Annotated in this window: 52 protein-coding genes, 1 tRNA gene and 1 pseudogene (1 of these 54 running past the window's edge); 1 reads left to right on the top strand and 53 read right to left on the bottom strand. The window is 47.0% G+C overall.

The features are described 5' to 3' along the window. Window positions 1-136: 136 nt before the first annotated feature. The 28 genes and pseudogenes from BLA28_RS28410 to BLA28_RS28560 all read right to left on the bottom strand — a co-directional run bounded on the left by BLA28_RS28410 (window position 137) and on the right by BLA28_RS28560 (window position 28,596). On the bottom strand, window positions 137-355 hold the full coding sequence (locus BLA28_RS28410) for a hypothetical protein (RefSeq protein WP_009252252.1): 219 nt from the start codon (window positions 353-355) through the stop codon (window positions 137-139). A gap of 160 nt (window positions 356-515) precedes the next feature. After that, on the bottom strand, window positions 516-1,712 hold the full coding sequence (locus BLA28_RS28415) for an IS256 family transposase (protein ID WP_009256604.1): 1,197 nt from the start codon (window positions 1,710-1,712) through the stop codon (window positions 516-518). Between the two features lie 745 nt (window positions 1,713-2,457). After that, entirely contained in the window at window positions 2,458-2,712 is a 255-nt protein-coding gene (locus BLA28_RS28430; RefSeq protein ID WP_133304932.1) for a hypothetical protein, read from the bottom strand. A gap of 256 nt (window positions 2,713-2,968) precedes the next feature. Continuing rightward, window positions 2,969-3,499, bottom strand: coding sequence for a histidine phosphatase family protein (locus tag BLA28_RS28435; RefSeq protein WP_069157332.1), 531 nt, complete (start codon window positions 3,497-3,499; stop codon window positions 2,969-2,971). A gap of 256 nt (window positions 3,500-3,755) precedes the next feature. After that, window positions 3,756-4,206: pseudogene (gene tnpA / locus BLA28_RS28440) on the bottom strand (IS200/IS605 family transposase). Between the two features lie 455 nt (window positions 4,207-4,661). Then, window positions 4,662-5,255: a hypothetical protein gene (locus BLA28_RS28445; protein WP_069157331.1), complete on the bottom strand. Its 594-nt coding sequence runs from the start codon at window positions 5,253-5,255 to the stop codon at window positions 4,662-4,664. Further along, entirely contained in the window at window positions 5,248-5,829 is a 582-nt protein-coding gene (locus BLA28_RS28450; RefSeq protein ID WP_069157330.1) for a stage III sporulation protein AF, read from the bottom strand. Before BLA28_RS28450 ends, BLA28_RS28445 begins: the two co-directional genes overlap by 8 nt. Before the next feature lie 60 nt (window positions 5,830-5,889). Continuing rightward, window positions 5,890-6,948 (bottom strand): stage III sporulation protein AE, encoded by a 1,059-nt coding sequence (locus BLA28_RS28455; RefSeq protein WP_069157329.1) that lies wholly within the window; start codon window positions 6,946-6,948, stop codon window positions 5,890-5,892. Between the two features lie 11 nt (window positions 6,949-6,959). Continuing rightward, window positions 6,960-7,346, bottom strand: a complete 387-nt coding sequence (locus BLA28_RS28460; RefSeq protein WP_009253027.1) for a SpoIIIAC/SpoIIIAD family protein — start codon at window positions 7,344-7,346, stop codon at window positions 6,960-6,962. A gap of 20 nt (window positions 7,347-7,366) precedes the next feature. Beyond that, on the bottom strand, window positions 7,367-7,561 hold the full coding sequence (gene spoIIIAC / locus BLA28_RS28465) for a stage III sporulation protein AC (RefSeq protein WP_025483821.1): 195 nt from the start codon (window positions 7,559-7,561) through the stop codon (window positions 7,367-7,369). A gap of 17 nt (window positions 7,562-7,578) precedes the next feature. Continuing rightward, window positions 7,579-8,097, bottom strand: a complete 519-nt coding sequence (locus BLA28_RS28470) for a stage III sporulation protein AB (protein WP_016360260.1) — start codon at window positions 8,095-8,097, stop codon at window positions 7,579-7,581. Continuing rightward, window positions 8,094-9,053, bottom strand: a complete 960-nt coding sequence (gene spoIIIAA, locus BLA28_RS28475) for a stage III sporulation protein AA (protein ID WP_069157415.1) — start codon at window positions 9,051-9,053, stop codon at window positions 8,094-8,096. The genes BLA28_RS28470 and spoIIIAA overlap by 4 nt, the downstream gene beginning before the upstream one ends. A gap of 180 nt (window positions 9,054-9,233) precedes the next feature. Continuing rightward, on the bottom strand, window positions 9,234-11,324 hold the full coding sequence (locus tag BLA28_RS28480) for a polyribonucleotide nucleotidyltransferase (protein WP_069157328.1): 2,091 nt from the start codon (window positions 11,322-11,324) through the stop codon (window positions 9,234-9,236). A 346-nt stretch (window positions 11,325-11,670) separates the two neighbouring features. Next, window positions 11,671-11,937, bottom strand: a complete 267-nt coding sequence (gene rpsO / locus BLA28_RS28490; RefSeq protein ID WP_009253031.1) for a 30S ribosomal protein S15 — start codon at window positions 11,935-11,937, stop codon at window positions 11,671-11,673. 166 nt (window positions 11,938-12,103) lie between these two features. Continuing rightward, window positions 12,104-13,135, bottom strand: a complete 1,032-nt coding sequence (locus tag BLA28_RS28495) for a C40 family peptidase (protein ID WP_009253032.1) — start codon at window positions 13,133-13,135, stop codon at window positions 12,104-12,106. A gap of 279 nt (window positions 13,136-13,414) precedes the next feature. Then, the gene (locus BLA28_RS28500; RefSeq protein WP_069157326.1) at window positions 13,415-15,067 is read right to left on the bottom strand and encodes a Na/Pi cotransporter family protein; all 1,653 of its coding nucleotides are present in this window, start codon (window positions 15,065-15,067) and stop codon (window positions 13,415-13,417) included. 480 nt (window positions 15,068-15,547) lie between these two features. Then, window positions 15,548-16,507: a bifunctional riboflavin kinase/FAD synthetase gene (locus BLA28_RS28505; protein ID WP_069157325.1), complete on the bottom strand. Its 960-nt coding sequence runs from the start codon at window positions 16,505-16,507 to the stop codon at window positions 15,548-15,550. Window positions 16,508-16,541: 34 nt separating this feature from the next. Further along, complete coding sequence (gene truB, locus BLA28_RS28510) at window positions 16,542-17,438, bottom strand: tRNA pseudouridine(55) synthase TruB (protein WP_069157324.1); 897 nt, start codon at window positions 17,436-17,438, stop codon at window positions 16,542-16,544. After that, a complete protein-coding gene (locus BLA28_RS28515) occupies window positions 17,435-18,394 on the bottom strand; it encodes a DHH family phosphoesterase (RefSeq protein WP_044968345.1) in 960 nt (319 codons plus the stop codon). The genes truB and BLA28_RS28515 overlap by 4 nt, the downstream gene beginning before the upstream one ends. Before the next feature lie 29 nt (window positions 18,395-18,423). Further along, on the bottom strand, window positions 18,424-18,813 hold the full coding sequence (rbfA, locus tag BLA28_RS28520) for a 30S ribosome-binding factor RbfA (RefSeq protein ID WP_069157323.1): 390 nt from the start codon (window positions 18,811-18,813) through the stop codon (window positions 18,424-18,426). A gap of 44 nt (window positions 18,814-18,857) precedes the next feature. Continuing rightward, complete coding sequence (gene infB / locus BLA28_RS28525) at window positions 18,858-22,019, bottom strand: translation initiation factor IF-2 (RefSeq protein WP_071699672.1); 3,162 nt, start codon at window positions 22,017-22,019, stop codon at window positions 18,858-18,860. A gap of 14 nt (window positions 22,020-22,033) precedes the next feature. Continuing rightward, window positions 22,034-22,345 carry a L7Ae/L30e/S12e/Gadd45 family ribosomal protein gene (locus tag BLA28_RS28530; RefSeq protein ID WP_009253040.1) on the bottom strand — a complete coding sequence of 104 codons (312 nt, stop codon included), beginning with the start codon at window positions 22,343-22,345 and terminating at the stop codon, window positions 22,034-22,036. After that, entirely contained in the window at window positions 22,332-22,604 is a 273-nt protein-coding gene (gene rnpM / locus BLA28_RS28535; protein WP_016360258.1) for an RNase P modulator RnpM, read from the bottom strand. The genes BLA28_RS28530 and rnpM overlap by 14 nt, the downstream gene beginning before the upstream one ends. Continuing rightward, window positions 22,597-23,859: a transcription termination factor NusA gene (gene nusA, locus BLA28_RS28540; RefSeq protein ID WP_009253042.1), complete on the bottom strand. Its 1,263-nt coding sequence runs from the start codon at window positions 23,857-23,859 to the stop codon at window positions 22,597-22,599. The genes rnpM and nusA overlap by 8 nt, the downstream gene beginning before the upstream one ends. A gap of 21 nt (window positions 23,860-23,880) precedes the next feature. After that, the gene (locus BLA28_RS28545; protein WP_069157322.1) at window positions 23,881-24,342 is read right to left on the bottom strand and encodes a ribosome maturation factor RimP; all 462 of its coding nucleotides are present in this window, start codon (window positions 24,340-24,342) and stop codon (window positions 23,881-23,883) included. Between the two features lie 136 nt (window positions 24,343-24,478). Then, on the bottom strand, window positions 24,479-24,967 hold the full coding sequence (locus BLA28_RS28550) for a MarR family winged helix-turn-helix transcriptional regulator (RefSeq protein WP_081329995.1): 489 nt from the start codon (window positions 24,965-24,967) through the stop codon (window positions 24,479-24,481). Between the two features lie 48 nt (window positions 24,968-25,015). Then, a complete protein-coding gene (locus tag BLA28_RS28555; protein ID WP_069157321.1) occupies window positions 25,016-26,872 on the bottom strand; it encodes an ABC transporter ATP-binding protein in 1,857 nt (618 codons plus the stop codon). After that, complete coding sequence (locus BLA28_RS28560) at window positions 26,872-28,596, bottom strand: ABC transporter ATP-binding protein (RefSeq protein ID WP_069157320.1); 1,725 nt, start codon at window positions 28,594-28,596, stop codon at window positions 26,872-26,874. The genes BLA28_RS28555 and BLA28_RS28560 overlap by 1 nt, the downstream gene beginning before the upstream one ends. A 241-nt stretch (window positions 28,597-28,837) precedes the next feature. On the opposite strand from BLA28_RS28560, the gene BLA28_RS28565 reads away from it, so the two are divergent. Beyond that, window positions 28,838-29,098, top strand: coding sequence for a hypothetical protein (locus BLA28_RS28565; RefSeq protein WP_009253047.1), 261 nt, complete (start codon window positions 28,838-28,840; stop codon window positions 29,096-29,098). A gap of 104 nt (window positions 29,099-29,202) precedes the next feature. Here the strand turns inward: BLA28_RS28565 and BLA28_RS28570 are convergent, their stop codons facing one another. The 25 genes from BLA28_RS28570 to trkA form a co-directional block, all read right to left on the bottom strand. Continuing rightward, on the bottom strand, window positions 29,203-29,664 hold the full coding sequence (locus tag BLA28_RS28570) for a DUF3788 family protein (RefSeq protein WP_009253048.1): 462 nt from the start codon (window positions 29,662-29,664) through the stop codon (window positions 29,203-29,205). A gap of 343 nt (window positions 29,665-30,007) precedes the next feature. Then, window positions 30,008-30,595 carry a hypothetical protein gene (locus tag BLA28_RS28575; RefSeq protein WP_069157319.1) on the bottom strand — a complete coding sequence of 196 codons (588 nt, stop codon included), beginning with the start codon at window positions 30,593-30,595 and terminating at the stop codon, window positions 30,008-30,010. Window positions 30,596-30,670: 75 nt separating this feature from the next. Continuing rightward, window positions 30,671-31,174, bottom strand: coding sequence for a hypothetical protein (locus tag BLA28_RS28580; protein WP_069157318.1), 504 nt, complete (start codon window positions 31,172-31,174; stop codon window positions 30,671-30,673). A 308-nt stretch (window positions 31,175-31,482) separates the two neighbouring features. Then, a tRNA-Glu gene (locus tag BLA28_RS28585) sits at window positions 31,483-31,554 on the bottom strand. A 230-nt stretch (window positions 31,555-31,784) separates the two neighbouring features. Next, the gene (locus BLA28_RS28590; protein ID WP_069157317.1) at window positions 31,785-33,119 is read right to left on the bottom strand and encodes a glycoside hydrolase family 5 protein; all 1,335 of its coding nucleotides are present in this window, start codon (window positions 33,117-33,119) and stop codon (window positions 31,785-31,787) included. Window positions 33,120-33,134: 15 nt separating this feature from the next. Further along, the gene (locus tag BLA28_RS28595) at window positions 33,135-35,138 is read right to left on the bottom strand and encodes a glycoside hydrolase family 31 protein (RefSeq protein ID WP_069157316.1); all 2,004 of its coding nucleotides are present in this window, start codon (window positions 35,136-35,138) and stop codon (window positions 33,135-33,137) included. 146 nt (window positions 35,139-35,284) lie between these two features. After that, window positions 35,285-36,802, bottom strand: coding sequence for an aminoglycoside phosphotransferase family protein (locus BLA28_RS33265; RefSeq protein WP_081329983.1), 1,518 nt, complete (start codon window positions 36,800-36,802; stop codon window positions 35,285-35,287). An 81-nt stretch (window positions 36,803-36,883) separates the two neighbouring features. Next, window positions 36,884-41,584, bottom strand: a complete 4,701-nt coding sequence (locus BLA28_RS28610) for a PolC-type DNA polymerase III (RefSeq protein ID WP_069157315.1) — start codon at window positions 41,582-41,584, stop codon at window positions 36,884-36,886. After that, a complete protein-coding gene (gene ispG, locus BLA28_RS28615; protein ID WP_044968320.1) occupies window positions 41,585-42,643 on the bottom strand; it encodes a flavodoxin-dependent (E)-4-hydroxy-3-methylbut-2-enyl-diphosphate synthase in 1,059 nt (352 codons plus the stop codon). A gap of 13 nt (window positions 42,644-42,656) precedes the next feature. Continuing rightward, a complete protein-coding gene (locus tag BLA28_RS28620) occupies window positions 42,657-43,547 on the bottom strand; it encodes a glycine betaine ABC transporter substrate-binding protein (protein WP_069157314.1) in 891 nt (296 codons plus the stop codon). Between the two features lie 50 nt (window positions 43,548-43,597). Next, entirely contained in the window at window positions 43,598-44,323 is a 726-nt protein-coding gene (locus BLA28_RS28625; RefSeq protein ID WP_069157313.1) for an ATP-binding cassette domain-containing protein, read from the bottom strand. Then, complete coding sequence (locus tag BLA28_RS28630; protein WP_009253064.1) at window positions 44,320-44,982, bottom strand: ABC transporter permease; 663 nt, start codon at window positions 44,980-44,982, stop codon at window positions 44,320-44,322. Before BLA28_RS28630 ends, BLA28_RS28625 begins: the two co-directional genes overlap by 4 nt. A gap of 113 nt (window positions 44,983-45,095) precedes the next feature. Beyond that, window positions 45,096-47,285 (bottom strand): alpha-galactosidase, encoded by a 2,190-nt coding sequence (locus BLA28_RS28635; RefSeq protein WP_069157312.1) that lies wholly within the window; start codon window positions 47,283-47,285, stop codon window positions 45,096-45,098. Between the two features lie 61 nt (window positions 47,286-47,346). Continuing rightward, complete coding sequence (locus tag BLA28_RS28640) at window positions 47,347-47,688, bottom strand: hypothetical protein (protein WP_025483795.1); 342 nt, start codon at window positions 47,686-47,688, stop codon at window positions 47,347-47,349. 270 nt (window positions 47,689-47,958) lie between these two features. After that, the gene (locus BLA28_RS28645) at window positions 47,959-49,056 is read right to left on the bottom strand and encodes a DUF3048 domain-containing protein (protein ID WP_009253067.1); all 1,098 of its coding nucleotides are present in this window, start codon (window positions 49,054-49,056) and stop codon (window positions 47,959-47,961) included. A 251-nt stretch (window positions 49,057-49,307) separates the two neighbouring features. Next, window positions 49,308-50,357 carry an RIP metalloprotease RseP gene (gene rseP / locus BLA28_RS28650; protein WP_069157311.1) on the bottom strand — a complete coding sequence of 350 codons (1,050 nt, stop codon included), beginning with the start codon at window positions 50,355-50,357 and terminating at the stop codon, window positions 49,308-49,310. Continuing rightward, window positions 50,354-51,511 carry a 1-deoxy-D-xylulose-5-phosphate reductoisomerase gene (gene dxr / locus BLA28_RS28655; protein WP_069157310.1) on the bottom strand — a complete coding sequence of 386 codons (1,158 nt, stop codon included), beginning with the start codon at window positions 51,509-51,511 and terminating at the stop codon, window positions 50,354-50,356. Before dxr ends, rseP begins: the two co-directional genes overlap by 4 nt. Before the next feature lie 13 nt (window positions 51,512-51,524). Beyond that, window positions 51,525-52,352, bottom strand: coding sequence for a phosphatidate cytidylyltransferase (locus BLA28_RS28660; protein WP_069157309.1), 828 nt, complete (start codon window positions 52,350-52,352; stop codon window positions 51,525-51,527). 40 nt (window positions 52,353-52,392) lie between these two features. Beyond that, the gene (locus tag BLA28_RS28665; RefSeq protein ID WP_069157308.1) at window positions 52,393-53,100 is read right to left on the bottom strand and encodes an isoprenyl transferase; all 708 of its coding nucleotides are present in this window, start codon (window positions 53,098-53,100) and stop codon (window positions 52,393-52,395) included. Between the two features lie 175 nt (window positions 53,101-53,275). Further along, entirely contained in the window at window positions 53,276-53,827 is a 552-nt protein-coding gene (gene frr / locus BLA28_RS28670) for a ribosome recycling factor (protein WP_009253072.1), read from the bottom strand. Window positions 53,828-53,851: 24 nt separating this feature from the next. Further along, window positions 53,852-54,547 (bottom strand): UMP kinase, encoded by a 696-nt coding sequence (gene pyrH, locus BLA28_RS28675; RefSeq protein WP_069157411.1) that lies wholly within the window; start codon window positions 54,545-54,547, stop codon window positions 53,852-53,854. A gap of 26 nt (window positions 54,548-54,573) precedes the next feature. After that, the gene (locus BLA28_RS28680) at window positions 54,574-55,641 is read right to left on the bottom strand and encodes an HD-GYP domain-containing protein (protein ID WP_009253074.1); all 1,068 of its coding nucleotides are present in this window, start codon (window positions 55,639-55,641) and stop codon (window positions 54,574-54,576) included. Window positions 55,642-55,675: 34 nt separating this feature from the next. After that, window positions 55,676-56,029 (bottom strand): Hpt domain-containing protein, encoded by a 354-nt coding sequence (locus BLA28_RS28685; protein WP_044967672.1) that lies wholly within the window; start codon window positions 56,027-56,029, stop codon window positions 55,676-55,678. A 91-nt stretch (window positions 56,030-56,120) separates the two neighbouring features. Further along, window positions 56,121-57,557 (bottom strand): TrkH family potassium uptake protein, encoded by a 1,437-nt coding sequence (locus tag BLA28_RS28690; RefSeq protein ID WP_069153217.1) that lies wholly within the window; start codon window positions 57,555-57,557, stop codon window positions 56,121-56,123. Between the two features lie 16 nt (window positions 57,558-57,573). Beyond that, a protein-coding gene (gene trkA, locus BLA28_RS28695) for a Trk system potassium transporter TrkA (protein ID WP_009253077.1) crosses the window boundary here: on the bottom strand, window positions 57,574-57,671 show its 3' portion. It continues 1,264 nt past the right edge of the window; 98 of the gene's 1,362 nt are visible here — the last part of the coding sequence; the start codon falls outside the window, past its right edge; its stop codon occupies window positions 57,574-57,576.

A 57,671-nucleotide genomic window follows, 5' to 3' on the forward strand; every position in this document is an offset into this window, starting at 1 on the left:
GTATTGTCGTAAATTGGTATGTACCCGGTTCCCTTTTTCGGCACTCCGCGATTTGGTTTTACCTATGTTTGCATGACGGTTTTTTCCAAAATACGACGTTTGTTTATATGAATAGTATTGCCGCCTTCCGGCAATACTATTCTATTTTTCCCTTTATTTTTTCTTCATTTATGATGGCATCATTGGAACCAAATACGATATTTTGCTGATAGATCTTTTCGATCTCCCTTTCATTGTAAAATCCAAATAACATTTCCAGGACCACCTCAAACTGTTCCTCCGTCAACGGCTCTCTATCATACTCCATAACTCGATATGCTACACATGCGTATGCTGTTGCTGCATCATGTGTCATAATCCCACTCTCCTTCCACACAATTCTCTTATTGATAGTTATTACCGTAGCTGCAGGCTTTATTCAATAACAATCCGGAACAAAGCCTGCATCTGCGGTATTTTGCGTTAACAAGAGGATAGGCCCCCGCACGATCCGCTCAGGAGGAGTGATCGTTCTCTCAGGCGATGGATGCCCTGTCGCCGAATTCGATGATGAACTGTCCATAAGTCTCTCCCCAATCCCGATAGGGCATGGACCACTTTTCTGTTATATCCCGCGTTGTCAGATACAACGTTTTCCTTAGTGCTTCGTCATTAGGAAAAACGGCTTTATTTTTTGTCACTTTCCGCAGCTGCCGGTTAAATCCCTCCAGGGTATTCGTTGTATAGATGAGGCGGCGGATCTGTGCCCCATAGCTGAAATAGGTGGAGAGGTTTTCCCATTTCATCTGCCAGTTCTCAACCACCGCACGATACTTCTTCCAGCTGTCCTTCATCGCCTCCAGGTTCCTGAATGCGATCTCCTCACTTTCGGCCCCGTATACCCGCTTCAGATCCTTCATAAATGCCTTGGAATCCTTATAGGCTATATATTTCATGGTGTTCCGTATTTGATGGATAATGCATAGCTGGATCCTTGTTTCAGGAAATACGGTTTTGATCGCATCCGGAAATCCCTGCAGGCCATCGATACAGGCAATTAGGATATCTTTTACTCCGCGGTTTTTCAGTTCATTACATACCTTCAACCAGAATTTGGCACCTTCATTTTCACCAATCCAGATCCCCAGGATGTCTTTTCGGCCTTCCGCGTTGATCCCCAGAGCGACATAGGATGCCTTCGTGACGATCCGCCCTTCTTCACGGACTTTATAGTGCACAGCATCCAAAAATACGACCGGATAAAAACCATCCAGGGTCCGGCTGTACCACTCCCTTGCTTCCTCCATGATCTTATCCGTTATATTAGACACGGAGGCCGGAGATAATTCAATCCCGTAAAGTGCCTGGACATGGGATACGATATCACGAACAGTCATCCCCTTCGCATACATAGAGATAATCTGTGCTTCCAGTCCCTCTTCGATGACAGCCCTCTTTTTAATAACTTCCGGTTCGAATTCCCCTTCCCTGACTCTTGGGACATCAATGTCAATGCTGCCGTAAGAAGTCTTTACTTTTTTAGGGGATGTTCCATTGCGCTGCGGGGTATTCCCCTTACTTTTTTCATCTGTGATATAATCTGTGATCTCGCTTTGAAGGATCTGTTCGATCGCATCCTTTACCATCCGCTGGACAAGTCCGTTTGGCCCTGTGATATCCTCCATGGTACTGCACTTGGAAAGTTCCTCCTGATAATGAAATCCTGATGTCATATCCCTTAACCTCACTAAATTTATTTACCAATTTATTCCACTTACATGCAGTATTGTCAGTAATGCTGATACCTATTCAAAAAAGAGGTGTGTCGAATAATCTGCAAGTGATACACAGTTTATTTGACACACCCCTTTATACGATGTACACTATACTCTGATAAGCTGTCCTGTCCTGAGTAAATTAAGCAGATGTATATTCTGCTCTGCCGTACCAGTATATCCTGTTATGCCATACGCTGCTGCAATCTGCTGTCGGTTCTTGTAGGATCCGTCCTCTCCGATGCTTTCCAACGCCTTACTTATGAACGTGCCATGCCAGATATCTTGGAGATAGTATTCTGGGGTCTGCGCCGTCCAAAACAGGATATAGCAGACATTAAGGTCTGCCACGGTGCCGATACCATCCACTCGCACTTTACTGGTGTACTACCAGCCAAACAGAGACTGTAACGGGGCAGGTTTGTACTTGTCCGCGGGCGGATTATCGGCCACGTTAAAATATCCTTCCAGCGGGTATCCGGCAATCCAAAACGGACAATCAAAAGCAGAAGTGCCGAAATCCCCCCTCCACGTAAAAAGACTTGCCGGTGTAAATGCCAAACAGATACCCGGCGCCGATGATTGTATCCGCCGCATACTATATTATACCTGTCAGTACTCCCCGGCTCAAAGTACGCAAAGAAGGGGCCTCTACATCTTACCATACACGGCCTGCTGTAGCGCATTCATTTCCTGGACTTCTTCACCTCAGTTCTTCCGGCGTTGGCTCCGGCGCAGATTCCGGTTCAATCGCGGGTTCCGGAGGCGTCCGCACGCTGCCGCCATTGGATAACTGGTACTCGTTATACGCTGCTGTCACCTCGTCGTTGCGGAATATGGTTGTGAATCCAACATAATCCTCCCCGCCGATATCATGTTCCCCTTTCGTATCCAGATACAGGTGAACCCCCTTAGTACTTATAACTGATTTTGTGCCTCCCGGAAATTTAATAGTCACAATGTTTCCGAAAAGAATCACGTAACACTTTATATAATCTGTGGTTTACAAAAAATTAAGGTACGCCAGAAATACATACCTCCTTATTATTTACGTTATTTTGTTAATTGTTATTCTGATTTACTGCTGTTAAATAGCGATTTAGCTGGGTATAAATTTAGTAAAGCAACGGACAGGCAGCCCGGATATATTGCTCCAGGAGGTACCGATATAGTAATCCTTTATAGCCGAGTAGAGCCGTTAACCATAAGTTACTTTATAACTCATATTTCTCTAACCTGCCATTTTCCAATGTGTAATTGAAAAATTCATCATTTGTCATATCCTTAAAATATGTTCTAATAATGCGGCATACTCCACCATGAGTAATTAGAAGAATGTCTTTTTTCTGATGTTCTTGCCTGATTTTATCAATTCCACCATATACTCTATATGCCACTTGCATCATAGACTCACCATTGGGGTACTTGTATGCGAAATTTCTTTTATTGTTCAAAAACTGAGGGTTTCTTCTATCCACGCCCTCATATATTCCATAGTTTTGTTCAATGAGAAATCTCTCTATATAAAAAGAAATATTATTATGCTTTGCCACAATCTTGCTTGTTTCCACAGCTCTTTTTAATGGAGATGATACAATAATATCAATTTTATAATTGTTCACTATTCCAGCTAATTCTTCTGCTTGTTCTATTCCCGATTCATTTAATCCTATATCAGTAACCCCACATACTTTATTTTGTGCATTCCATAGAGTTTGACCGTGACGGGCAACATATAACACCATGAACACCTCCTACTAAAAATCGTTATTGTAAATTATTTACTGGCAGATATCATATCATGTTACACATTATATGTCTATCTCTATCCTTTTTTTAGTTTATTTTACAGTTATTAGTATTAACTACTCTAAAGAAAACCAATTATAATTAATGAGTCTATAAAAGCTGGTGAAATATTAAATATTCCATGCTTTTTTCGGAGCAACAAACGAATATCATAATAACTTATTACTGTCAATGTTGCAGCCACAACATCATTTACTTGCCAAGCCCTACAGGGCTTCTTTTATTTGCTTGGTTTACCGGATCACCCGTAAACGGGTCTATATACTCTTTGAGTATTATCTGATCATATTCTATATCTTCCTTTAACTGATTCTGAATATACTCTTGTATCTTCTTTGCATTTCTTCCTACCGTATCTACATAATATCCCCGACACCCAAAATACCTGTTCCCATATTTATATTTTAAATTCACATGTCTCTCGAATATCATTAACGTACTTTTCCCTTTTAGATACCCTACGAAACTTGATACACTTATATTGGGCGGCAATTCCGCCAGCATATGCACATGATCCGGACAGTTCTCCGCCTCTATTATTTTTACTCCTTTTCATTTACATAGCGTACTTAATATTCGCTATATCCTTTTTTCCATATGCTATCTTCCTTCGATATTTCGGCGCAAATTCGATATGATACATTGGAGGTTTTTATTTGTAAGCTTAAACAACTGTGGAGTCACCTGCATAGCAGATGGTTTATTAAAAGATGCTTTCACAAATAAACCGCTCTAGTGCTACCAACACCAGAACGGCAAATTGAATACTGTACAAACCGAAGGCCGGTGAGCATTCCCACCAAGATTATTTTTATACCCTAAAAGGAGGTTATGCTTATGAAGTTACCGATGGATAAGGCGGCATTGTAAAGCTGTCTGGAAAGAGGCGCCGGCCTTATGCTGCCCGGAAAATTGCCGGCCACAAAAAGAATGGAACCTCTCAGTATAAATATCTAGGATATTTTGAGAATCCCAAGGATGCTAACATTTTACCCCTGCGCATACTCCTGGAAATATATTTTAGCTCAAAAAACGGATATTCTCGCGAATGTATGTTCGAGCTAAAATGCCCATTTCAAGCCATTTCTTCACTTTTTTTCACTTCATCTTAACCACTTTAATTTTATGCGCCTCTACTCCAAACAATGCCTGAATCACGTCCGTAATATTTTTCTGTACAACAGCATTTCCGCCTCCCTGGGCGACCACCGTAACTCCTTCTATGGCAGGCTCCAGGGTTTTACTGATATAGGGCGTTTTGTTGCCGGCCTGGTCGGTCACATACACGGTGGTTTCCTCCTGTTTGGAATTGACCACATCCCGGCTGCCGCCGGCACTGTCCGTTTCCTTGGTAGTATCCATGCTGTAGGGGACGTCTTTTTCCACTACCTGTTCCACAGAAGAGGACAGAGTTACCATGACCTTTACCTCTCCCACGCCATCCATGCTGGACAGCAGCGCCTCCAGACGGTTTTCCACCTCCTGTGTATAGCTTCCGTCTCCATCATCTTTTTCCGTTTCCGAGGTTTTCATCGTATCGCTTCCCGTGTCCGATAATCCGGTCTCGTCCCCTGCATTTTCCGTTTTCTTTACAGGCAGGGCAATCACCATTAACAGGATTCCTAAAAGCGCCAGGATTGCCATATTTTCTTTAGTCAGCTTTTTCTTCCATGATGCCAGGCGGTCACCCATTCCATATCACCTCCAGATTTCCACTATCTATGCCAAGCGCCTCTGCAAAAGCTGCCTTCATCTGCAGCCGCTCTTCCGCTGTCCTTCCATTTTCCGAATCCTCCGCATCTGTCCCTTCTCCCGACGGGTTAATTGTTATATTTTCTATAGTTACCAGTCTGCCCCCGGCGGCGCCTCCTTCCGCAATATCCACCCGGAGCTTTCCTTCCTCCGGAGCGGATACGGCATTCAAGGATACACCATATTGCTCCATTAAAGGCTCTAATTTCTGCCGGACCGTCATAGAAAGGGCTTCTTCCTGGTAATCTCGGCCCTCGAAGTCGTTCTCCTCCACTTGCATGCCGATTTTTTCTATTTCCTGCTCATACTTATCCATTGCACTGTCATATACGCCCGCCGCATCAAACTTCCCTAAAGAAAGGATGGGAAGGACGATCTGGGATAAGACCATAATGCTGATCATCATCTTCACGTATTTTTCATATCCCCCGGCAGGCAGAAAATGCACGATAAGCTGTCCTGCAAGCATAAAAACTGTCACTTTCTTTAATAATTCAAGAAATTGAGCACCCATTTTTCATATCTCCTTCCTGCCATCCTTTCCGTTTGTTATCGTCCCGGCCTTTCCAAGCAGTCAGCCCATTCTGCCTGCCAGGCATGTGATAATGGCAAACATAATCAGGAAGCAGGCACAGGCTGTGAAGGATATCCGCAAAAGAAGAAGAAGGCCGTCACCGGCTTTATTCACACAGCCTGTTATTCTTTTGTCCGCCGTCATGCCCAGGAGTGCCGCACAAAGCTTCAGAATGCCTGCATATAAAAGTAGTTTGGCAAAAGGGACAATGCATAAAGCCAGCAAAAGAAGAAAAGCCGCCACTCCCAGCCCGTTTTTTACCAGAACCGCCGAACCGATCAGCAGCTGTGCCGTTCCCTCCGCCAGGCCGCCGAGGCCAGGAATCGCCGACAGGGCTTTACCCGCCACATTCAGCTTCAGCTGTTCGAGTACCGGCGTTACCATGGACTGGAGAAGGCCGATGCCTGTAATACAGGTAAGCATGAATTTCAGGAAGCCGCCGATTCCTTTTTGCAGAAGATCCACAAGCATGCCCAGCTTTTCCTCTTCCCAGACTCCGTTCATCACCACCAGCATCATATAAATATTCACCGCAGGAAGACCGATACTCACAAGAAGCTGTTCCACGCCATAGATTAAAAGCAGTATCAGCTGATAATAACCGGCGGCCGTAGCCGCACCGGAGGACAGCCCTAACGCCAGCATAAAGGTGGGAACAAACAATCGGACGAACAGTAATATCCTCTCCAGCAGAACCCCTGCAATATCCGCAGCCTGGGTAAACGTCCTCAGAACCACAAACAGCATGAGCAGATAGGAAATGAAGTGGGCGATATCCGCTATCTGGTGGTTATCAAAGCTTTGCATCACCACCGTAAACAGGGCGGACAGGACTCCGATAATCAGCAGCGTGAGCATGAGATTTTTCATTCCGCCTATCTCCGCCAGTATTCCGTTTCTTATGGAAGAGCTCAGCCCCCGGAAGGCCTCCCCCATGTTTCCGGCAAGTACCTGTCCGAAAAAGGAGGTAAAATCAATACTGAAATCAGGAAAAAGCTGCTCTATTTGATGGGAAAGGTCATCCAGATTCAATTCTCCGGCCAGCGTCGTCAGTTCCATCCTTTTTCCCTCTATTTCATAAATCCCGTTATCGTATCCATCAGAGACAAAAGCACGGGCATGCCCGCCAGCAGGATCGTCACCTTCCCGAACAGCTCCACCTGGGCCGCGATGGCCTGGTATCCCGCATCTCTGCAGAGTCCTGCACAAAACTGGCAGAGATAAGTAATCCCGGTGACTTTAAACAAAATACTGAAATACGCTCCGCTTCCTTCCAGAAAACCTCCCAGTGCCAGCACGGAATCCTTAACCTGTGTGAGATACTGACATACATAATAAAAAATGATCAATGCAACGGCGATACCAATATAAGCGCTGTATTCCTGCTTTCCGGATTTAAACTGCAGGCCTATCAGAACGCCGATGATACCAAGCAATGCAATTTTTGCCATATCCATTCCCTGTCCCTTCCTTTCTGTCAGAGCTGAAACAGGTTCTGTATCGTAGTGAACAAATCATATATGTAGGGAATGACCCAGGTGAGCACCAGTATCAGCCCCGCCAGGGAAAGAAGGAATGCATGTTCCTCCCTGCCGCTGTGTTTTAATATCTGGCTGAGGATGGTGACCAGGATTCCTACCGCCGCTATTTTAAAAATAAGACTTACTCCCATTCCATTCTCCTTCAAAGTCATATCAGCAGTATGGCAATCAACAGCCCGCCAGCCATACTTACGGAAAGAACCGCCTTTTTGCGGCTTTCTGTTTCTTTCCTCGCTTTTTCTTCCGCACGCCTTATTTCTTTTCCGAACTGCTCCAGAGATATCAGCTGCATCTGCCCATCCACAAAGCCGGTGAATCCGGGAAAAGAAAGCAGCAGCTCCTCTTCCTTTTTATCCAGGCAGGTTTCCTTCAGAAATCCCGCAACCTCTTCATCCCAGGCTGCTGCGAATGTGATTCCTTCCGGTCCCTGTGCTTTTTTCCCTACATTTATAAAGCATTCGCCCAGCCGTCCTCCCAGGCGGTTTCCCACACGAATGAGCCCCTCCGGCAGGGTAGCCCTGCTGTAACCCACTTCACTCTCCAGCATAGAAAAAGCTCTGGAAAGGAGATGAAGCTGGCCTATATGTCTTTCCATATCCCTGCATGTACACCATCCAAATCCGGCGCAGCCCAGCACCAGCAGCAGCGCGCCGGAAAGCTTCATCATAATGGTCCTCCGGACAGTATCCTCTGTTCTTTGTCCAGGACAGCCTCCACTTCACACTTTCCCAGCCTCCTGGTCAGGACGATATACCGTTCAAAGACCTTTTCACCCGCCAGCTTTCTCATAAATAATCTTTCCGCAGCCTCCGCGGCAGAACCGGCATGGATGGTAGCCAGGATGGCGCATCCGCAGGAAAGTACTTTTTTCATGGCGTCTATATCTTCTTCACTTCCCAGTTCATCCACTCCGATCACTTTCGGAGCCATGGAACGGATTAACAGCATCATTCCTTCCGCTTTGGGACAGCTGTCCAGGATATCCGTACGCAGCCCCACATCATTCTGCGCGCGTCCCTGAAAAGAACCTGCAATTTCTGAACGCTCGTCCACAATTCCTACCGTAACGCCTTCCCCATAAGGGTTTCCGTCAGAAACCTGTCTTATGATATCCCTCAAAAGCGTGGTCTTTCCGCAGCCGGGAGGGGAAATAATAAGGGTATTCAGGAATCTTCCCTCCCGATAAAGGAAAGGCAGCACAGTATCGGCCGCCCCTTTGATTTCATGGGAAATCCGGATATTTATACAGGAAATATGTTTTATGTTCCGTATTTTATCTTGCTCTGAGAGAACTACTTCTCCCGCCAGCCCCATACGGTGGCCTCCCGGAAGTGACAGATATCCCCGGCTTATTTCTTCTTCAAAAGCATACATGGAATAACTGCAGGTATAGGAAATAAGCCGTTCCAGCTCTTCCCGTTCCATAATTTCCGCCTGTTCTGTACGGCTTACTATTTCCCCTCTTTTATCCTTGAAAAATTCTTTTCCGTCTATACAAAGCAGCACAGGCTTATCCGCCCGCAGCCTGATTTCCTGCAGCCGTTCGGCATAGCCTGCCGCTTTACGCCATTTCCCCCGCATTTCTTCCGGGAATATCCGTAAAACATCTTCTTCGCTCGTCATGGGCACACTTCCTTTCCCGTTCATCCGCATCCATGGCAGTCTGTCCAACATTCCATGAAACACTCTGCTTCCATTTTCAGTATATGTGTGACATGCCAGGTTATGACTCCTGAGGAACACAAAAAAAGCCGGAGGAATGCTTTTACCGCATTCCTCCGGCCGTAATTCGAAATTATTTTTTTATACCTGAGCAACATCCTTCATGGAGAAGCTGATTCTTCCCATCTTGTCTTTGCCAAGGCATACTACAGTAACCACATCACCGAGGGTGAGTACATCCTCTACATGGTTGATTCTTTCTTTGGCAATCTTGGAAATGTGAACCATACCTTCTTTGCCGGGAGCGAATTCAATGAAAGCACCGAATTCCTTAATACTTACTACCACACCCTTGAAGATCTGGCCTTCCTGGAAATCTGTGGTAATAATCTTAACCATCTCCACAGCCTTATCCATCATTTCCTTGTCCGTTCCGCATACGGAAACCTTTCCGTCATCAGTAATATCTATCTTCACGCCGGTACGGGCAATGATTTCATTGATTGTCTTTCCACGCTGTCCGACAACATCACCGATTTTTTCAGGATCAATCTGTACGGAAATGATCTTGGGAGCATAGGTTCCCACTTCGGCTCTGGGAGCGGCAATACAGGGAGTCATGACTTCATTCATGATGTATTCCCTTGCTTCTTTTGTCTTGGCAATCGCTTCTTCCACAATGGGTCTTGTCAAACCGTGGATCTTAATATCCATCTGAATGGCTGTGATACCGTCATGGGTTCCGGCCACCTTGAAGTCCATATCACCAAAGAAGTCTTCCAGTCCCTGGATATCTGTGAGTACAATATAATCATCATCTGTATCTCCGGTAACCAGACCGCAGGAAATACCTGCTACCTGCTTTTTAATCGGAACACCTGCCGCCATCAGGGACAGGGTGGATGCACAGATGGATGCCTGAGAGGTGGATCCGTTGGATTCGAAGGTTTCGGATACGGTACGGATTGCATAAGGGAATTCATCCTCTGTAGGCAGTACCGGAATCAAGGCCTTTTCCGCCAATGCTCCATGGCCGATTTCACGGCGTCCCGGTCCTCTGGAGGGCTTTGTTTCACCTACGGAATAGGACGGGAAATTATAGTGATGCATATATCTCTTATTTACTTCATTTTCATCCAGGCCGTCAATTCTCTGCATTTCAGAAAGCGGAGCCAGGGTTGTTATAGTACAGATCTGCGTCTGCCCACGGGTGAACATTCCTGAGCCATGAACTCTGGGGATGATATCTATCTCCGCTGCCAAAGGACGGATCTGTGTGATAGCACGGCCGTCGGGACGTTTGTGATCCTTCAGGATCATCTTGCGGACTGTTTTCTTCTGATACTGGTAAATAGCCTCTCCCAGTACAGGAAGCCATTCTTCCTTATCAGCGAAGGCCTCTTCCAGACGGGCTGTGATATTTCTGATATTTTCTTCTCTTACCTGCTTAACATCGGTAAATACGGCCTCTTCCATTTCTGCAGGAGGTACGATTTCCTTAATGGCTGCAAACAGTTCTTCCGGAACGGCACAGCTGGTATACTCGTGCTTGGGCTTTCCTAATTCTGCAACTATTTTATTGATAAAAGCAATGATAGTCTGGTTTACTTCATGAGCCATATAGATGGCTTCAATCATCTTCTTTTCCGGTACTTCGTTAGCGCCGGCTTCAATCATGATAACCTTTTCGCCGGTGGATGCCACGGTAAGGGTTAAATCGCCGTTCTTCCACTGCTCCTGAGAGGGGTTAAGGACAAATTCACCATCAACAAGACCTACCTGGGTCATAGCGCAGGGGCCGTCGAAGGGAATATCAGAAATACTTGTTGCAATCGCAGCGCCCAGCATGGCCACCAGCTCTGGACGGCAGGCAGGATCTACGGAAAGCACCAGGTTATTCAGGGTCACATCATTTCTGTAATCCTTAGGGAATAAAGGGCGCATAGGCCGGTCGATAACACGGCTTGTCAGCACAGAGTTTTCACTCGCTTTTCCCTCTCTCTTATTAAAGCCTCCGGGAATCTTTCCTACGGAGTAAAGCTTCTCTTCATACTCCACGCTCAGGGGGAAGAAATCGATTCCTTCTCTGGGCTTTTCGCTCGCTGTGGCGGTGGATAAAACAGTGGTATCCCCATAATGCATAAATGCAGCCCCGTTTGCCTGTGCTGCCACTCTGCCGATGTCCACACTCAGGGTGCGTCCGGCAAGTTCCATGGAAAATGTCTTGTACATTTCGTCTCTCCTTTTCTGAACCTTAAATATTTTGCTGTCATGCCGCCATATGCAGCCAGACAATCAATGGGAAGAGCGGACAAACCACTCTTCGTAAGCGGACTTCTCCGCATTGGTGCTGTCCAGGCAGAAGATGCCGAAACTACTGACAAAACCGCTTACCCGGCCCCAAGCCGCGGCAAATGCCCTTGTCAGTGGTCTCGGAAGCACTCTTCCGACCTGAAGAAGCAGAAGACGTCACCCAAAACAGATGCGCCTTTTATACGGTATGGAGTTTTCCTTTACCGTACAATAAGGCGGAAAGCTCCGAAAATATCCGGAGCTAAATCCGCCTTGTTTTGCAGCATTATTTTCTGATTCCCAGTCTTTCAATAAGAGTACGATATCTCTCGATATCTTTTCCCTTCAGATAGTCCAGAAGACCTCTTCTCTGTCCAACCATCTTAAGCAGACCTCTTCTGGAATGATGATCCTTGGGGTTGCTCTTCAGATGCTCGGTGAGCTCTTTGATTCTTTCTGTCAGGACTGCGATCTGCACTTCCGGTGAACCGGTATCGCCTTCGCCTCTAGCATACTCTGCAATGATTGCTGTTTTCTTTTCTTTGGAAATCATGTGTGTTCCTCCTTGATTTTTAATCGCCTGATACCAGGATAAGGTCGGAGTGTCCTGTATCTGGGTACCGGCTGAATTTCATACCAGGAAAGTATAACACATTCATCCCATTCTTGTAAACTATTTTCTTGTCACATCAGAAATATTAAACATCATTTACACCGGTTTACTGGCTGAGCACACGCTTCACCGCATAAGGTGTACGATAACTTACATTGGAAATCTTGATACCGGATCTGGGGTTGCTGGCATGGATAACCTGCCCGTTTCCGATATAAATTGCCACATGGTTTACCCTTCCGTTCTGTGCATAGAACACGAGGTCGCCAGGCTTCGCCTCAGCAAGGCTCACCTTTGTCCCCATAGTGCTCTGAGATGCGGAGGAATGAGGAAGGGAAACGCCATAATTTTTAAACACACTCATAGTAAAACCGGAACAGTCTGCGCCGTTAGTCAGGCTCACACCTCCCCATACATAGGGACGTCCCAGAAACTGCTTCGCAAAGTTAACCAAATCAACACGGACATCGGAAACACCTTTTCCGTATTTCAGTTCCGTCTGTGTTACCGCTCTGTCAAGCTTCTTGGCGATTGTCACATAATCAGCGGATACAAAAGCTTCCTCATCATCGAGCATGATTTTCACCCATCCGTCCAGCTGCTCCACAACCTCCAGCTCTTCGCCCTCGGCAACCAGCGTAATGACAGGGCTTTCCGTACTGGCCTCCTGTCTTACACGCAGGCCTCCTGAATTGCATACCGCCATATCCGCAGCCACTTTATCCGCTCTGTCTCTGGCTTCCTGCCCGGTCAGCAGGAATTCCGCCTTCACATAGCCGGTAACCTTGCCGGATTTGATACGTGCCCATCCGTCTTTTATTTCCAGGACCTCACAGCCGCTGTTCTTACTCATTTTACCAACCAGCTTGCCGTCCTCACCGGGTTCTTCCCTGACATTCAAATAATCGTTAACATTAGCAATCCCCAGGTTGCTGAAGCCATAAACCGCTTTTCTTTCCACCTTGGCTTCTTCCGCAGCCGCCAGATAATCCTCTTCCTGCAGCTTCGCTTCCAGAATCTCGCCCACACCTGCCGAAGGCACCGGCGCGTTCCCTGTTCCTGTCGCCGAAACAGTCATGCCCGTATACAATACAATCCCTGCCGCCAACATACCGATTGCTTTTGTTCCTTTTAACATATAACTCCTTCTCCTATTTCTTAATCTGAATATGTACTCTTCTGCTCCATCTTCCTTACCGCCGGAATATTTTACAGATTCCTTTCAAATTGTTACAATATTATTACAACAGTATTATATTAAAAACCCTCTCTCCTGTCAATTCCTAATTCCTTAATTTTACAGGAAATACCTGGAACTTCGATTAAAAAAGACTTTCAGGAGAAAAAAGCCCTCCGGCCGCCACAGTATCCTATCTGCAGCAGCCGGAGGGGGATTTTTCCCGAAAGGCCATACTCTTTATGTTACGTTACTCACTTCATATTCTGTATTATCCATCGCAAAAGCGATGTTCGTTGCATGATCCGCCACTCTTTCCAGGCCGCTGACAATATCGGAAAAAATCATACTGGCTTCCGGAGTACAGAGGTTCTTTGTCATCCGCTGGATGTGTGACTTCTGAATTTCCCGTTCCTTTTCATCAATCGCATCCTCCAGCTGCCGCACATCCTCTGCCAGTTCGTCTGTGCCTGTGGAAAACATTTCTACAGAAAAACGGATTATCGTATTTACCATATCCAGCATTTCTCCCAGCTCATGCTGTGCCTCCTTGCTGAAGCTCACGCCTGTTTCCTTCCTTCTTTTCGCCGCATCCGCCACATTTTCCGCATGATCGCCGATTCTTTCTATATCGTTTACTATATGGAAAAGGGCGCCGATACTCTTCTGATCCTCAATAGGAAGGGTTGTCTGGTTAATTTTTACCAGATAATTGGTGATGGAATGGTTCAGGAAATTAATATTTTTTTCCACCGTATATACGGTATCAATATCCTCTTCATCCAAAGTGATCAATGCATTCATGGCACGGTTCAGGTTATCGGAAGCGAGAGTCGCCATACGTTTCAGCTCTTTATCCACTTCCACCACTGCCGTTGCAGGGTTGAACACTGTCTTGTCTCCGATATACTTCAGAGTAAAATTATCCCTGTCGTCCATTTTGACGTCATCACCCGGCACAAAGACATAGGTGAGCTTCACGATCAGCCCGGCAAAAGGGAAAAGGGCTATAACCTGGAATATTTTGAATATGGTGTGGGCATTCGCCACAAAACGGCCCGAATTGGTACCCGATACCATGTGCAGCATATCCATGACAGGATTCATAGCCAGCTTCAGGATCAGATACATGAGAACGGTACCGATTACGTTGAACAGGAAATGAATCATCGCCGCACGCTTGGCATCTTTTTTACCATTCAGGGAGGCGAGAAGCGCCGATGTACAGGCGCCTATATTACAGCCCAGAACAATAAAAAGACAAATAGGAAGCTCCAGAAGGCCCTGGTTTGCCATGAGCAGCACAATGCTGACGGTTACCGAAGAGCTCTGGATCACTGCCGTCAGTATCGTTCCCACCAGTATGGCGAGCATGGGGCTTGTAAGGGAGGACAGGATATGGACAATTTCAGGCATATCCCTCATTCCCGACATGGCGCTTGACATTCCGGACAGACCCATGAACAAAACACCGAACCCAAGGACAATGTGGCATATTTTTACGATACTCTGACGTTTGCAGAACATAACGCCCAGAATCCCCGCAAGCAGGAAAACAGGGGCAATTTCAGAAAGGTTAAAAGATACAAGCTGGGAGGTTACCGTGGTACCGATATTCGCACCGAAAATAACGCCTGCCGCCTGATACAGATTCATCAGCCCTGAATTGACAAAGCTGACTACCATGACCGTACATGCTGAGGAAGACTGGATCACCGCCGTAAAAATAATACCCACAAGCATACCTAAAAAACGGTTTGTGGTAAACATCTCCAGGATACCCCTCAGCTTGGCTCCTGCCGCCTTCTCAATACTCTCGCTCATCAGCCGCATACCAAACAGAAATAAACCAAGTCCTCCGGCCATTGACAACAGCATCGCACCTATACTCATCTTTCGTCTGATTCCTTCCCACCCCGCGAAAAAGGCCTTTCGGCCTTCTTTCCAGAGTTTACAATATACGCATTCTTTACTTTTTATTTACACACACTTTACATACATTTTAAGGGATTCTTAAGAAAGATACAAGTAAAATAAAGAATTTTGTCTAAATTTGAAAATAGGAAGTTACAATTCACGTCCCCGGTGCCGCTGGTCTTATGTTTCTGCCAGCCCGGCATTCCCTGCCCTGTATGTGGAGTGTGACTCTGCAAGGATTCCTGTATGGGCCGTATAAATACGCCGGTCCTTAGGTTGCGTACTTTGCAACCTTAGTACCGCTGCGTATTTATCCGAGCGAAAGTGTGCCCTGACAGGAACCTTGCAGAGTCACGCCCCACATACAGGGCAGGGAATGCCGGGCTGGCAGAAACATAAGACCGGCGGCACCGGGGACGTGAATTGTAACAGCACGAACCGCCGGACAGTTCTCCCCTAAACGGGGATTCTCTGTCCGACGGTCTTTTCTGCTCTGCGGCTTTCCCAGTATTCTCTGCCTGCTTCAATATCCCGGGCCATATTTTCTTTTAATTCATCAACACTTGAAAATTTCATTTCAGGACGGCAGTAAGTAAGAAGAGAAACCTCCACATATTCCCCGTAGATCTCTTTATTAAAGTTATAAAGATAGGTTTCCACACTCATCTGGCCGCTGTTGCTCACCGTAGGCCTGCAGCCGATGTTGGTAATTCCTTCATGCCAGCTTCCTCCGGCAAACATACGGGAAAGGTAGACTCCCTTAGGCGGAAGAAGCTTGTCCCTGGGAGGCAGAAGATTAACCGTTGGCATGCCCAGCGTCCTTCCCAGGCGTTTGCCGTGCTTTACGGTTCCCGATACTGTGAACGGGGCACCCAGAAGCTTTTCAGCCAGTTCCATATTTCCCTTAAGAATCTCTTCCCTGACAAAGGTGGAACTGATTTCCCGTCCGCCGTACATGATTTTGTCGATTACCTGCACCTGATAACCCATTTTTTCCGCCATGGCTTTCAGCAAATGCCAGTCTCCCTTTCCTCTGTCTCCGAAGGAAAGGTCCGTACCGGCCGCAATATACCTTGCCTTAAGCTGCTCATGAAGGACCCTGCTCACAAAGGTTTCCGGAGGCATCGCGGCTGTCCGGGCATTCATGGGAAATTCAATCAAAAGGTCGATTCCCATTTTATCAAAAATACGCCTTTTTTCTTCCTTTGTCGTGAGTTCTGCCTGAGGCTTTCCAGAGAAGAAAACCGACGGCGGCGGGTCAAAGGTGAATATCGTTGCCGCAAGTCCGTCTTCCTTTGCCCTGATAATCCGATCCAGAAGCCTTCTGTGCCCCTGATGGATCCCGTCAAATTTTCCTATTGCCACAGCTGTATGCTGTTCCCAATTAATTTCCGTAGTTCCTGAAATAATCTGCATTAAAACACTCCAGTAGGCATAAATGCCCTTTATTTTACAGAAACATCTTTACCGGCTGATAACGCCCTTTTTCATCCGAAAAGGCATATATTCCGTAAAAGCGTCCCTCCGTATCATACACTTTCACCCGGATGCCGTCAACCGCTTCCAGCTCTTCCCTAACCTGATTGGAATAGAAAGAATTCCCATTCTCCAGAAGACGGCGGAAGGAATCCCTGATTGTAAGACACGGCAGCTCCGGGAACATGGCATCTGCCGGAATCACATATTCCTCCAGCCTGCCTTCCGCAGCCAGTTTTTCCAGTTCTCCCAACGGCAGGGCATCATCTATGGCAAACGTTCCGACCCTGGTTCTTTTCAGGCTCTTCATGGTTCCGCCGCAGCCCAGTTTTCTTCCGATATCGTGGCAGAGCGTACGGATATAGGTCCCTTTGGAGCAGGCTACCCGGAAGGTTATTTCAGGCAGAGCGACGGAAAGGATATCAATCTGGTGGATTTCCACCGGCCGTCCCGCCCGCTCTACCTCTTTTCCGGCACGCGCCAGCTCATAAAGCTTTTTGCCGTTTACTTTCAATGCCGAATACATGGGAGGAATCTGCTCATAGCTTCCCAAAAAAGAAAGAACGGCTTCCACAGCCTGTTCCTCCTCCATAAGTACCGGATGCTCCTCCAGTACCTTCCCTGAAATATCCTGGGTGTCTGTTACCTTTCCCAGAAGAAGCACCGCTTCATATTCCTTGCTTTTATCCGTAAGCATATCGCAGAGCCTGGTGGCATTTCCCAGACAAACAGGAAGTACCCCGACCGCATCCGGATCCAGGGTACCTGTATGGCCGATTTTCTTCTGCCTGCATATGCCGCGCAGCTTTGCCACCACATCATGGGATGTATAGCCCGCTTCTTTATAGACATTCAGAATGCCGTTTATCATGTGTCCTGCTCCTCAATGAATTGTTTCTCAATATGTAATGAGAGGTTATTGATCACATCGTGACTGGTGCCGTTCATTGTACAGCCTGCCGCCCTTACATGGCCGCCGCCGCCGAAATAGGAAGCTATCTTTGAAACATTGATCCGCCCGCCGGAACGCAGGCTTACCTTATATTCCAGAACTCCCGTTTCATACATGAAAATGGCACATTCCACGCCTTTAATGCTGCGCAGCTGGCTGACAATTCCTTCCAGGTCCTGGGAGGTGGCTTCATAAAAATCCATAGTCTTTTTATCCAGAACGCTCACCACGCATTTTCCATCCATAAACCGTATGCTTTCCAGAAGGGCGCGCCCCAGTATCTGCGTCTGCAGATATGTCTTTTCATAAAAGGTTTCTTCAATCAGCCGGCTGAAGTCAAATCCGAAGGAAATCAGATGTGCCGCGGCACGCAGGGTTTCCGGTGCGGTATTGGAATACTGGAACACCCCGGTATCATGGATAATGCCGATATAAAGGGCTTTGGCAATCTCCTCATCCAGCTGTTCCCCATCAATCAGATTGTATATCAGTTCACTTGTGGAGCTGGCTTCCGGTATCACATAATTCACATCACCGCAGCCGCTGTTGCTCACATGGTGATCAATGTTGATTTTTTTATCTGCCGTGCAGAAATACTCTTCCGCCTGGCCCAGACGGTCAGAGGCGGTATCCAGACAGAAGAACACATCGAATTTCTCCTGTTTTCCGTAATCGCTGTCGATTTCCTCCACACCGCGGATACAGGAAAAAATATCCGCCGGTTTTTCCAGGAAAATATGAATATCCGCATCAGGCCTTACCTTCTTTAAATAAAGATATAGGCCCATACAGGAACCAATGCAGTCTCCATCCGGACGGATATGTCCGCTGATACCGATCCTTTTCGCCTGTTTACATTCTTCCAAAAGCTTCATAAATCCTCCCTGCTGGAGGCAGGGAACGCTTATTCCTCATCGACCTCCGCGTCCCGTGCCATATCCTGGCTTCCCATTACTTCATCGATCTTATGGGACATATTTACACCATAGGCAATGGACTGATCCATAATAAACTGAACTTCCGGTGTAATGCGCAGGTTAATTTCTTTTGCCAGCCTGCTTTTTATAAAACCGGAGGCGCTTCTTAAGCCTGCCATCGTTTCCTTCTGGGCAGCTTCATCTCCCAGAACGCTGATCCATGCCTTACATGTCTTCAAATCCGGGGATACCTCCACCGCCACCACTGAGGTGAGGGGGGCAATCCTGGGATCCTTTATTTCTCCCCGGATCGTTTCGGCAAGCACCTTCTGCACTTCCGAATTAATCCGGGTATTTTTTACGCTGTTTTTTCTCATTGCAACTCCTACCTGTCAGGAATCCATCCGTTAACAGACCGGCTTTACCTGGGAACCTCTACCATAATGTAGGCTTCCACAATATCGCCTTCCTGAATCTGGTCGAAACCATCGAATACAAAACCGCATTCGAATCCGGAACGGACTTCCTTAACATCATCTTTAAAACGCTTAAGGCTTGCCAGAGAACCTTCATATATCTGATCGCCGTCTCTGGTAATTCTCACCTTACAATCTCTCTTGAACTCACCGTCAAGCACATAGGCGCCTGCAATATTTCCCACTGCGGATGCCTTGAATATCTGACGTACCTCCGCGTGTCCGATAACCTTCTCCTCAAATACGGGATCCAGCATACCTTTCATTGCCGCTTCAATATCCTCGATAGCCTGATAGATAACCTTATAGAGACGGATATCCACGCCTTCTCTTTCGGCAGTGGCCTTTGCCGTAGCATCCGGGCGCACATTAAAGCCGATAATAATAGCATTGGAGGTTGCCGCCAGGGTAACGTCGGACTCGTTGATGGCACCGACGCCTCCGTGGATGCATTTTACCACCACTTCTTCATTGGTCAGCTTCAGAAGGCTCTGTTTTACCGCTTCCACGCTGCCCTGTACATCGGCCTTGATGATCAGGTCAAGTTCCTTCAGGTTGCCTTCCTGAATCTGGCTGAACAGATCATCCAGGGACATCTTGGCTTTCGTTTCTTCCAGCTTCTTTTCTTTATTCTGTGTGATAAAGGTTTCTGCATAGGTGCGGGCTTCTTTATCATTTTCATGAGCCAGGAATACTTCGCCTGCATTAGGCACATCGGAAAGTCCAAGAATTTCCACGGGTGTGGAAGGTCCTGCTTCTTTCGCTCTTCTTCCCTTATCATCAATCATGGCCCTTACCTTACCATGGCAGGCTCCTGCGGAAATAAAATCGCCCACATGGAGAGTACCCTTCTGTACGAGTACGGTCGCTACCGGTCCGCGGCCCTTATCCAGCTCCGCTTCGATAACAAGACCTCTTGCCTGTCTGTTGGGATTAGCCTTCAGTTCCATGATTTCTGCTGTCAGCAGTATCATTTCCAGAAGCTGGTTGATCCCTTCGCCCGTCTTGGCAGATACCTGGGCAAATACAGTGCTTCCTCCCCATTCTTCAGGAATCAGTTCATATTCAGCAAGTTCCTGCTTCACTCTGTCAATATTGGCATTGGGTTTATCCATTTTATTTACGGCAACAATGATTTCAATTCCTGCTGCCTTCGCATGGTTGATAGCCTCAACGGTCTGGGGCATTACGCCGTCATCCGCCGCAACTACCAGCACTGCGATATCCGTTGAATTGGCGCCGCGCATACGCATTGCGGTAAACGCCTCATGCCCGGGTGTATCCAGGAAGGTGATCTTCTGTCCGTTTATCTGTACGGTATAAGCACCGATATGCTGGGTGATGCCGCCGGCTTCCCTGTCTGTTACATTGGTTTTCCGGATAGCATCGAGAAGGGAAGTTTTACCGTGGTCAACATGGCCCATAACGCAGATAACCGGCGGTCTGGAAACCATATCCTCTTCGTTTTCCTCATCCTCTTTCAGCAGTTCTTCAATGACATCCACCTTTATTTCTCTTTCACAGATGATGTCATAATCAATCGCTATATTCTCCGCATCCTCATAGGAAATTTCCTGGTTGGGGGTTACGATCTTGCCTTCCAGGAACAGCTTCTTGATGATTGCCGCAGGCTGCAGCTTCATCTTATCGGCCAGTTCTTTGATGGTTATCGTTTCCGGCACGGTGATTACTTTAATCTGCTCTTCCTTCACCTCTTCTTTAACGGGTTCAGGCTTAATAAATCTGCCGGGCTTATTTTTCAGTTTGTTCTTTGCTTCGCCGTCCTCTTCATAGATGAGGTCTTTCTTGCTGCGCTTATCTCTTTCCTGAGCGCTGCGGCGTTTTTCTTCGTCTCTGTGCTTCTCCCCTTCTTTAATGGGGCTTTCGGCAACAAAACCCTTGCCCGGTGCGGGCTTCCTGAATTTATTGTCCATGGAACGCTTAGCGTCCGGCCTTCCGCCCGTACCCTGTGTACGTTCTCCCTGAGGACGGTCGCTATTTCCGCCAGGGCGGCCATTGTTTCCGCCAGGACGGCCGCTGTTTGCATTACGGTTAAAGCCCTGACCAGGCCTCTGACCGCCGTTATAGCCGGGACGGCTCTGTCCTTCCCCGGGTCTTCCCTGGGGTCTGTCGTTTCTGGGGCCTCTTGCATCCGGCCTGCTGCCCTGCGCGCCCTGGGGTCTGTCTGTCCTCGGCCCTCTCTGCTGCTGCCGATCCGCATAGCTGCCCGTTCTGCCTTCATTTCCCGGACGGTTTCCCTGGGGCCTTTCCGGCCTGCTGTCCGGCTGTCTTTCCGGTCTTGCATCACTTCTGTTTTCATTCCGTTCAGCCCTTGCCGCTCTCTCTGCGTTCGCTTTTTCTTCTCTTGCTTTCTGCTCTCTGGCCGCTCTTTCCGCCGCCTCCGCACGTCTGCGCTGTTCCTCCAGCCTTTCATCCGGCATCTGAGGCTGGGAAGGCTTGGTCAGGGGCTTAATCAGCTTGGGCTGTTCAAAACCGATTCTTCCTGAAGAACGGTTCTGATTGCCGTTCTGACGGTTTCCTGCCGTTCTTCCGGCTCCGCCCGCATTATTATTTCCGCGGCCCCCATTGGAAGCGCCGCCTGCGTTTCCTCTGTTTGCGTTATTGGAAGGATGGTTCCCATTGCCCCTTCTGTCTCCATTATTACCAGCTGCTCCGCCTTTATTCCCGCCGGAATTCTGTCTTTGGCCGCCGGTCTGCATTTTGCTGTTATGGGGATTGCTCACAAAAATAATATTTTTCTTTTTCTTTACCGGTGCCTCTCCTGCTTTTTCTTTCCCGTCGGCACCGCCGTCATGAGCCTGAGGCGCAGCAGGCGCCTGCTCCTGTGCCTTTTCATGACTGCCGTTCTGCTCTTTTTCTGTCTTCGTTTCCGGCGTAACGCCTGTCGTCTTCATGGATGCATCTTCCACTATGCGTTTTTCTCCTTCGCTTTTACCAAAATGTTTCTTTACCATCATTGCCGCATCATCTTCCACCGAACTCTGGGCCGCTTTTGCTTCCACCCCTTGGTTCTGGAGAAAGGTAAGAATATCTTTGCTGTGTATATCCAACTCTTTTGCAAGTTCAAATATCTTCGTTTTTGCCATGCTGTTACCTCCGTCTACTTGGCTTCTTCCAAATGTCCGATTAGGCTTTTGGCAAACCCGTCATCTGTTATCGCCAGGGATGCCCTCATTTCCTTTCCCATCGCGTGGCCCAGCCCCTCCTTGGTATCGTAGAGGTAGAACGGCACATGATAGTACTCGCACATATTCCGGAAATTCTTCTTTGTGTTGTCGGAGGCATCGTTTCCCACTATCACCAGGCGGGCGGCGCCGGATTTGACACTTTTTTCCGTCATAAACTCACCGCTGACCACCGCTGAAGCACGGGTTGCGAGACCGAGCATGGATAAAATCTTATTCTGCTTCAAACTCCTCAAACTCCCTTTCCAGACTGTCATAAACTTCATTTGGAATATTCATTTTAAAAGAACGCTCCAATCCCTTGCTCTTCCTTGCCTTTTTCAGGCATTCCATGGATTTGCACAGATAGGCGCCTCTCCCATTTTTTTTACCTGTCACATCGAGGACAATGTCTCCCTCTGCGGTCCTTAAGACCCGCATCATTTCTTTTTTACCTTTCATCTCCCCGCAGCCTACACATTGCCTCATGGGAACCTTCTTATTCATAGTTCTCTCCGTTATCCTCTGTCAGAGTTTCTTCGGAAGTCTCTTCATCCAGCTCCTCATCGAAGGTTTCCTCTTCCGGAGCTTCTGCACTGCCTTCCTCGGAAAGCTCTTCACCGGCTTCTTCATAGCCGTCTTCATACTCTTCTTCGAATTCTCCCTCTTCCTCGTCGTATTCATCATCCAGATAATCTTCATACCGGAATCCGGGAGCATCCTTGGCCTGGGTTTCACTCTTAATATCTATTTTATAACCTGTCAGCCTTGCAGCCAGTCTGGCGTTCTGTCCTTCCTTGCCGATTGCCAGAGACAACTGGTAATCAGGAACCACCACCTTTGCGGTCTTTTCATCGGGATCCGCAAATACAGCTACAATCTTGGCAGGAGAAAGCGCGTTCTGAATGAGATTGCCGGGGTTTTCATCCCAGTTTACTATATCAATTTTTTCACCGCGCAGTTCATCTACAATGGCATTTACCCTGGCTCCGTTCATACCGACACAGGCGCCAACCGCATCCACGTTGGGATTGTTGGACCATACAGCCATCTTCGTACGGCTTCCGGCTTCCCTGGCAATGCTCTTTATTTCCACTGTTCCGTCCTTGATTTCCGTAACCTCGGACTCAAACAGCCTCTTTACCAGTTCAGGATGGGTACGGCTCACCAGAATACGGGGGCCTTTAGGGGTATTCTTCACTTCCAGAATATATACCTTAATTCTTTCCGTAGGCTTGAAAACCTCACCCTTCACCTGTTCGCTTTCATTCAGGAGGGCATCCGCCTTTCCTAAATTAATGCTTATGTTCTTACCCACATATCTTTGCACTACGCCGGTAACCACATCTTTTTCTTTTTCAAAATACTGATTGTAAATAACGCTTCTTTCTTCTTCCCTGATTTTCTGCAGGATGACGTTTTTCGCGTTCTGGGTGGCGATACGTCCAAATTCCTTGGACTTGATTTCCACATGGATTACATCTCCCACCTTTGCCCTCTTGGAAATTTCCAGAGCATCCTCCAGAGCGATCTGCAGGCAGTCATCCTCCACTTCCTCATGTGTCGCCACAATCTCTTTTTCCGCGTATACAAGGAAATCACAGGTTTTCCGGTCGATTTCCACTTTTACATTATCCGCTTTTCCGAAGTGGTTCTTGCACGCTGTAAGCAGAGAATTTTCTATTGCTTCGAAAAGTGTCTCTTTGCTGATTTCTTTTTCCTTTTCCAGAATATCCAGCGCTTCCATTAATTCCTTATTCATTGCTTTAACCTCCAAAAATAATTAAAAATCAAATGCAAGCCTTATCAGCGCGATTTCGGATCTTGCAAAAACTTTTTCTTCTTCCGTTTCTATAATAACGCTGTCTGCATCAAACGATTTCAGGATACCCGTAAATTCCTTCTGCTTATCCCTGGGCTTATAAAGCCGCAGTTCCACTTCTTCACCCAGGCTTTTTTCAAGGTGTTTATCCTTCTTAAGCGTTCTGCCGAGTCCCGGGCTGCTAACCTCCAGGATATATGCGTCGTCTATAAAGTCCACTTCATCCAGCTTATCGGAAAGCGCCCTGCTCACATTCTCACAGTCCTGGATATTCACTCCTTCCGGCTTATCAATGTATGCCCTCAGATACCAGTCACTGCCTTCCTTCAAATACTCCACATCGTAGATCTCCACACCGTTTTCTTCCGCAATGGGAGCGAGCAGTTCTTCCGTACGGTTTTCCACCGCTTTGCCTTTTGACATTCGTTCACCAGATCCTTTCTGTATTCAGTTGTATGTTGCCACATCAATAAAGAAGAGTGGACCGGAAGTCCACTCTACTCTAGTAACCATATTAACCATATAATACTATAGCACCATTGTATACAAAACGCAAGCGCTAATTTCCGGGGGATTCGGGGGTTTTCTCCGTTTCCGATTTCAGATTTCCGATAATTTTCTTCGCACAGGACAGAAATACCACCATTTCTTCTTCTGTAAATCCCTGCCAGATCCGTTCGTCAATGAGCCTGAAATCCTCATATACCTGAGCGGCCCTGTTTCTCCCTTCCTTCGTCAGGACAATCAGGAAAGAACGCCTGCAGTCGGGATGCTTCTCTCTGGTAATATAGCCCGCTTCTTCCAGGCGATCCAGGTTTCTTGACATAGTCGCCACATCCATGAAGCATTTGTCTGCCAGTTCACGCTGAGTCACATGATCTTTCTCATACAGCTTATTCAGGATTCTCGGCTGGCCCGGTGACAGTCCCAAATCCTGAAAATAAGGATGCAGGATCTGCCTTCTGGCGGTTTCCATTTCTACCATGGCTTCTCTTACGTCCCGCTTTTCTATGGAAATCCTGCCATCCATGGATATCTTCTCATCCATTTCCATGTCACTCCCTTTCTCTTTTTTATTGTATCACTTTCGTACCTGTCATTCCAGTTCAAATTGTCCGGTATACAGCCGGTAGTAGCGGCCCTTCTGGGCGAGCAGCTCCTCATGATCCCCCCGCTCGATTATCTCCCCCTGCTCCAGGACCATAATTGCTTTGGAATTGCGGACCGTGGAAAGTCTGTGGGCAATGACAAATACCGTCCGGCCTTCCATCAGAGAGTCCATCCCCTTTTCTATCAGCCTCTCCGTTCGAGTATCAATGGAACTGGTTGCTTCGTCCAGAATCAGCACCGGCGGCCGGGAAATTGCGGCCCTGGCAATGGCGAGCAGCTGACGCTGTCCCTGGGAAAGATTGGAGCCGTCACTGTGCAGCATGGTATCATAGCCTTCCGGAAGCCTGCGTATAAAGGAATCCGCATTGGCGATCCGGGCCGCTTCCCTGATGTCCGCTTCCCCTGCCTTCAGCCGCCCGTAACGGATGTTGTCCGCAATGGTGCCTGTAAACAGGTGTGTATCCTGTATTACCATGGAAAGGGAACGGCGGAGATCCTTTTTGCGGATATTCCTGATATCCAGCCCGTCGTAGGTTATGGTACCGCTCTGGATTTCATAAAACCGGTTGATAAGATTAATAATTGTCGTTTTCCCCGCTCCGGTGGAACCTACAAAAGCGATTTTCTGGCCGGGTTTGGCATAAAGGCTTATTTTATTCAGAATCTTCTTTTCAGGAGTATAACCAAATACCACATCCACAAAACGGACATCCCCCTTTAACGGTACCAGTTCAGAGCTTCCGTCTTCCCGCGGCACCTTCCAGGCATAATCCCTGCCCTCTTCACCGTTTTCTTCAAGCACGCCGTCCTTTTCCTTCACATGGCACAGGGTAATATTTCCTTCATCAATTTCCGGCTCTTCATCCATCATTTCAAAAATACGTTCGGCGCCGGACAGGGCTGCCAGCAGAAAATTGATCTGTTGGGTAAACTGGTTCATGGGCATGGCGCTCTGTCTCACATATACCAGATAGGATGCCAGGCTTCCCAGATCCATCAGGCCCGACAGGACAAACATTCCTCCCACGCAGGCCGATATGGCATAATTAAAATAGGAAAGGCTGACAATAGTGGGAACCATCATTCCGGAATAGGACAGCGCTTTGGTGGACGCCTGCCTGAGCGCTTCATTTCTCCTGCAGAATTCTTCGAAATCCTGTTCTTCATGATTAAATACCTTTTCCACCTTCTGGCCGCCTACCATTTCTTCAACAAAGCCATTGATGCTTCCCAAGTATTTCTGCTGTGCAAGATAATATTTTTTACTGCGTTTTCCATTAAACTGGATAAACAGGAACATGAGAATAAGGAAAGCAATCACGATAAGGGACAGCCTGAAATTCAGGATAATCAACATGGCAATGGTGCCGGTAACCACGATAAAGCTCTGGATCAAAAGGGTAAAGCTATTGTTCAGAGCCTCCGTCAGCGTATCCACATCATTGGTAAAACGGCTCATCAGCTCGCCATGGGTATGGACATCAAAATAAGAAACGGGAAGCTCCTGCGTATGTTCAAACAAATCGCGCCGGATTCGGCCTACTATCTTCTGGCAGGTATGGACCATGAGCTGATTGTAGCCGAGAGTCGCCAGCGCTCCGCAGCCGTACATAACCGCCATCAGCACGATAATACGGATGAGTCCGGGAATATCTCCCGGCAGGATGTATTTGTTGATAACCGGCTTGAGCATATAGGTGCCTATAATATTCGCCAGACTGCTGATGCATACCAGCAGCGCTACCAAAGCCACAGACCATTTATAAATTCCCATGTAATGGAGCATCTTTTTCATGGTTTTCTTTCGATCTTTAGGACGTGCGTATCCATTGTATTTCGCCATTACAAATCAGCTCCTTCCTGTTGGGATTGATAAATTTCCTGATATATGAGATTGTTTTTCAGCAGCTCTTCATGGGTGCCTGTTGCATGGATCTTCCCATCCTCCAGAATAACGATTTTATCCGCATGCGCTACGGAGGAAATTCTCTGTGCAATAATGATTTTGGTAGTCCCCGGAAGGCTCTTTGCCATTCCTTCACGGATTTTGGCTTCTGTAGCCGTATCCACTGCGCTGGTGGAATCATCCAGTATGAGCACCTTCGGCTTTTTCAGCAAAGCCCTGGCAATACAGAGCCTCTGCTTCTGTCCGCCCGAAACATTAACTCCTCCCTGCCCAAGATCCGTATCGTACCCATTTTCCAGCCTGCCTATAAATTCATCAACGCAGGCAATCCGACAGGCTTCTTCGATTTCCTCCTCCGTGGCATCCTCTTTCCCCCACCGCAGGTTATCCCTGACTGTGCCGGAAAAAAGTGTGTTTTTCTGCAGCACCATGGCAATGGCGTCACGCAGAGGCTTCAGAGGATACTCCTGCACCGGATAGCCATCGATGCGGATCTGACCCTCCGTCACATCATAGAGGCGCGGGATCAGCTGCACAAGCGTAGTTTTCGCAGCGCCGGTTCTTCCGATAATTCCGATTGTCTGCCCGGCCTCCATTTTAAGGGATATATCGGACAGCACATATTCCTTCGCCTGGCTGCTGTATTTAAAATACACATGATCAAATTCGATATCTCCCTTTTCCACCGTGATATCTCTGGCGTCATCTTCCGTAATATCAATTTTTTCATCCATCACTTCAGTAATACGTTTCCATGAGGTAAGGGAACGGGTAAACATCATAAATACATTGGATATCATCATCAGGGAATTGAGCACCTGAAGGACATAGCTCAAAAATCCGGTCAGTTCTCCTACCTTCATACCTCCCGCCAGAATCAGATTCCCTCCGAACCAGAGGATACAAAGGATCGTGGTATACATGACAAACTGCATGGCAGGCATATTCAGGGATGCAACACGAAACGCCCTTTCCGAGGTTGTCTGCAGGCCGGCATTTACTTCTTCAAATTTTGAAAGCTCATAATCGCCCCGCACATACGACTTTACCACACGGATAGCAGTCAGATTCTCCTGGATGATCCTGTTTACCAGATCCACAGCCTTCTGCATCCTGGCATAAAGAGGACGGACATGGCTGATAATAAGGAATAAAAGGATTCCCAGAACCGGAGCCGCTATCAGAAAGATCACGGCAAGCTCCTTATTGATATAAAAAGACACGGCAATAGCCGTTATCATCATTACGGGCGCCCTGCACGCAGGCCGCATACCTGTGGAAATGGAATTCTGTATATTCGTCACATCTCCTGTCAGCCTTGTTACCAGGGAAGAGGTCCGGAACCGATCCGTGTTGGCAAAGGAAAACTGCTGCAGCTTCAGATACTCATTCTTACGGATTTCCGCACCCACTCCCTGCCCGCACACCGCAGCGAATCTGGCGCTGCCTACACCCAGCACCATGGATATCACCGCGCAGGCCGCCATCATAAGCCCCTTCTCAAAAATATAAGCTTTATCCCCGTTAGCGATTCCCACATCCACCATATCCGCCATAATAAGAGGAATAATCAATTCCAAAAAAGTCTCCAAAACAATACAAAACACCGCCAGGGCAGTAGCCGCCCTGTACTTTTTCATGTAAGAAAGCAAACGTTTCATATTACCTCCATTTTCTGTTACAATAGTTGCATCTGCAATTATTGTATGCGCACATTATTTTTTTGTCAATACTGTATGGCTGGATTGTATCAACAGAGGGGACTTTTTACTACAATTATATGGACTATTTTATCGTTTCGTGGTAGACTGTATATAGTTATATATCGAAATACTGTTTTTTCGCACACTCCGGCTGTTCCTGTTTTCCCGGAATGTCCAAAGCAGGCGGGAGGGAGAAGAAATGTTGGATGAAATAACAGACTGTGCAGTATCCGGCTGGCTGCAGGATGTTTTTTTAAAGGATGAGGAATATCAGAAGCTGGGAGAAGAAGAAAAGAAGGCGGCTGTGGAATGTTACCGCCGTCTCCCTGAAGAATATCATAATGTAGTAGAACAGCTGATGGACTGCCATAACAGCTGCTGCGGGAAGCTCATTGACCTGGCTTATAAACAGGGGATGATTGACTGCGCTCAATTATTGAGAGAACTAAAGATTAAATAATTTATAAAAGGCTTTCCGGGGCGGTAATAAATAGTCCAGCCGGCAATCAGGCGGCTGGATTATTTTGCAGCAGGATAAGTGTATTTTTTTTCGTAAGTATACCGTTATCGTTCTAATCTTTTCTTGCAGTCCAACAATTCATAAATTTCAGTGAGAGGTTCGATCGTCTTTATATCGAACACTACAGGAAAGGTAGGAAGCTTGCCCATTGTATCGGCGTCTCCAATCAGCTGTTTTGTTTTTTCGCTCACATTGGCATTTAAAAGTTCCATACGGTTCTTTTCCTTAAACCAAATCGCCACGCTGAAATACCCTTCATAAACATAGAGCCAATAAAGTGTTTTCTCTTTTTTCGTTCCCCTTTTGGTCGTCCAAAAATGCTGTCCTCTGGCAAACCATGCCTTGTATGGGGTATACCATTGCCACTCCTGTTCCATTTCCAAATTGGGCAGAGCATCCTGAAGAGCTTCATATGCTGCATAACTGCCGCCCAATATATTCTCCAGCATTTCTCTAGTCGGCATCACTTCGGGGTTTTTTAGCTGTAAATTTTCATTGCTGTTCATCTTGTGTACTCCCTATTTTTTATAATATAAATCTTATTGCTGCGAACCCATATTTATCTGAAATGAAGAATTACAAACGAACTGTCCCCGCCTTTATCCCAATGATGTAATGCCAAGCTCTGTAAGCAGATTATGATACCTGGTTACTTCCAATTCAGCTGCGGGGAAATTTCTACTTTTTTTGAAATCATTATACCATACGCAGTTACCGTTTTCATCATTATTAATATGTTCTCATTTTTGTTGTATATCCATTATTTTCCTGTTTAGCATATAAAAACCTCCAAACTTTGAGACGTTTGGAGGTTTGGGCAACATATCTTAGCGGGTATTGCTTCCGGATTCACACCCGATATTTTTGTATCTCATGCAGGATATCATCTACTTTGTTATGTACAGCTATTGCGTTCTGAACGGTTTTAATAACAGATGGAGGTGCATCCATACAATATTTATAAATATAGTCCGTGTACCTTTGCCTGTAATCTGTTAATGCGTTGTATCCGCTTACAGGATTGTACCGCGGCTCTTCCCATGATGTTAAGGGTGTTCCGGCAGGAGCCCCTATTTCATCTAAACTGAACACCGGTACAGGACTTAAAGCATAGCCATATTCAGTACCGCTTAGAACTCCTGCATCATGTAAAGTAGCAAGAATCGTAGTAAGATCACCTTGCTGCAGCTTCGTCATATCATACTTTTCTGCCAGTCTTTTGTATAATTCTTCTTCCGACTCAAAGTTTTCTTCAGGCCATAAGCCTTTTGGCGAAATATTTCCTTCTACCGTTGGATAATAATCATTATCAGAAGATATACCACAAGGGACACAACGTCTTTTGAATTCTTCAAGAGTCATCATGGCCCTTGAAGCTTTTTGATTTTCCTGTACATAAGAAGTATATGTTGTTGGCGTTACGTAATTAATATTCATGCGATTTGCTCCCTATCATCGTACAATTTATCGTACATTGAATTACAATCCGGATCCAGGAAGAATTCTTCTGCTTTAAGAAAAAATATAATCCATAACATTATCCAGTTTCTCATAAACAGATGATTGCTTCATAAAAAAATCAGAAAGCTCCGGGTATTTATTTGCTTCTCCCCTTTGAAGTATTGCGTAAATATGAAAGGAACTCCTTATATCCATGTCATCAGGATTTGGGGAATTATACCAGCTTGTAATTGTATTTTCTTTACTGGCTACCCATACAGGCATATATTCACCACATTTAGCCTCTTCATCCGTGATCACTCCCATTTTTTTAAGATCATTCATAAACGCAAGCGTTTTTTTATCACCAATCTTTAGTTCTAAAGAACCATATTTCTCTTTTAGATATTGTTTTTGTTCTGCATTGATGCCATATCGTTCTTCTTGTCCTGAATCATTAACAAAAGTTACAGAATCAAGGACTTGTCCAAAAAAAGATTTCTCATTTTTAAGATTATTGGAGAATACAGTCTTAAAAGGATTACAGCTTCCAAGTCCTCCCAGAGAATTAATCATAACCAACCTCCTTTTCCCAATACGTTTTTACGTTACTCTATGTATTTCGTCTTAATAGTATATAAATTAACATCCATTCGGCAGTTTTAGTAATTTTATTTTTTAGTTTTTACTTATACAATAACTTATTTATTTTGTTTATGAAATGTTAGTTAATATATATACTTTAAAAGCTACCTCTTATCGGCAGCTTTTAACTTAAGGCTGATTATATCGTTAATTATTTTCGGGCAATAAAAATGCCTGCAAGCCGTATAATTACGAACTTCCAAGCACTTTTCGGGTTGGGCTGTTAAATTAACAGTCAACAGCTCGTAGGGGAATCGAACCCCTGATTCCGCCGTGAGAGGGCGGCGTCTTAACCGCTTGACCAACGAGCCATTTTCCTTCATGCAGGTTTATTTCCTGCGTGACACTTGTATATATTATAACAAGTTTCCAAAAAAAGCAAGTACTTTTTTCATTTTTTTCTCAGCCTTTTTTATCGGCCGGAAAAACCCTGCTGTTTCCCACGATTTTCTCCACATTCTATACCTGAACTGCAGTAGAAAACCAAAATCACAGCCTGTTTTTCCGGCCGGTCTCATTATAACATCAGCCTATTTATTATTCATTTCCATGAGTATTGTTTCAGAAGTTTCCGATATTCCTCATAGTAGTCACAGTTTTCAAAACGGAAGGATTCCGGCATGGCCATGATTTCCTCGCGGGAATATTTCTCCAGCACAGGTTTGAGGATATATTCCTCTTCCATACGATAAAGAACCCCTCTTAACTGAAACTGCAGCTCATACTTCAGTTCTTTGGAAAAATCATCCGTATACCGCTTTCCGATTTCATCCATAAACTCATCTGCAATCTGCATCTGTCCGTAATGAGACCACTTCTTACGGATTTCAGATACAAGCTTCATCCATCCGGTATCATTTCCAGGGTAAGCAAGTCCCATCCACTGGGCATCTTTATAGCTCCACAATGTCCAGGAAAGACTGTGTTTTTGAAACAGCGACAAGGTCTCATCCAGCAGCTGCATGGTAAAGGACAGATCATCCTTTTTAATATCCACTCCCGCCTCCCCGCAAAGTGCCGGCCTTCCGAAGGTATCCCGAAGAGCTGAAAAGCCGCTTAACTGCTCGTCCATTTTCCGGACTCTTTCCGCCGCGTCATAATCCTTGTTTGTCAGATTTTCATCCCAAACAGTAGGATAAAAATGGAAGGTAAGCGCCGTTTGTTCATCCCGGGGCAGACGGATATCCGTAAAGTCCATGGAGAAGAAGTCCCCTTCAATAAATATGATATGATTGGGATCCACTTCCCGCACCGCCGTCGTCACTTCTTCAAGGAAAGCATTCAGCAGCCCTTCCTTTTTAGGCATTAAAAACGGTTCATTCAGAAGATCATACCCCAGAAGGAACGGTTCCTCCTTATACCTTGCGGCAATCGCCTTCCACAGCTTCACAATCTGCTCCTGAAAAATGCGGAAATGCCAGAACTGAGGTATCCCGGTCATATTGTCGGAATGCCAGTCCGGGTTCTGCCCGCCGGGCGTTGTATGCAGATCAGGCATGAGGAAAATCTCATATTTCGTACACAGTGCCAGCAGCCGGTCCATATAGCGGAAGCCTTCCTCTTTGTAGGTATGGGGATTCAGGTCATCTATAAACAGCCTGTAGCTGAAGGGAACGCGAAGCAGATTCACTCCCATTTCCTTCAGGAAACGGAAATCTTCATCGGTGAGGAAATTCAGAATAAAAGATTCAAAAAATTTCTCTCCGTCTTCTTTTCCCAGCACCTCTTCAAAAGTCTTTCTTATCTGAGCATCCGTTCCGGGAAGCCCGAGCATGAAATGCTCCATATTCAGCCAGGAACCCACGCCCAGTCCGGAAAACAGAATCGACTCCCCTTTATAATAGAATTCTTTTCCCTTTACTTTTACAAAATCCATAACCACTTATTCCTTTTAAAATGTTAATTCTTCCAGACATCCCTTTTTTACAAAAACAGGAATGGCATCTATGGGAGCATCACAGGTAATCATGCATCCGCCCTTGTATACGTTTCCGTCATTTAAGCTGCGCCATTCACCCTCCGGCAGATACAGAGTTCTTTCTCTCTGCTTCTCATAAAGAATCGGGGCAACCAGGATTTCGGGGCCAAACATGTACTCATCTTCTGTTTCCCAGCATTTCCCATCCTCCGGGAAATCATAGAACAGGGGCCGCATAACCGGAGTACCCTTTTCGTGGGCTTCGCTCATAAGACGTTTTACATAAGGAAGCATTTTTTCACGAAGCTCCAGATATTTCTTACAGATTCCGTACACCTCGTCACCATAACTCCACACTTCATTTTCCGCACCGCTTATTGATTTTCCTCCTCCGGTAGTGCCAAGGGGTTCCTTGAAGGGTTCGCGGAAACCATGCAGGCGGAATACAGGACAGAAGGCGCCGAACTCGAACCATCTTACCAGCACTTCCTTGAAATCCTCATCATAAATATTACCGCCGTGGAAGCCTCCGATATCCGTTGTCCACCACGGAATACCTGCCAGTCCCATATTAAGCCCGGCGGCGAGCTGGCTTCTTAATGAACGGAAGCTGGAATCAATGTCCCCCGACCACACAAGAGCGCCGTATTTCTGGCTCCCTGCCCAGGCACAGCGAAGCAGGTTGACTATGTTTTCCTGTCCTGCCTCTTCCATTCCCTCATAGGCCATTCGGGCATATTCTCTGGGGAAAACATTTCCGATTTCCAGATCGGAGCCCAGGTAAAAGCGATGGTTGCTGTATTCATAATTGGTGAATTCCGGTTCCGCTTCATCCAGCCAGAAAATACGGATGCCATCATCATAATAATTTTTCTTGATCTTGTCCCATACAAATTTTCTGGCATCCGGATTGGTAGGATCAAAAACAGCGGCATCTCCCAGCTGATACATTCTCTTTCCGAAATCGTTGCGGCTTAAATAGCCCAGTTCTTCCATTTCCTTATAATTTTCACTCTCCGAGTCCACTGTGGGCCAGATAGATACCATAAGCTTGATGCCCATGCTCTCCAGTTCTTCCACCATGGCTTTCGGATCCGGCCAGTAATCCTTATCAAATTTCCAGTCTCCCTGATGAGGCCAGTGGAAATAATCGGCTACGATAACAGAAATGGGCAGTCCTCTTCTCTTATATTCCCTGGCTACCTCCAGCAGTTCCTCCTGGGTCTGATAACGGAGCTTGCACTGCCAGAACCCGCAGCCGTAATCCGGCATCATGGGAACCTTGCCTGTGGCATCTGCATAAGCTTCCTCGATCTCTGCCGGTGTATCCCCCACAGTGATCCAGTAATCCATCTGTCTTGTGGAAAGCGCAGTCCACTCTGTCAGGTTTTTTCCGAAGGTTACACTGCCTATGGCCGGATTATTCCAGAGCATGCCGTATCCCTTATTAGAAAGGGCAAAGGGTATACTGGCCTGGGAATTCCGGTGGGCAAGTTCCACCACGCAGCCCTTCATATCCATATAAGGCTGCTGATACTGTCCCATACCGTAAATTTTTTCTCCGTCATTGGGTTCAAACCTTACGGTCAGTTTATAATTTTCGGTTCCCATAATAGGAGTAAAGGTACGGGGGCTGATTTCCAGTGCGCTGTTAAATTCCCCTTCCACATTTTCCCGGAACCGGTTCCTGTCAAATTCCTCCAGAAGGAGCTCCCCTTTCTGGTTATAAAACTTGATTTTCCCTGTCACCATAAGCTCACAGCGGATTTTGCCGTTTACAATAGAAGCACTTTTTCCATCCGTCTTCAGTTCCGGTGAACTGGCCATTGCCGGAAGAAGTGCGGAAGTTTCCTCATCCCTGTTAAAGGTATGGTTCTGCGTAGCCCTTATGCGCAGACTGTTGGGTCCCCAGGGTTCAATAACAAGAAGCTCTTTGTCCTGTCTGCAGTAAATTTTGTTGTCGATTATCCTGATCATATGCCCTCCTTATATTTGATGCTTAAAAAGCTGCTGTTCCCATGATACAGGAACATTTTCTTTTTTCATAAGTACATTATATTAATTACAGAACAGGATTTCTTTCTGATTCTTGACCTTTTCTTTAAGGATTTTGACCTTTTCTGTTATCTATTGCATCTTGCTTCCCGCCATTCCTCAAGCAGCTGTTCTATCGTCTGCTGCCGCTTATCACGTTCTTTGCTAACAGCCTTTTGGGCCACATTAAATAATTCTTTGCTTACTTTCCACTCCTCAATACACTTATCCCGGTCATTGCCGAACAAAGCGAATGCAGTCGCACCCATTGTATAAACATTGGTAACTTCATCTATGACTGCACCCAGCTGATATTCTTCCGGGGACATAAAGCGTGAGCTTCCCCATAATCTTCCTCTTTGATTAATATAGGGGGTTTTTGAATAAAAATCCACATCGCAAAGTATGGTTTTGTGTCTGCCAAAATCATACATAATGCTTCCATCATAAAAATCGATAGCCACATATCCCTTTTTTGCTGCATGGATATGGAATTCAAGGATTTCCTCGAAAACCTGATACCTTGTTTCCAGTGTCATCTGTAAAAATTTCTGGCGTGAACGCGGATACATCGGGTGCATACACTCCGCGTCACTCCACTCGAATATCATGGCAAAGCCATCGCCGATTTCTTCGGACGCAATCAATCGGATAAGGTTCGGATGAGCTAAGTCATGATAAACAGGCTCTGTGCATTTAAGGTTCGCAACAGCTTCCCCGGCACTGACGCAGGCTCTGGCAGTCGGCGCACCTGCAAACTTAATAAAATATTTTTTTATTCCATCTGTCACTCCAAAACAGATATTGCCTGAATCCTGGTTGTCAAAAACCTTGAAAACCTTGCCATATTTACTGAGAAACGAAAAGTCAAATGGGGCTTTGAGTTTATACGGGATTCCATCCGTGTATTGAATATAAAAATCTTTCAGATACCATTTCATCAAGGGTGAACGCCCATCTTTCAGATCCCGGGCAATTTCCTCATTCCAACGCATCGCCTCCGGTAAATCATCGGGATTATGATATTTCTTCCATACAATAGATGTAAGTGCGGCAGTAATGATATAATATGTTAACACATCCCAAAAAATCTGTGGTGGCTCCCCGTCAAAATAGCCGCGCACTAATCCGGTAGAAAAATATGCATTGCCGTTCTCTCCGAATGTCTTAAAATCATACCATGGATCCCCGCAGTTACCAAATTCCTCATCAGGCGGATCGATTACATAAATTTCACTATCAGCGCTGACCATTAAGTTACCTTCATGATAATCCCCATGAAGAAAGCATTGCGGACGTCCACGCAATAAAGAGCGATTATGTTCCATATAATCAATCACAATATCACTGCCCTCAAATAAGATTCCGCTGGAGCAATATTCATCAATTCGTTCATCCATTACCGCAAAGTAACGTTTCTCCCAATCCAGCATATCTTCAGGCGCCGTCAGCTCATGTATTTTCCGCAAAACCTTCCCAGCCTTAAGTCCCAGAAGATACTGCTCTGTTGTGGACATAAGAGACATAACTTTTTCGGCTTTCTCCCCGTCCATACATTTTGCTTTAGAATAAGATCCACATTCATTGAATTTAATAACCAAATCCATTTCCCCCCCTTATTAACTTTCCAATTAAAAATCAGGGGCCGGTGCCTGATCACCAGACTATCCGGTCCCTGAAAACATTTATTATATAGCAAAATCAAACAGACTGATCTGGTTGGATTCCGGCAGATCACCCAGCAGCTTCAGATCATCCATCAAATCAACAACCGTCTTGGAAACCTTGGTCCGCTGCCTGAAATCATCCTTGGAAAGGAACGGTCCGTCCTTGGCCGCCTCCACAATGGCATCAGCAGCCTTTTCCCCCAAACCGTCGATACTGTTCAGGGACGGCATGATCTTGTCATCCACCACCTGAAAACTCCGTGACTGAGCCGAAAAGATATCGATAGGCACAAAATCAAAGCCTCTGGCGTACATCTCCTGCACCACCTTCATATCTCTCGCTGCATCCTGTTCTTTTTTGGAAAGGACATCACTCCGGCGTTTATAATCAGCCATAACCGATTCCAGATGCTTCTGCCCCTGACACATCAGCTCATAGGAAAAGGCGGAGGCACGGATACTGAAAAACGCGGCATAATAAGCCAGAGGATAATTCACCTTGCAATAGGCGATACGCCAGGCCATCATAACGTAAGCAGCCGCATGGGCCTTGGGGAACATATATTTAATCTTTTTACAGGACCATATATACCAGTCCGGCACATTGGCCGCCAGCATGGCCTCTTCCATTTCCGGCTTAAGGCCTTTACCTTTACGCACGCTCTCCATTATGGTGAAGGCAAGGCTGCTTTCCACACCCATCTCAATCAGATAGAGCATGATATCATCCCTTGTACAGATGGCGGTGGAAATGGTCGCCTTCCCTTCCTTAATCAGCGTCTGGGCATTTCCCAGCCAAACATCCGTACCATGGGCCAGACCCGCAATACGCACCAGATCGGAAAAGGATGTGGGCTTGGTATCAAGAAGCATCTGCATGGCAAATTCCGTACCGAACTCCGGTATTCCCAGCGCCCCCAGCAGACAGCCGTCGATTTGTTCCGGCGTAATTCCCAAAGCATTGGTATTCTGGAACAAAGACATTACCTGCGGATCATCCAGCGGAATTGTGGTGGGATCCACCCCGGTGAGATCCTGCAGCATACGGATCATGGTAGGATCATCGTGTCCCAGTATATCCAGCTTCAGCAGGTTATGGTCAATGGAATGGTAATCAAAATGGGTCGTTACCGTATCCGTTGTCATATCATTGGCCGGGTGCTGCACCGGTGTAAAGGAATTGATCTCTTCTCCGAGAGGAAGAACAATGATACCGCCCGGATGCTGTCCCGTACTTCTGCGGATTCCGGTACAGCCTGTTACAATCCGGTTGATTTCACAGGTTCTTTTCTTGGAGCCTCTTTCCTCATAATAATTTTTCACATAGCCGAAGGCTGTTTTATCGGCCAGCGTGCCTATAGTTCCCGCACGGAAGGTCTGTCCTGCTCCGAAAATTACCTCCGTATATTTATGGGCCTTACTCTGGTATTCTCCGGAGAAGTTCAGGTCGATATCCGGCTCCTTGTCTCCCTTAAATCCCAGGAATGTTTCAAAAGGGATATCAAAACCGTCTTTTTCCAACGGTTCACCGCATACCGGACAGGTTTTATCCGGCATATCACAGCCGGCCTTGCCGGTATAGGCTTTTACATCCGGGGAATTAAAATCATTATAATGGCATTTCATACAGTAATAATGCGGGCTTAATGCATTTACTTCCGTGATTCCCGCCATGAATGCCACGAGCGAGGAGCCTACGGAACCACGGGAGCCAACCAGATAGCCGTCCTCCACTGATTTCCATACCAGCTTCTGGGCTATGATATACATAACCGCAAATCCATTCGTGATAATGGAGTTCAATTCTTTTTTCAGACGCTCCTCCACGATAGTCGGCAGTTCTTCCCCGTACATTTCGTGGGCTTTATTGTAACAAATATCCGTCAGTGTCTTATCGCTGTCCGGGATGACCGGCGCACACTTATCAGGCCGTACGGGAGAGATTGTTTCTATCTGATCCGCAATCAGGTTCGTGTTGGTAATCACCACCTCTTCCGCTTTATCACTTCCCAGATACTGGAATTCCTCCAGCATTTCTTCTGTGGTGCGAAGATACAGAGGCGCCTGATCATCAGAATCCTTGAATCCTTTGCCTGCCATGATAATCCGGCGGTATACCTCATCCTCCGGATCCAGGAAATGCACATCACAGGTAGCGACCACTGGCTTATTATACTGTTCTCCCAGAGCCACAATCCGTTTATTCACTTCCTGAATATCTTCGATGGAATTTATATTCCGGATCTTTTCCTCATTGATCATGAATTTATTATTTCCGGAAGGCTGTATTTCCAGATAATCATAAAAATTCACTATTCTGGCTATATCCGCATCGCTTTTTTCGTCCAGCAGGGCCCGGTACAGCTCCCCGGCCTCACAGGCACTGCCGAGTATCAGCCCTTCCCTGCATTTCTGGAACAGGCTCTTTGGCACGCGGGGCCTCTTCGCATAATAGGTCAGGTGGGATTCCGATATCAGTTTATACAGATTCACTCTTCCCGTATTGTTTTTAGCCAGAATAATAGCATGATAGGTAGGCAGTTTTTTTACAATATCCGGATTGGAATCTCCCAGGGCGTTCACTTTGGCCAGAGTATCCACATCATCCTTCAGTAGTTTATCCGACAGCTTAATAAAAATCTCTGCGGTAGCCTCCGCGTCATCCACGGCGCGGTGATGGTTTTCCAGGGATATTCCCAGGCTTTTGCACACTGCATCCAGCGTATGCTTCGCCTGATGGGGCAGAAGGACCCTGGCGATTCCCACGGTATCCACATATGTATAGTCGAAAGGAAGCTGCTGCCTTTCCGCATTTTCCCTGATAAAGCTGATATCAAAGCTGGCGTTGTGGGCCACGAGAACGCATCCTTCACAGAATTCCAGGAACCGGGGCAGGACCTCCTCTATCACAGGGGCTTCCATAACCATTTCATCATTGATGCTGGTGAGCTTTTCGATTTCAAAGGGAATTGGCACCTGGGGATTCACAAAAGTGGAAAACCTCTCTGTAATTTCTCCATTTATGACCTTGACCGCCCCTATTTCAATAATCTTATTTTTGATAGGGGAAAAACCTGTGGTTTCAATATCAAACACCACATAGCTTCCCTTAAGGGGCTGTCCTTTCCCATTGGTGACTATTTCCTTCAAATCGTCCACCAGGTAGGCCTCCACCCCATAAATCACTTTGAAAAAATCATTTTTATCAGGATTGGGATCTCCTGCATCTTTTCTTTTGCCCTTTTCTGCCTTCCACAGATCATCGATAAGATGGTTTGCATCGGGAAACGACTGTACCACGCCATGATCCGTGATGGCAATCGCAGGATGTCCCCACTGATAAGCCCTCTTCACGATATCCTTGGCTTCCGATACCCCGTCCATATCGCTCATTTTGGTATGGCAGTGCAGCTCCACCCTTTTGCGCACGCTGTGATCCATACGGCTGTGTGTGAAATCGCTGATTTTCTTGACTCCTACGATGGAACCTATGGTCAGTTCCCCGTCGAATTTGTCAATCATGGTGATTCCCTTTATTTTTACAAAGGCGCCCGGCTTGATTCCTTCACAGATTTCCGCTACCTGTTCGTTTTTTGCGAACATTTTAATCGTCATGGTATCAGAAAAATCCGTCACATCAAAAATGAGAATCGTTCTCTCATTCTTAATTTCTCTTTTATCGAGATTCAGGATTTTCCCGCGGATAGCCACCTCACCGATTTCACCCATGATATCTTCAATGGCAATGGCTTCTTCTTCAAAGTCTCTGCCATAAAGGACATCGGGATTATCAGAACGCTTGGCAGACTTGAAAAAATCGCCGTCTCCCTTGAACTTTCCCTTTCCTCTGCCAAAGCCGCCGGACTTCTTTCCGGAAAAGGTCTTTCCTTCCAGTCCGGGTCCCTTAAGGACTGTTCCGGTATTGGGGGCCTTGCCCTTAACCGTCCCCCCCTCAAAGGGAGCTCCCTGGGCATTCCCATCCTGTCCGCCTTCTGCCCTGGCGGCATTCTGCGCCGCTCCGGCCAGATAAGCCTCATAAGCGGTATCCGCCTTCATAGGATCCGCCTGTCCGCCGTTTTGGGCGGCTGCAGAAGGCATCTGCTGATATCCTTCTCCGTCCTGACCGCCGCCGTGCTTGGAACCGACATAGCGCGAAGCGATCTCCGCCACTCTGCGGGCTATGAAAATATCGTCCTCCTCCTTGAACCTTCCTGTCCGCGCCTCCCGGTACTCCACAAATACATTCACAGGCAGGCCGCAGCGTTCAAAAAAGACCTTTTCCAGAATCCTCGTCAATTCATCACTTTTGGTTCTGGCGAGCACAGTATCCTCAATGCAAAGATTCATGCGTCCCTCCTCCGGGAATGAAATCTCCGCATTTTTAAACATACTGTACATCAAATGGCTGTATTCCTGCAGTTCCAGCAGGATGCTTTCCCGGTAAACCTCCAGAAGCTTTTCCGGGTTATACTGGGAAGAAAGACGATATTTTTCATATATTTTAATAGTGATATTGCAACCGGAGAAAAGCTGCTTTTTGATCTCCTTTTCCACCGTAAAAATATCTTCCTTCTGTATCAAACGATCGCTGGTCAGATAAATCCGCACAAAATCCTTCTGTTTCGTAGCCGTTACCCGTTCTATACAGGTCTGCTCAAACAGACTTTTCAGCTTGTTTTCCAGTTTTAATCCGGGGAATACCTCAAAAAAAGCCTTTGCCATTTATGCCTCCCAATGCAGCAGTTCGTCGCGGAGTACCGAAAGGAGCTCCTCTTCCGGGACTTTACGTATAATCTCTCCTTTTTTAATCAAAAGACCTTCTCCAACGCCGCCTGCAATTCCTATATCCGCTTCCCTGGCCTCTCCGGGCCCATTTACCGCACATCCCATAACAGCTACCTTCACGCCGTCCAAAGGGATATCCGCCACCATGGCCTCCACCTGATTGGCAAGGCCTATCAAATCAATTTTTGTCCTGCCGCAGGTAGGGCAGCTCACCACCTCGATACCGCCCTTGCGGAGTCCCAGAGTGCGCAGCAGCAGCCTGGCCGTGCGGACCTCTTCCACCGGATCCCCTGTCAAAGATACACGTATGGTATCACCGATTCCCTCATAGAGTATGATTCCCAGGCCTATGGACGATTTAATATTCCCGCTCCACAGGGTTCCCGCTTCCGTAATTCCCACGTGCAGAGGATAATCCGTTTTCTGCGCCAGTATTTCATGAGCCTTGATGCACATGAGGACATCAGAGGATTTGATGCTTATTACCAGATTGTCATAATCCAGATCCTCGATCATTTTCACCTTATCCAGGGCGCTCTCCACAATCCCTTCCGCCGTAACGCCGCCGTATTTCTCCACAAGCTGCCGTTCCAGGGATCCGCTGTTTACGCCTACCCTGATGGGAATATTTCTTTCCTTCGCCACGCTTACAACAGCCGCCACATTTTCCTTCCCACCGATATTGCCGGGATTGATGCGGATTTTATCCGCTCCGTTTTCCATGGCTGCAATGGCCATTTTATAATCGAAATGAATATCCGCCACAAGCGGGATGTGGATCCTCTTTTTAATCTCCCTGATCGCCTTGGCCGCTTCCATATTGGGGACCGTGCTGCGGATAATATCACAGCCGGCCTCTTCCAGGCGGAGGATCTGAGCCACAGTCGCCTCCACATCCTCGGTTCTTGTATTGGTCATGGACTGAATCAGCACCGGATTCCCGCCGCCGATTACCCTGTCGCCTATTTTTACTTCTCTGGTATGTTCTCTGTACATAAACACTCTCCTGCTACTTCTTGATAAGGCCCTTTTCGATAAGAAACGCTTTGGCCACTTCCTTTTCGTCTTTGCCTTCCACTTCCACCTGATAGTTCATATTACGCATTTCGTCATCGGAAATCTGTCCGGTAAGCTTTTCCAGCGTATCTGCAAGACCGGGATATTTTTCAAGGGTATCCGTCCGAACGACGGTTCCTGCATAATAGGTGGCAAACAGGCTCTTGTCGTCCTGCAGCAGCTTCACATCGGCCGCCGCCAGCTGGGCATCGGTGGTAAAGGCATTGGTCACATCAATCTCTTTATTTGCCATCGCCTGATATTTCAGGGCGATATCTACATCCACCGTCCCCTTAAAATTCATTCCGTAAGCTTCACAGATCATGGGATATCCGTCTTCTCTCTCCATATAGTCCGGATTTCCTCCGAAAATCAGATTTTCAGATGCCGCAGCCAGGTCACTGAAGGTCTCAAGGCCATAGGTATCCGCCGCTTCCGTTCTTACAGCAAGCACATAGGAATTCTGAAAGCCGTACAATCCGCTCCAGGTAAGCCCCATATCATTATATTCCTTCTGCAGGTTCTCATATAACACATCGGAGTCATCTTCTTTCTCATGTTTCAGCACCGTCATCCAGGACGTTCCCGTATATTCGGGATACAAATCAAAATCACCCTTCAGAAGCGCCGGCTGGATATTTGTGGTTCCGCCGCCGATTCCCTTTGTGATTTCCACGGGAACCCCGAGATCATTTTCTATGAGCTGACCCAGAATCTCCGTGAGGACATATTGTTCCGTCATGGGCTTCGACGCGATTTTAATAGGTTCCTTTTCTTTTCCACAGCCGGCCAGAGTACCTATAGCAAGAGCTGCTGTTAAAAATAATGCCAATTTCCTTTTCATGTTTTTTGTCTCCCTTCCTGCTTCGGTTAATAAAGTTCCATACTTACTCATTATCTGTCGGATATCAGCTTTTTCACGAAATCTGTAGCCGGGTTCGCCCTGATTTCTTCCGGCGTCCCATCCTGGATTATCTTCCCCTCATCCATAACAACAATACGGGTGCCAAGACGCAGCGCCTCATCAATATCATGAGTAACAAACACAATTGTTTCCTTTTGCTGGCGGTGTATCCTGCCTATTTCCTCCTGAAGCCTGCGGCGGGTAATCTCATCCACGGCGCCGAAAGGCTCGTCCATCAGCATGATCTCAGGAGAATTCATCAATGCCCTCGCGATTCCGACACGCTGCTTCTGACCGCCCGACAACTCGTCGGGATATCTTCTGCGCACCTCTTCCGGCAGCTCCACCAGAGCGAGCAGCTGGCTCACTCTTTCCCGTACAGCCTTTTTATCCCGTTTTCCGTATAAATCGGCTACATAGGAAATATTTTTTTCTATAGTCAGGTGCGGAAAAAGTCCTGTTTCCTGCACGACATAGCCAAGTTTTCTGCGCAGGGCGGTGAGATCCGTATCCGCCAGATCCTTCCCGTTCACCACCACCCGGCCCGCGTCAGGCTTCAGCAGCCCGTTCATCAGCTTCAGAGCCGTGGTTTTCCCGCAGCCGGAGGTACCGATCAGCATTACGAATTCCCCCTGCCCGATATCCAGGCTGAAATGCTCCAGTACCCCCTTGCTCCCATAGGAAGCAGTTATATCTGTCAGTGAAATAATACTCATGCCTGCCGCTCCCTTCTGTCTCTCGCTCCTTCACTCCAGGGAATCTTCTTCTCCAGCAGATAAATCAGCCTGTCGGAAATCAACGCCACTAAAGCTATAAGGATACTTCCTGCATAGGTCATGGCCGCATTATTGGTGGTTATCCCTCTGTAAATGGCAACACCCAGACCTCCTGCCCCGATATAGGAAGCAATTCCGCTTAAGGAAATCGTCATCACCACCATACTTCTCACACCCGCCAGAATTACCGGCAGAGCCAAAGGCAGCTTCACCCGGAACAGGATCTGCATTCTGGTGCTGCCCATCCCGGACGCGACTTCCGTCAAAAAGGGCTGGATCGTATTTATTCCCGTATAGGTATTGCGCACAATGGGCAGAAGCCCATAAATACTCAATGCAATAATTGCCGTCTTATTGCCGATTCCCGTAAAAGGGATCAGAAATCCCAGCATGGAAATAGACGGTATGGTATAAAGTACGTTTATAATATTCATAATGATCTGCGCAGGCTTCCGGAATTCACTGATGAGCACCCCGATAACCAGTCCCAGAAAAAGGGATATTGCCACAGAAATGCCTGCAATACGTATATGCTGCAGAATCAGTTCTCCAAAAAAGGAACTCCGTTCCGCGTAAAGTCTGAAAATTTCCTGTATCATACAATTCTGTCTCCAATCGTATCTATTATACCCTCATTAATTACATTTGGCAAAGGTAAAATGGAACCGTATAAAATGGAACCGCCGTCCGGTATTCCGAACGGCGGCTGCTCTTATTCCGCTTTCAATTCAAACTGTACTGCCCTGTATTCTCCCGAAACAGAAGGAATACAGATACCGGCATTCATCAATGCGCTGCCGCTTAAGCTTCTTCCATCCTCCATACGGTATCCCGCATCAGGATCCAGCCCTTTCAGCTTCATGAAGAGAGGTTTGTTATTGGCACGCGTGTGTGTTACCACAAGATTTACCAGAACCTGCTTTTTATCCTCCGATACGAAAGCCCATGCCACAAATTCCTTCCCGTCCCCGGGAGCGTTCAGCCTGTAATAATCTCCCCGGTGGATGAGTTCGTAATTCTTCTTATAGTCGGAAACCTGCTTCCTGACTTCTTCTTTTTCTTCCTGAGGAAGGGTATTCAGATCCAGCTCATAGCCAAAGCTTCCTGCCATCGCTACCACACCTCTGGTATGGAAAGGAGTGATTCTTCCTGTTTGGTGGTTGGGACAGGCCGACACATGGGAGCCCACAGCCCCAATCGGATACAGAAAAGAGGTTCCATACTGAATCTCCAGCCTTTCCACGGCATCCGTATCATCGCTGCACCAGATCTGAGGGGAATAATAAAGCATGGCAGCGTCAAATCTTCCGCCTCCTCCGCTGCAGCCCTCTATCATGAGATCCGGGAATGCCGCGGTCAGCCTTTCCAGAAGCTCATATACACCCAGCATACAGCGGTGATATACTTCTCCCTGTCTCTCTGCCGGAAGCGAAGCGCTGTATATATCGCACATACTGCGGTTCATATCCCACTTCACATAATCGATTTTGGCATTGCTGAGGATATCGGACATCCGTTCAAACAGATAATCCCTCACCTCCCGGCGGGACATGTCCAGAACAAGCTGGAATCTGCTCCGGTTGGGCTTTCTTCCCGGAATCTGAAGCGCCCAGTCAGGATGCGCCCTGTACAGATCGCTGTCCTCAGAAATCATTTCCGGTTCAAACCAAAGCCCGAATTTCATTCCCATGGCGTTGATTTTTTCAGACAGGCTGGAAAGATTGCCCGGCAGCTTGTCAAGATTTACAAACCAGTCGCCCAGACCGGAACAGTCGCCATCACGCTTTCCGAACCAGCCGTCATCCAGCACCAGCATCTCAATTCCCAGTTCTGCCGCCTGACCGGCTATCTTCAGGATTTTTTCTTCATTGAAATCAAAGTATGTGGCCTCCCAGTTGTTAATCAGGATCGGCCTTCTTACATATTTATATTTTCCTCTGCAGATATGCTCACTGATAATCCTGTGGAAATTATGAGACAGAGCAGTAAACCCCCTGTCGGAATAGCTCATAATCACCTGAGGTGTCTCAAATACCTCCCCCGGTGCGAGACGGAAACAGAAGGATTCCGGATGGATTCCCATAAATACACGGCTCTGCCCCATCTGATCCACTTCAGCGCCTGCGATGAAGTTGCTGCTGTATACAAAGGTCATTCCATAACAATCACCCGCATCTTCCGTTGTCTGCGGAGTGCACAGAATCAGGGAAGGGTTGTGATGATGGCTGGAGGTTCCTCTCTTGCTTCCGATTGATACGGTCCCGTGGCAAAGCGGCGTGCGCTCAACCTGGCGCTCCATGGCATGTCTTCCATGGAAATGGATCATTTCCCATTCTCCAAAAGGCATGTCCAGGCATACGGAAAGCATCTTCTCCAGAGAAACCATCCCCTCTGTGGAATTCTTCAGCACGGCGGCCCGTGTGATCACATCTTCCTTTTCAAATACGCCATATTTCAACAGCAGCTCCAGGCCGGTATTCTCATCACGCAAAAGGATGGAAAGGGAGCTGCTGATTTCCTCTTCATCATATACCGCAGGCATTCCCGTGATCTTATATGCTCCCTTTGTTATTTCATGGGAAACATAGCGGAAATCCGCAGCCATGGTACCGTCAGGATTCACTGCCTCGATGCAGGAGGTACGATAATCCCCCACTCCCTGTGAAGGAAATTCCTGCGGCTGGATATCCAGGGAAAACGTCCTGTCCCCTTCCGCTTCATAAGGATTTCCCGAAAAGCCCGCATCTGTTCCCCAAAGGAGATAATCCATCGTGCTTCCATCCACCCGCTTCCCATAATACAGATGCTGTAAAATGTTATATCTTCCCACCATCATCTGATAAGTGGTTTCCGCCGTCTGCAGAGTGAATATTTTAGTTGATTCATTAAAGGTAATTGCCATAAACAAGGTCTCCTTCCCATTGTTTTTACTATCTCCATCATATGAAAACCTTAACTTCCTGTCAATCCTTTCTTGTTAGCTTCATCTGTTCTTTTGTTGCTTTTCCGTTCAGAGTAAAAAGCTGTTTTTCCTTTGTCCTGCCTCCTGTATTCAGCACGGTCACTTCCACAGTTATCTCCTCTCCATGAATCAATTCCCATGGCACTTCCACAAAAACCGGTCCTTTCGCCTCATAAGAAGCCCCTTTCCGGATCAAGAGCTTCCGCATATCCCCGTCCCGCAGAGCGAGGGCTGCAGGATTTGGGCCGGGCAGTCCCGAGGCCAGGGCCGCCGCCGTCACACCTGCCAAAAAGCCGACAAATAAGCCTTTTCTTTTTTCCGCTTTTTCCTGTTTTTCAGCCATCCTTCTTCGCAAAGGCCTCCTTTTATTAAAAGTCCATTAAAAAAATCAAGGGAATTGTCCATACCATCCCGGACAAGGAATTCATAGAAATGAAGATTTCAGAATTGATAAAAATTATTATAGCACAGTCTTTTCCCTGACGGAAGGCCGGTAATTATAAACTTTTTATGAAAAGCTGTCAAAAACCGCAGGACAGCAGCTGTCTCTTACAGCCCGCCATCCTGCGGTTCCACTTTTTTACATCCGGCGGCTCTTCCGCCCTTTATTCTCTTATGAGAAGGCAGCTGCTCTTCCCTTCTGAGCTACGGCTATGTATGTCTTTCCTTCATTCAGCTGGATTTCATTTCCTGCATCGTCAAAATATCTGGTAGGGCCGTAATCGGTCGTTTTCTGCCAGGTGATGTGGATGCATTTGCCCTTTGTAAAATAATACCCGTCTTCTGTGGTATCAAAGTTATAAAAAGCAAGATATCCCTTTGCATCCAGGGTCATCCATTTCGTATTCTGTACAATAACATTTGCAAAGGCTAACTGCTGGCCGTTTGCCGCATCCTTATGCGCTTTCCCGTGGATAGTCTTATAATACAGTCCATCTGCCGCATTGTAGGTAAATCCGGTCTTGGTGTAAGGGAATACATTGGACAGATTTATCTGGTTAGCTGTCTGGGCGCCTGCTCCGTACTGGGCCAGAGTATTCACGCCTGCTGAGAAATTAAAATGCTTGGGGCTGTAAAACTCCGGACGCAGAGCAAGGGAATATCCCAGCTGACTGCAGGCATTGGTAATACCGCTTCCGCTGATATAAGCATTGTGAGGAGCTTTCCTGTCGCTGCTTCTGAAAAAAGCATTCGCTCCGGGTGCGCTTCCTCCGGTACCGTATTCAAATGTTCCCGAAAGGTTGTTGATATCCGGCATGCTGATCCGATCAGCCATATACCACACACCGCCGTAATGAACCAGGATAGGATCCCATTCTGTGGCAATGGGAATATAATAAGCACGGCAGCTTCTTATATTTCCGATGCGGGAAAGCCCCTGCCAGTCATCAATGACGGCAAGCTGACGGGAAATATCCCCTTCCTCCATGATTTCATACAGTACCTTGGCATGGCTGATACCGTAGGACGGCTGAGCCGCTTTATCGGTAGGCATCATTATGGCAATAGGCCGGGAAGCCGCCTGGGCAGCCGGAACCCATTCATTCGTATATACGCTTCTCACATAACCGGCAGGTCCTTCCTCCGCATGTAACTCCGCCGCCGGTGCAGCTGCTGTCATACAGAGCACTGCAGCCAGAACTGCCGATAACGCTTTCCACTTTTTTTTCTTATTTTTTTGTACATGTGGAAATACTGACTTCCATTTCATATTTTCTTTACCTCCCCTTAATGGTTTGAAGCCTGTCCTTCAAAACAGGTCTGATCTAATAGTACTCATTTCTCTCCGCTTCGTCAACTTTCCGAATGAATTTATGGTAAATTTTCGAAAATATTAAGATTTCGTATAAGATTCCATTAGACTTCTTTACAAAAAAATCCGCCTGAAGGCATCAGCTTTTTCCCTTGCCATGGAAAAGCCTGTGTCTTCAGGCAGATTCCTGCCTTTTCCGGCCGTCTGACTTATCGGAACAGCCGGGATATATCGTTAAACATAACAAAGACCATCAGGACCATTAATACCACAAAGCCCGCGAAATGAACCATTCCTTCCTTATCCGGAGGCACAGGTTTTCCCCGTATTGCCTCAATGATAAGGAATACAAGACGTCCGCCGTCCAGCGCAGGCAGCGGAAGGAGGTTCATAACCCCCAGGTTCACACTGAGCAGCAGGGCGATATTAATCATATTCAGGATTACCATCCAAATACCGTACGGCTCCGCCTGTTCCTTCACCTCGCCGATCACCTGGGCCACACCGATAGGGCCTGAAATATCATCCTTGCTGGCTTTGCCCTGTATCAGCATTCCGAGACTCTTAATAGTCGCCCTCAGGCTGTATCGGACCTCATAATAGCTGTATTTGAAGATTCCCGCATTCCTGCAGTCCACATAATCCCCATAGCCGTTAAAGCCCAGCAGGTAGCGCTCTTCCTCTTCGTCATATTTGGGGACTAGGGTTACGGTATGCTTTTCTCCGTCCCGAAGGAATTCCACTTTCATCGTTTCTCCCGCGCCCACATAGATGTTCAGCCAGATTTCCCGGGCCACATAAATCCGTTCCCCGTTCATCCTGGTGATCACATCCCCCGGCTGCATCCCCGCTTCCTGTGCCGGATAGCCGTCGATCAGGCCATTGATAACCGGCCTGTCACTTCCTGCATATCCCACCACAATCATGGCCAGGATATAAGCCAGGATAAAGTTAAAAAAGGGACCGGCAAAAACAGTGGAAATCCTGGCCCAGACGCTGGCGTTGGGAAAAGCCCCCTCCGACGGAGTTCCATTGTCATTATCAAGCCCGTCTTCCCCTTCAAACATACATGCGCCGCCTATGGGCAGAAGACGCAGTGAATATTCTGTTCCCCCTTTTTTAAAACGGAGCAGCTTGGGCCCCATACCCACGCTGAACTCCACAACCGTAATGCCGTTGGCTTTTGCCAGAAGAAAATGTCCCAGCTCATGCCCTACGACGATCACTCCGAATACCAGGACAAATAACACGATAGTCAATTGCTTCCATTCTCCTTTATATGTTCGATATATTCATAAGTTTCTGCCTCTGTCTGCAGAATCTCATTGACATTAGGATTCTCAATTACACGGTGATGATTCATACATTTTTCAATCAGCTCCGGTATTTCCAGAAATCCGATTGCATGATCCAGGAACATAGACACCGCTTTCTCGTTGGCCGCATTGAACACGGTCGGCATGCTGCCTCCCAGCTTTGCCGCCCTCAATCCCAGATCCAGCCCGGAAAAGGTATCCCTGTCCGGCCGCTCAAAGTTTATCTGCCCCAATTTGAAAAAGTCAACTCTTTCACCGGCCATGGGCCTTCTTTCAGGATAAAAAAGAGCATACTGAATGGGCAGCTTCATATCCGGCATTCCCAGCTGGGCAATCACCGCGCCATCCTTATATTCCACCATGGAATGAATGATGCTCTGAGGATGCACCAGCACTTCAATATTGTCCAGATCCACATCAAAAAGCCATCCGGCCTCCATAACCTCCAGGGCCTTATTCACAAGGCTGGCAGAATCCACGGTAATCTTTCTCCCCATGGACCAGTTGGGATGCTTCAGGGCATCCTCAGCCCGCATTCCTGCCAGTTCCTCTCTTTTCTTTCCCCGGAAAGGGCCGCCTGATGCGGTGAGCCAGATTTTGGAAACACCGGAATGATCTTCCCCGTTCATGGACTGGAAAATGGCGCTGTGCTCACTGTCCACAGGCAGAATGGGCACGCCGTGCTTTTTCGCCAGGGGCATTATGAGATGCCCCGCCGTTACCAGCGTTTCCTTGTTAGCCAGGGCAATTGTTTTTCCGCTTTCAATAGCAGCTATGGTAGGGCGGATTCCAATCATCCCCACCACAGCCGTCACCAGTATTTCATAGCCTTCCATCTCCGCCAGTTCCAAAAGGCCATCCATCCCATGCAGGATCCTGACGGGAAGATCCGCCACACGTACCTTCAGTTCCCCGGCCGCCGCTTCGCTCCACATAACAGCCAGCTTCGGCATAAATTCCCTGATCTGCTTTTCCATCAGAGCAGCATTGCTGCCGGCAGCCAGCCCCGCCACCTGTAAATCCGGATTTTCCCGGACGATTTCCAGTGTCTGGGTTCCGATGGATCCTGTTGAACCAAGAATTGCTATTTTTTTCATCCGTATGCTCCTTTTAGTCAAATCGTATCAAAAGTATGGCAAGATAATAAATGATAGGCGCCGTAAACAGAACGCTGTCAAAACGGTCCATAATTCCGCCGTGTCCGGGAATCAGCTTTCCATAATCCTTGATATTGTGGTTTCTTTTGATTCCTGAAGCCGCCAGATCCCCCACCTGGGAAATCACAGCGCCCGCCGCACAGATTACAGCCGCTATCCAGGTTATATTCTGATCCGCAAACACCCTTTCCAGAACCAGCCATCCGAAAAGAGCGCCCACCAGACCGGCGCCCACAACGCCTCCGACAGCGCCTTCTATCGATTTCTTCGGGCTCAGTACCGGCGCCAGCTTATGCTTTCCGATTGCCATTCCCGAAAGATAGGCACAGGTATCGCAGATCCAGGAGCTGATGAAAATCATCCAAACCATATAGATGCCGTTGGGAAGATTTCTTGTGAGGAAAATAAACGTAAACAAAACCGGGGCATAAAAGGCACAGAAAAATGTGGTCATGACCTGCTCCGCCCTGAATTTAGGGAAGGAAAGCACATAAACAAACATCAGCCCCAGAAAAATCACAGCGAGCATTCCCATCCAGTAGACAGGATCCTTTATGCCATATACTACCAGGTAGTACAGGATTATTCCCCCATACCCCACTCCCTCCAGGGCATTGTTCTTTTGTCCCGCATCAATAACCCCACAGGCCTTTGTCAGTTCCCGGAATGCAATTAAAGACAGTATCAGCATTCCCAGAGCAAGAATTCCTCCCCCGGTCAGGAGCAGGAAAAGCGCCAGAACCACAAGCACGACACTGCTCATCAATCTTTTACCAAACATATTCATCCTCCATAATTGAATACAGGACAGTCCTTTTGTCTCATTCGTCTTTTACCAGCCCGTATCTTCTGTCTCTATGATTATATGCTTCGACAGCTTTGACCAATTCTTCTTTTGTAAAATCCGGCCACGGAACAGGTGAAATATAAAATTCCGTATAAGCCAGCTGCCACAGCAGGAAATTGGAAAGCCGCTGCTCACTGCAGGTACGGATGAGCAGATCCGGATCCGGAATTCCCGCCGTATCCAGGGCATTGCTGATATCATCTTCCGTTATGGAATCCGGATCCAGCTGTCCCTGCACCGCTTTGGCAGCCAGACGCCCAAAGGCTCTGCGCAGCTCATCCCGGCCGCCGTAATTTAAGGCGATCTGGAAATGAAGTCCGGTATTATCCTTCGTAGCCTCCTCAAGCTGGTCAATCCGTGTACGGATATCTTCGTCAAGACCGCTCTTGTCACCGATAACCCGCACGCACATATTATTCTTTGCAGCTGTTTTTAAACAGGTTTTCATATAATTACGCAGAAGCTTCATCAAAGCATCCACTTCATCTGCAGGACGTTTCCAGTTCTCCGTGGAAAATGCATACACGGTAAGGTACTGGATTCCCATGCGGTATGCTTCCTCACAGATAACCTCCACCGTTTTGGCTCCCTGTACATGCCCGTAGTTCCTGGGCATGCCCTTTGCTTTTGCCCACCTGCCGTTCCCATCCAATATAATTGCAACATGATTCGGTACGTTCATATTCCTATTCTCCTGTCCGCAGCTTCTATATTATCCGCAGGCAAAAATACAGTACTCCGTCTTCACCTGCACGCTTTTCCCGAAACCGGGAAAAAGGGACAAGCACAAAGTAACGCCTGCCCCCTCTTTATTCTCATAATTATTAACCTGTGCTTTATTATTTACTCAATAAAATTTACACAGTAAGAATTTCCTTGGATTTTTCTTCAACCAGCTTATCGATGTCTTTTACATATTTGTCAGTAAGCTTCTGAAGGGAACTCTCCAGTTCCTTGATTTCGTCCTCGGAAACGTCTTCTTTAGCCAGCTTCTTAAAGTAGTCGTTACCATCCCTGCGGATATTGCGGACAGCGACCTTACCTTCTTCGCCTTTCTTCTTCACTTCCTTAACCAGTTCTTTTCTGCGTTCCTCTGTGAGCTCCGGAATCACCAGACGGATAACATTGCCGTCGTTAGAAGGCGTGATTCCCACATCGGAAGCCATAATAGCCTTCTCAATTTCCTTAATCAGGGACTTTTCCCAGGGAGAGATCTGAATCATTCTGGGTTCAGGAACCGTAATATTTCCCACCTGCTGAATAGGTGTGGGTGTTCCGTAATAATTTACTTTAAGCTTGTCCAGGATGTGGGGATTCGCACGTCCCGCACGGATAGTGGCAAAATCTGCAGCCAGAAAATCGTAAGCCTTTGTCATTTTGGTATCGAACTGCTGTAATTTTTCGTTCATCGAATTTTCCTCCCTGATTCTTATTTAAACGGTAACCTTGGTTCCGTTAAATTTTCCGTTTACAGTATTCACAATACTGTTTTCTTCGTTGAGTCCGAAAACCCACATGGGCATTTTATTATCCCTGGCAAGTATGGAAGCGGTCATATCCACTACCTGAAGATTCTTCTCAATCACTTCATCTATGCTGACTTCCGTGTATTTCTCTGCCTTCGGGTTCGTCCTCGGGTCATCATTGTATACTCCGTCGATAGCCTTGGCCAGCAGAATCACCTCTGCTTCCACCTCTATCGCCCTGAGCACTACGCCGGTATCCGTAGAGAAATACGGATGGCCCGTGCCTCCTGCAAAAAAGACCACCATTCCCTTTTCAAAGTACTTGTTAGCCCTGTCCTTGGAAAAAAGCTTGGTAAATGTACCGCATTCGAACGGTGTGAGCACCGCCGTCTGCATCCCCTCCGCCCTGCATATCTCAGATACATAGATGCAGTTCATTATGGTTGCCAGCATGCCTATCTGATCCGCCTTCGTCCGGTCTATGTTCTCACTGGTGCGTCCTCTCCAGAAATTACCGCCTCCGATAACCACGCCTACCTGTATGTTATCCTCCGTCAGCTGTTTTATCTGAAGGGCCACCTTTCTCACAGTGCCTTCATCAAAACCGGTCTTCTTTTCTCCCGCAAGGGCTTCACCGCTTAATTTAAGTAAAATTCTTTTCATTATTAACCTCTCATTCTGCCCGGAGCTCATTGCAGTTCTTTCGCTTTTTGTTCAAATTCCTTCCTCGCCATACGGAAACAATCCATCAGCTTGGGGTTAAACTGCCCGCATTCCCCATCGAGTATCATCTGATAGGCAACATCGTAAGAAAATGCCGGCTTGTATACACGATCGCTCACCAGGGCGTCATATACATCCGCTATCGAAACCACCTGGGCCGCAAGCGGTATTTCATCCTCCTTAAGTCCCTGAGGATACCCTTTGCCGTCCCATTTTTCATGATGGCTCAAAGCAATATTATAGCAGTATTCCTTGAATATCATGTTATCCGTCACAAAGATTTCCCTGATAATTTCCGCCCCCTTGGAGGTATGGGTCTTCATCAGTTCAAATTCTTCCCGGGTCAGCTTCCCCGGCTTTAGCAGAATAGAATCCGGTACCGTTATCTTCCCCACATCATGCATGGTGGATGCATGGGAAATAATATCGGCCATATCCTCTGTCACCCCGTATTCCGGATAGTATTTAATCACATATTTCAAAAGTATGGCTGTGAAGGAACGGACTCTGTAAATATGGTTCCCGGACTCCATGCTCCGGAACTCCACGATGGTTCCCAACGTATCGATGATATGGTAATTCATCTCCGTCAGTTCCCTGTTCTTTTCCTTGATTTCCTCCGTCTGCTTCTCCACCATCGCTTCCAGGTTATTCTTATGATGGTACAGATCTACCAGATTGCTCACGCGCCTTCTTACAATGGGTACTTCAAAAGGTTTGGATACAATATCGGACACTCCCAGATCATATCCTCTTTTCCTGGATTCACTGGAGGTGTCACTGGTAATCAGTATCACCGGAACAGACATCATGAGATGCTGTTCATGCATATAATCCAGAACTCCGAAACCGTCCATCTCCGGCATGACAATATCCAGCAATATTGCGGCAAGCTTACCACGGTTGCTGTTTATATATTCTACTGCCTCCCTGCCATTTTCCGCCAGGATTACCTCATAATCCTCTTCGAAGATACCTTTAAGTATCTCCCGGTTCATCTCCATGTCATCAACAACAAGTATCCTATCTTTCACGTCTCTATACCTTTCCCACAGACGCCCCTCTACCCTAGAGCCGACTAATCTTCTGTATCAGCATTTTATAAATATCTTCAGCATCCCTCATTGACTCTTCCAGATGATCAAGATTCTTGTTTCTCAGCTGTTCCGTCAATACAGAAATCGTCTGGTAGAAAGACTCCAGTCCCAGGTTTCCGGAAAGACCTTTTAATGTATGAGCATTCTTGAAAGCCTCCTCATACTGTCCGCCTGCAATATTTTCCTTCATCTGTGCGAAATTGGGATCTTCCGGAAAACGCTTCAGGAACTTCAGATACAGACCTTCATTGTTCATGAAGCGCTCCATAGTTCTGTCCAAATCCACACCAGCCTCAAGGAGCAGTTTTTTATTTTCTTCGTTCATGTTTTCCCCTTTAATTCAAGCCTTTCCAAGCAGACTTTCCTATAATTTCACGATAAACAAATTATAGCATTCTTTCCGGGTATTATGCAATCTATTTTTTCCATGTATAGGGTACGAACAGGAGCAGCATCGGGAATATTTCCAACCGCCCTGCGAGCATGTCAAACATCAGCACATATTTGGAAAACCCTGAGAAAAAGGCGAAATTCCCGCTTGGCCCCACCAATGACAGCCCGGGGCCGATGTTGTTCAGCGCCGATATTACCGCCGTAACATTGGTAGTGAAATCAAAGTTGTCGATGGAAAGGAGAAGTATGGATAACGCCAGAATTCCCGCATAGGAAATCAGGAAAATATTCGCCGCTCTCACCACCGGATGATCCAGCTTCTTTCCATCAATCAAAACCACCTTTACACTTCTCGGATGTATCAGGATAGCCAGCTCTTTCTTAATCGTTTTCATATACATCAGTATTCTGGAGACCTTAATTCCTCCGCCGGTACTGCCCGCGCAGGCCCCTACAAACATCAGGAAAACCAGCAGTGTCCTGGAAAACTCCGGCCATTTGTCAAAATCTGCCGTAGCAAACCCGGTGGTTGTCATGATTGACGCCACCTGAAAAGCCGCATGTCTCAGACTGTCCCCCACATTACCGATCTGAGAAAGGATATTAATGGTAATCAAAAGAGTGGCGGCCGCAAAAATTCCAAAGTAAAGCTTCACTTCTTCCATGCAGAAGGCATCCTTCAGCTTTCTTGCTATAATCAGATAATAAAAAGCAAAGTTCGTGCCGAACAGCATCATGAAAATGGTAACCACCACCTGCACATAAGGACTGTAACCCGCTATGCTGTCCGAACGGATGCCGAAACCGCCGGTACCGGCCGTACCAAATGCCGTACATACCGCATCGAACAGGGGCAGCCTGCCCAGCAGAAGCAGTATGATCTCCAGCACCGTAAGCATTACATAAATCCCATACAGGAAAAATGCAGTGGTTCTTATCCTGGGTACCAGCTTGCTCACAGAAGGCCCCGGGCTTTCCGCACGCATCAGATGCATGGTCTGACCGCTGGTCATGGGCATAATCTGCAGCACGAATACCAGAACCCCCATTCCTCCAATCCAGTGGGAAAAGCTTCTCCAGATCAGAATGCCGTTGGAAAGATCCTCCACCCGGGGCAGAATACTCGCTCCGGTAGTGGTAAAACCGGATATAATCTCGAACAGGGAATCGGTAAAGCTGGGGATTTCTCCTGTAAAATAAAAAGGCAGCGCTCCCACCAGGCTCATGACAATCCAGCCCAATGCAACCCCTACATATCCTTCTCTCGCATAAAACTGAAAGTTTTCAGGCCTTTTGAAGGAAAGTGCTGTCCCGAGGACAAGGGACAGCAGCGCACATGCCAGAAAAACCGGCCATGTCCTTTCCCTGTAAAGAAGAGACACTGCCAGCGGAAGGGCCAGAAAAACCCCTTCCACCTTAAGAATCCAGCCAAGTATATAAGTTATACATTTGTAATTCATGGTACTTATGCTCCTTCTAGGCAAGTATATCTTCTATATCATCCAATCCTTTGTGAGTGGTGACTACAATAACCGTATCTCCTGCTTTTATGGAATCCTGTCCGGTGGGCAGAA

It is taken from the genome of Eisenbergiella tayi (assembly GCF_001881565.1).
Classification (GTDB): Bacteria; Bacillota; Clostridia; order Lachnospirales; family Lachnospiraceae; genus Eisenbergiella; species Eisenbergiella tayi.

What these genes read in the sequence shown, in the direction of transcription:
- BLA28_RS28410 (WP_009252252.1), bottom strand. Translation starts at nt 355, where the DNA reads ATGACACATGATGCAGCAACAGCATACGCATGTGTAGCATATCGAGTT.
- BLA28_RS28415 (WP_009256604.1), bottom strand. Translation starts at nt 1,712, where the DNA reads ATGACATCAGGATTTCATTATCAGGAGGAACTTTCCAAGTGCAGTACC.
- BLA28_RS28435 (WP_069157332.1), bottom strand. Translation starts at nt 3,499, where the DNA reads ATGGTGTTATATGTTGCCCGTCACGGTCAAACTCTATGGAATGCACAA.
- BLA28_RS28445 (WP_069157331.1), bottom strand. Translation starts at nt 5,255, where the DNA reads ATGGGTGACCGCCTGGCATCATGGAAGAAAAAGCTGACTAAAGAAAAT.
- BLA28_RS28450 (WP_069157330.1), bottom strand. Translation starts at nt 5,829, where the DNA reads ATGGGTGCTCAATTTCTTGAATTATTAAAGAAAGTGACAGTTTTTATG.
- BLA28_RS28455 (WP_069157329.1), bottom strand. Translation starts at nt 6,948, where the DNA reads ATGGAACTGACGACGCTGGCCGGAGAATTGAATCTGGATGACCTTTCC.
- BLA28_RS28460 (WP_009253027.1), bottom strand. Translation starts at nt 7,346, where the DNA reads ATGGATATGGCAAAAATTGCATTGCTTGGTATCATCGGCGTTCTGATA.
- spoIIIAC (WP_025483821.1), bottom strand. Translation starts at nt 7,561, where the DNA reads ATGGGAGTAAGTCTTATTTTTAAAATAGCGGCGGTAGGAATCCTGGTC.
- BLA28_RS28470 (WP_016360260.1), bottom strand. Translation starts at nt 8,097, where the DNA reads ATGATGAAGCTTTCCGGCGCGCTGCTGCTGGTGCTGGGCTGCGCCGGA.
- spoIIIAA (WP_069157415.1), bottom strand. Translation starts at nt 9,053, where the DNA reads ATGACGAGCGAAGAAGATGTTTTACGGATATTCCCGGAAGAAATGCGG.
- BLA28_RS28480 (WP_069157328.1), bottom strand. Translation starts at nt 11,324, where the DNA reads ATGTACAAGACATTTTCCATGGAACTTGCCGGACGCACCCTGAGTGTG.
- rpsO (WP_009253031.1), bottom strand. Translation starts at nt 11,937, where the DNA reads ATGATTTCCAAAGAAAAGAAAACAGCAATCATTGCAGAGTATGCTAGA.
- BLA28_RS28495 (WP_009253032.1), bottom strand. Translation starts at nt 13,135, where the DNA reads ATGTTAAAAGGAACAAAAGCAATCGGTATGTTGGCGGCAGGGATTGTA.
- BLA28_RS28500 (WP_069157326.1), bottom strand. Translation starts at nt 15,067, where the DNA reads ATGAGTATAGGTGCGATGCTGTTGTCAATGGCCGGAGGACTTGGTTTA.
- BLA28_RS28505 (WP_069157325.1), bottom strand. Translation starts at nt 16,507, where the DNA reads ATGCAGATTATTTCAGGAACTACGGAAATTAATTGGGAACAGCATACA.
- truB (WP_069157324.1), bottom strand. Translation starts at nt 17,438, where the DNA reads ATGATAAACGGCATTCTGAATGTCTATAAAGAAGCGGGCTATACATCC.
- BLA28_RS28515 (WP_044968345.1), bottom strand. Translation starts at nt 18,394, where the DNA reads ATGAAGCTTTTGGAAGAATGTAAACAGGCGAAAAGGATCGGTATCAGC.
- rbfA (WP_069157323.1), bottom strand. Translation starts at nt 18,813, where the DNA reads ATGAGAAAAAACAGCGTAAAAAATACCCGGATTAATTCGGAAGTGCAG.
- infB (WP_071699672.1), bottom strand. Translation starts at nt 22,019, where the DNA reads ATGGCAAAAACGAAGATATTTGAACTTGCAAAAGAGTTGGATATACAC.
- rnpM (WP_016360258.1), bottom strand. Translation starts at nt 22,604, where the DNA reads ATGAATAAGAAGGTTCCCATGAGGCAATGTGTAGGCTGCGGGGAGATG.
- nusA (WP_009253042.1), bottom strand. Translation starts at nt 23,859, where the DNA reads ATGAATAAGGAATTAATGGAAGCGCTGGATATTCTGGAAAAGGAAAAA.
- BLA28_RS28545 (WP_069157322.1), bottom strand. Translation starts at nt 24,342, where the DNA reads ATGTCAAAAGGCAAAGCGGTGGAAAACCGTACGGAAGAACTGCTCGCT.
- BLA28_RS28550 (WP_081329995.1), bottom strand. Translation starts at nt 24,967, where the DNA reads ATGGATGAGAAGATATCCATGGATGGCAGGATTTCCATAGAAAAGCGG.
- BLA28_RS28555 (WP_069157321.1), bottom strand. Translation starts at nt 26,872, where the DNA reads ATGGCGAAATACAATGGATACGCACGTCCTAAAGATCGAAAGAAAACC.
- BLA28_RS28560 (WP_069157320.1), bottom strand. Translation starts at nt 28,596, where the DNA reads ATGAAACGTTTGCTTTCTTACATGAAAAAGTACAGGGCGGCTACTGCC.
- BLA28_RS28565 (WP_009253047.1), top strand. Translation starts at nt 28,838, where the DNA reads ATGTTGGATGAAATAACAGACTGTGCAGTATCCGGCTGGCTGCAGGAT.
- BLA28_RS28570 (WP_009253048.1), bottom strand. Translation starts at nt 29,664, where the DNA reads ATGAACAGCAATGAAAATTTACAGCTAAAAAACCCCGAAGTGATGCCG.
- BLA28_RS28575 (WP_069157319.1), bottom strand. Translation starts at nt 30,595, where the DNA reads ATGAATATTAATTACGTAACGCCAACAACATATACTTCTTATGTACAG.
- BLA28_RS28580 (WP_069157318.1), bottom strand. Translation starts at nt 31,174, where the DNA reads ATGATTAATTCTCTGGGAGGACTTGGAAGCTGTAATCCTTTTAAGACT.
- BLA28_RS28590 (WP_069157317.1), bottom strand. Translation starts at nt 33,119, where the DNA reads ATGGATTTTGTAAAAGTAAAGGGAAAAGAATTCTATTATAAAGGGGAG.
- BLA28_RS28595 (WP_069157316.1), bottom strand. Translation starts at nt 35,138, where the DNA reads ATGATCAGGATAATCGACAACAAAATTTACTGCAGACAGGACAAAGAG.
- BLA28_RS33265 (WP_081329983.1), bottom strand. Translation starts at nt 36,802, where the DNA reads ATGGATTTGGTTATTAAATTCAATGAATGTGGATCTTATTCTAAAGCA.
- BLA28_RS28610 (WP_069157315.1), bottom strand. Translation starts at nt 41,584, where the DNA reads ATGGCAAAGGCTTTTTTTGAGGTATTCCCCGGATTAAAACTGGAAAAC.
- ispG (WP_044968320.1), bottom strand. Translation starts at nt 42,643, where the DNA reads ATGTACAGAGAACATACCAGAGAAGTAAAAATAGGCGACAGGGTAATC.
- BLA28_RS28620 (WP_069157314.1), bottom strand. Translation starts at nt 43,547, where the DNA reads ATGAAAAGGAAATTGGCATTATTTTTAACAGCAGCTCTTGCTATAGGT.
- BLA28_RS28625 (WP_069157313.1), bottom strand. Translation starts at nt 44,323, where the DNA reads ATGAGTATTATTTCACTGACAGATATAACTGCTTCCTATGGGAGCAAG.
- BLA28_RS28630 (WP_009253064.1), bottom strand. Translation starts at nt 44,982, where the DNA reads ATGATACAGGAAATTTTCAGACTTTACGCGGAACGGAGTTCCTTTTTT.
- BLA28_RS28635 (WP_069157312.1), bottom strand. Translation starts at nt 47,285, where the DNA reads ATGGCAATTACCTTTAATGAATCAACTAAAATATTCACTCTGCAGACG.
- BLA28_RS28640 (WP_025483795.1), bottom strand. Translation starts at nt 47,688, where the DNA reads ATGGCTGAAAAACAGGAAAAAGCGGAAAAAAGAAAAGGCTTATTTGTC.
- BLA28_RS28645 (WP_009253067.1), bottom strand. Translation starts at nt 49,056, where the DNA reads ATGAAATGGAAGTCAGTATTTCCACATGTACAAAAAAATAAGAAAAAA.
- dxr (WP_069157310.1), bottom strand. Translation starts at nt 51,511, where the DNA reads ATGAAAAAAATAGCAATTCTTGGTTCAACAGGATCCATCGGAACCCAG.
- BLA28_RS28660 (WP_069157309.1), bottom strand. Translation starts at nt 52,352, where the DNA reads ATGTTTGGTAAAAGATTGATGAGCAGTGTCGTGCTTGTGGTTCTGGCG.
- BLA28_RS28665 (WP_069157308.1), bottom strand. Translation starts at nt 53,100, where the DNA reads ATGAACGTACCGAATCATGTTGCAATTATATTGGATGGGAACGGCAGG.
- frr (WP_009253072.1), bottom strand. Translation starts at nt 53,827, where the DNA reads ATGAACGAAAAATTACAGCAGTTCGATACCAAAATGACAAAGGCTTAC.
- pyrH (WP_069157411.1), bottom strand. Translation starts at nt 54,547, where the DNA reads ATGAAAAGAATTTTACTTAAATTAAGCGGTGAAGCCCTTGCGGGAGAA.
- BLA28_RS28685 (WP_044967672.1), bottom strand. Translation starts at nt 56,029, where the DNA reads ATGAACGAAGAAAATAAAAAACTGCTCCTTGAGGCTGGTGTGGATTTG.
- BLA28_RS28690 (WP_069153217.1), bottom strand. Translation starts at nt 57,557, where the DNA reads ATGAATTACAAATGTATAACTTATATACTTGGCTGGATTCTTAAGGTG.